Origin of the sequence: Methylosinus sp. PW1 (assembly GCF_000745215.1) — a bacterium.
In the GTDB taxonomy this organism is placed as follows: Bacteria; Pseudomonadota; Alphaproteobacteria; order Rhizobiales; family Beijerinckiaceae; genus Methylosinus.
The window spans coordinates 2,084,051-2,141,442 of the sequence record NZ_JQNK01000009.1 but is presented as its reverse complement, the minus strand read 5'-3'; the positions used below and the strand labels follow the sequence as shown (position 1 = coordinate 2,141,442).

Annotated in this window: 51 protein-coding genes and 1 tRNA gene (2 of these 52 running past the window's edge); 20 read left to right on the top strand and 32 right to left on the bottom strand. The window is 65.8% G+C overall.

Going from position 1 to position 57,392, the window contains the following annotated elements; translation table 11 throughout:
- Positions 1-65: the 3' portion of an FMN-binding glutamate synthase family protein gene (locus K369_RS19745; RefSeq protein WP_036293559.1), read on the top strand. 1,567 nt of this gene lie to the left of the window's left edge; 65 of the gene's 1,632 nt are visible here — the last part of the coding sequence; its start codon lies off the left edge, out of view; it ends in the stop codon at positions 63-65.
- A gap of 75 nt (positions 66-140) precedes the next feature.
- Positions 141-1,604 carry a methyltransferase domain-containing protein gene (locus K369_RS19740; RefSeq protein WP_156967989.1) on the top strand — a complete coding sequence of 488 codons (1,464 nt, stop codon included), beginning with the start codon at positions 141-143 and terminating at the stop codon, positions 1,602-1,604.
- An 11-nt stretch (positions 1,605-1,615) separates the two neighbouring features.
- Here K369_RS19740 and K369_RS24925 read toward each other — a convergent pair whose 3' ends face one another.
- From K369_RS24925 to K369_RS19675, 13 genes are all read right to left on the bottom strand, one after another.
- The gene (locus tag K369_RS24925) at positions 1,616-4,435 is read right to left on the bottom strand and encodes a caspase family protein (protein WP_051949425.1); all 2,820 of its coding nucleotides are present in this window, start codon (positions 4,433-4,435) and stop codon (positions 1,616-1,618) included.
- Positions 4,436-4,608: 173 nt separating this feature from the next.
- Positions 4,609-5,079, bottom strand: a complete 471-nt coding sequence (locus K369_RS19730; RefSeq protein ID WP_036293555.1) for a hypothetical protein — start codon at positions 5,077-5,079, stop codon at positions 4,609-4,611.
- Positions 5,076-6,428: an RES family NAD+ phosphorylase gene (locus tag K369_RS19725; RefSeq protein WP_036293552.1), complete on the bottom strand. Its 1,353-nt coding sequence runs from the start codon at positions 6,426-6,428 to the stop codon at positions 5,076-5,078. The genes K369_RS19730 and K369_RS19725 overlap by 4 nt, the downstream gene beginning before the upstream one ends.
- A gap of 7 nt (positions 6,429-6,435) precedes the next feature.
- Positions 6,436-8,331 carry a hypothetical protein gene (locus K369_RS19720; RefSeq protein WP_245278250.1) on the bottom strand — a complete coding sequence of 632 codons (1,896 nt, stop codon included), beginning with the start codon at positions 8,329-8,331 and terminating at the stop codon, positions 6,436-6,438.
- Positions 8,332-8,572: 241 nt separating this feature from the next.
- The gene (locus K369_RS27285) at positions 8,573-10,387 is read right to left on the bottom strand and encodes a serine/threonine-protein kinase (protein ID WP_051949424.1); all 1,815 of its coding nucleotides are present in this window, start codon (positions 10,385-10,387) and stop codon (positions 8,573-8,575) included.
- Positions 10,388-10,568: 181 nt separating this feature from the next.
- Positions 10,569-11,360, bottom strand: a complete 792-nt coding sequence (locus K369_RS19710) for a PP2C family serine/threonine-protein phosphatase (RefSeq protein WP_245278249.1) — start codon at positions 11,358-11,360, stop codon at positions 10,569-10,571.
- Between the two features lie 5 nt (positions 11,361-11,365).
- Positions 11,366-12,052, bottom strand: coding sequence for a type VI secretion system-associated protein TagF (gene tagF, locus K369_RS19705; protein ID WP_036293547.1), 687 nt, complete (start codon positions 12,050-12,052; stop codon positions 11,366-11,368).
- A 10-nt stretch (positions 12,053-12,062) separates the two neighbouring features.
- Positions 12,063-15,611 carry a type VI secretion system membrane subunit TssM gene (tssM, locus tag K369_RS19700; RefSeq protein WP_036293545.1) on the bottom strand — a complete coding sequence of 1,183 codons (3,549 nt, stop codon included), beginning with the start codon at positions 15,609-15,611 and terminating at the stop codon, positions 12,063-12,065.
- A 12-nt stretch (positions 15,612-15,623) separates the two neighbouring features.
- Entirely contained in the window at positions 15,624-17,138 is a 1,515-nt protein-coding gene (gene icmH / locus K369_RS19695; protein ID WP_036293543.1) for a type IVB secretion system protein IcmH/DotU, read from the bottom strand.
- Entirely contained in the window at positions 17,135-18,475 is a 1,341-nt protein-coding gene (gene tssK / locus K369_RS19690; protein WP_036293540.1) for a type VI secretion system baseplate subunit TssK, read from the bottom strand. The genes icmH and tssK overlap by 4 nt, the downstream gene beginning before the upstream one ends.
- A gap of 50 nt (positions 18,476-18,525) precedes the next feature.
- Positions 18,526-19,896 carry a type VI secretion system-associated FHA domain protein TagH gene (gene tagH / locus K369_RS19685; RefSeq protein ID WP_036293537.1) on the bottom strand — a complete coding sequence of 457 codons (1,371 nt, stop codon included), beginning with the start codon at positions 19,894-19,896 and terminating at the stop codon, positions 18,526-18,528.
- 46 nt (positions 19,897-19,942) lie between these two features.
- A complete protein-coding gene (locus K369_RS19680) occupies positions 19,943-20,509 on the bottom strand; it encodes a hypothetical protein (protein WP_051949423.1) in 567 nt (188 codons plus the stop codon).
- Between the two features lie 10 nt (positions 20,510-20,519).
- Positions 20,520-22,355: a type VI secretion system Vgr family protein gene (locus tag K369_RS19675; protein ID WP_036293535.1), complete on the bottom strand. Its 1,836-nt coding sequence runs from the start codon at positions 22,353-22,355 to the stop codon at positions 20,520-20,522.
- Positions 22,356-22,404: 49 nt separating this feature from the next.
- On the opposite strand from K369_RS19675, the gene K369_RS19670 reads away from it, so the two are divergent.
- The 11 genes from K369_RS19670 (at position 22,405) to K369_RS24920 (ending at position 36,856) form a co-directional block, all read left to right on the top strand.
- Complete coding sequence (locus K369_RS19670) at positions 22,405-23,010, top strand: OmpA family protein (RefSeq protein WP_198033165.1); 606 nt, start codon at positions 22,405-22,407, stop codon at positions 23,008-23,010.
- A 6-nt stretch (positions 23,011-23,016) separates the two neighbouring features.
- A complete protein-coding gene (locus tag K369_RS19665) occupies positions 23,017-24,597 on the top strand; it encodes a type VI secretion system ImpA family N-terminal domain-containing protein (protein WP_036293533.1) in 1,581 nt (526 codons plus the stop codon).
- A 167-nt stretch (positions 24,598-24,764) separates the two neighbouring features.
- Complete coding sequence (gene tssB / locus K369_RS19660; protein WP_018267376.1) at positions 24,765-25,304, top strand: type VI secretion system contractile sheath small subunit; 540 nt, start codon at positions 24,765-24,767, stop codon at positions 25,302-25,304.
- Complete coding sequence (tssC, locus tag K369_RS19655; RefSeq protein WP_036293530.1) at positions 25,301-26,824, top strand: type VI secretion system contractile sheath large subunit; 1,524 nt, start codon at positions 25,301-25,303, stop codon at positions 26,822-26,824. The genes tssB and tssC overlap by 4 nt, the downstream gene beginning before the upstream one ends.
- A 71-nt stretch (positions 26,825-26,895) precedes the next feature.
- Complete coding sequence (locus K369_RS19650) at positions 26,896-27,378, top strand: type VI secretion system tube protein Hcp (RefSeq protein ID WP_036293528.1); 483 nt, start codon at positions 26,896-26,898, stop codon at positions 27,376-27,378.
- Between the two features lie 94 nt (positions 27,379-27,472).
- Entirely contained in the window at positions 27,473-28,048 is a 576-nt protein-coding gene (locus tag K369_RS19645) for a type VI secretion system baseplate subunit TssE (protein WP_084570750.1), read from the top strand.
- A 3-nt stretch (positions 28,049-28,051) separates the two neighbouring features.
- Positions 28,052-30,016, top strand: coding sequence for a type VI secretion system baseplate subunit TssF (gene tssF, locus K369_RS19640; RefSeq protein ID WP_036293524.1), 1,965 nt, complete (start codon positions 28,052-28,054; stop codon positions 30,014-30,016).
- Positions 30,013-31,224 carry a type VI secretion system baseplate subunit TssG gene (tssG, locus tag K369_RS19635; RefSeq protein ID WP_051949421.1) on the top strand — a complete coding sequence of 404 codons (1,212 nt, stop codon included), beginning with the start codon at positions 30,013-30,015 and terminating at the stop codon, positions 31,222-31,224. Before tssF ends, tssG begins: the two co-directional genes overlap by 4 nt.
- Positions 31,221-33,860 carry a type VI secretion system ATPase TssH gene (tssH, locus tag K369_RS19630; RefSeq protein ID WP_036293522.1) on the top strand — a complete coding sequence of 880 codons (2,640 nt, stop codon included), beginning with the start codon at positions 31,221-31,223 and terminating at the stop codon, positions 33,858-33,860. The genes tssG and tssH overlap by 4 nt, the downstream gene beginning before the upstream one ends.
- A 232-nt stretch (positions 33,861-34,092) precedes the next feature.
- The gene (locus K369_RS19625; RefSeq protein ID WP_036293520.1) at positions 34,093-35,421 is read left to right on the top strand and encodes a tetratricopeptide repeat protein; all 1,329 of its coding nucleotides are present in this window, start codon (positions 34,093-34,095) and stop codon (positions 35,419-35,421) included.
- Positions 35,422-35,434: 13 nt separating this feature from the next.
- Positions 35,435-36,856, top strand: coding sequence for a FecR domain-containing protein (locus tag K369_RS24920; protein ID WP_051949420.1), 1,422 nt, complete (start codon positions 35,435-35,437; stop codon positions 36,854-36,856).
- Positions 36,857-37,061: 205 nt separating this feature from the next.
- Here K369_RS24920 and K369_RS19615 read toward each other — a convergent pair.
- Positions 37,062-37,138: transfer RNA gene (locus tag K369_RS19615), tRNA-Arg, on the bottom strand.
- 185 nt (positions 37,139-37,323) lie between these two features.
- Here K369_RS19615 and K369_RS19610 point away from each other — a divergent pair.
- A complete protein-coding gene (locus tag K369_RS19610; RefSeq protein WP_036295950.1) occupies positions 37,324-38,088 on the top strand; it encodes an alpha/beta fold hydrolase in 765 nt (254 codons plus the stop codon).
- An 11-nt stretch (positions 38,089-38,099) separates the two neighbouring features.
- Positions 38,100-38,933: a serine O-acetyltransferase gene (gene cysE, locus K369_RS19605; protein WP_036293518.1), complete on the top strand. Its 834-nt coding sequence runs from the start codon at positions 38,100-38,102 to the stop codon at positions 38,931-38,933.
- Positions 38,934-38,957: 24 nt separating this feature from the next.
- Here cysE and K369_RS19600 read toward each other — a convergent pair whose 3' ends face one another.
- The 4 genes from K369_RS19600 to parC all read right to left on the bottom strand — a co-directional run bounded on the left by K369_RS19600 (position 38,958) and on the right by parC (position 42,244).
- Positions 38,958-39,176 (bottom strand): hypothetical protein, encoded by a 219-nt coding sequence (locus K369_RS19600; RefSeq protein ID WP_036293516.1) that lies wholly within the window; start codon positions 39,174-39,176, stop codon positions 38,958-38,960.
- Positions 39,173-39,493, bottom strand: coding sequence for a DNA-binding transcriptional regulator (locus K369_RS19595; RefSeq protein ID WP_036293514.1), 321 nt, complete (start codon positions 39,491-39,493; stop codon positions 39,173-39,175). The genes K369_RS19600 and K369_RS19595 overlap by 4 nt, the downstream gene beginning before the upstream one ends.
- Positions 39,490-39,858 (bottom strand): type II toxin-antitoxin system RelE/ParE family toxin, encoded by a 369-nt coding sequence (locus tag K369_RS19590; protein WP_036293511.1) that lies wholly within the window; start codon positions 39,856-39,858, stop codon positions 39,490-39,492. Before K369_RS19590 ends, K369_RS19595 begins: the two co-directional genes overlap by 4 nt.
- 136 nt (positions 39,859-39,994) lie before the next feature.
- Entirely contained in the window at positions 39,995-42,244 is a 2,250-nt protein-coding gene (gene parC, locus K369_RS19585) for a DNA topoisomerase IV subunit A (protein WP_036293507.1), read from the bottom strand.
- 150 nt (positions 42,245-42,394) lie between these two features.
- On the opposite strand from parC, the gene K369_RS19580 reads away from it, so the two are divergent.
- On the top strand, positions 42,395-42,640 hold the full coding sequence (locus K369_RS19580; RefSeq protein WP_036293504.1) for a hypothetical protein: 246 nt from the start codon (positions 42,395-42,397) through the stop codon (positions 42,638-42,640).
- Here the strand turns inward: K369_RS19580 and recO are convergent.
- The 5 genes from recO to K369_RS19555 all read right to left on the bottom strand — a co-directional run bounded on the left by recO (position 42,600) and on the right by K369_RS19555 (position 45,742).
- Positions 42,600-43,373, bottom strand: coding sequence for a DNA repair protein RecO (recO, locus tag K369_RS19575; protein ID WP_051949419.1), 774 nt, complete (start codon positions 43,371-43,373; stop codon positions 42,600-42,602). The two genes, K369_RS19580 and recO, sit on opposite strands and share 41 nt — an antisense overlap.
- A gap of 8 nt (positions 43,374-43,381) precedes the next feature.
- Positions 43,382-43,612 (bottom strand): DUF1737 domain-containing protein, encoded by a 231-nt coding sequence (locus K369_RS19570; protein ID WP_024878069.1) that lies wholly within the window; start codon positions 43,610-43,612, stop codon positions 43,382-43,384.
- Positions 43,613-43,700: 88 nt separating this feature from the next.
- Positions 43,701-43,976: a DUF6460 domain-containing protein gene (locus tag K369_RS19565; RefSeq protein WP_036293501.1), complete on the bottom strand. Its 276-nt coding sequence runs from the start codon at positions 43,974-43,976 to the stop codon at positions 43,701-43,703.
- Positions 43,977-44,097: 121 nt separating this feature from the next.
- On the bottom strand, positions 44,098-44,523 hold the full coding sequence (locus K369_RS19560) for a hypothetical protein (RefSeq protein WP_036293498.1): 426 nt from the start codon (positions 44,521-44,523) through the stop codon (positions 44,098-44,100).
- 94 nt (positions 44,524-44,617) lie between these two features.
- Positions 44,618-45,742: a DUF4424 family protein gene (locus K369_RS19555; protein WP_084570749.1), complete on the bottom strand. Its 1,125-nt coding sequence runs from the start codon at positions 45,740-45,742 to the stop codon at positions 44,618-44,620.
- A 147-nt stretch (positions 45,743-45,889) separates the two neighbouring features.
- Between K369_RS19555 and K369_RS19550 the strand changes: the two genes are divergently transcribed.
- Positions 45,890-46,387 carry a PAAR domain-containing protein gene (locus K369_RS19550; protein ID WP_036293491.1) on the top strand — a complete coding sequence of 166 codons (498 nt, stop codon included), beginning with the start codon at positions 45,890-45,892 and terminating at the stop codon, positions 46,385-46,387.
- 6 nt (positions 46,388-46,393) lie between these two features.
- On the opposite strand, the gene K369_RS19545 is transcribed toward K369_RS19550, so the two are convergent.
- From K369_RS19545 to K369_RS19515, 8 genes are all read right to left on the bottom strand, one after another.
- Complete coding sequence (locus K369_RS19545; RefSeq protein WP_036293488.1) at positions 46,394-47,785, bottom strand: heme biosynthesis protein HemY; 1,392 nt, start codon at positions 47,783-47,785, stop codon at positions 46,394-46,396.
- Positions 47,786-47,864: 79 nt separating this feature from the next.
- The gene (locus K369_RS19540) at positions 47,865-49,325 is read right to left on the bottom strand and encodes a COG4223 family protein (protein WP_036293485.1); all 1,461 of its coding nucleotides are present in this window, start codon (positions 49,323-49,325) and stop codon (positions 47,865-47,867) included.
- Between the two features lie 117 nt (positions 49,326-49,442).
- Entirely contained in the window at positions 49,443-50,948 is a 1,506-nt protein-coding gene (gene hisS / locus K369_RS19535) for a histidine--tRNA ligase (RefSeq protein WP_036293482.1), read from the bottom strand.
- 279 nt (positions 50,949-51,227) lie between these two features.
- On the bottom strand, positions 51,228-51,797 hold the full coding sequence (locus tag K369_RS19530) for a DUF123 domain-containing protein (RefSeq protein WP_245278248.1): 570 nt from the start codon (positions 51,795-51,797) through the stop codon (positions 51,228-51,230).
- A complete protein-coding gene (locus tag K369_RS19525; RefSeq protein WP_198033164.1) occupies positions 51,748-52,011 on the bottom strand; it encodes a hypothetical protein in 264 nt (87 codons plus the stop codon). Before K369_RS19525 ends, K369_RS19530 begins: the two co-directional genes overlap by 50 nt.
- A 14-nt stretch (positions 52,012-52,025) precedes the next feature.
- Complete coding sequence (locus K369_RS26685) at positions 52,026-52,550, bottom strand: hypothetical protein (protein WP_156967987.1); 525 nt, start codon at positions 52,548-52,550, stop codon at positions 52,026-52,028.
- Positions 52,547-52,984 (bottom strand): Panacea domain-containing protein, encoded by a 438-nt coding sequence (locus K369_RS19520; protein ID WP_036293475.1) that lies wholly within the window; start codon positions 52,982-52,984, stop codon positions 52,547-52,549. The genes K369_RS26685 and K369_RS19520 overlap by 4 nt, the downstream gene beginning before the upstream one ends.
- Before the next feature lie 296 nt (positions 52,985-53,280).
- Positions 53,281-53,724, bottom strand: coding sequence for a DUF4274 domain-containing protein (locus K369_RS19515; RefSeq protein WP_036293472.1), 444 nt, complete (start codon positions 53,722-53,724; stop codon positions 53,281-53,283).
- 453 nt (positions 53,725-54,177) lie between these two features.
- Between K369_RS19515 and K369_RS19510 the strand changes: the two genes are divergently transcribed.
- Positions 54,178-55,488 carry a TIGR03808 family TAT-translocated repetitive protein gene (locus K369_RS19510; protein WP_245278247.1) on the top strand — a complete coding sequence of 437 codons (1,311 nt, stop codon included), beginning with the start codon at positions 54,178-54,180 and terminating at the stop codon, positions 55,486-55,488.
- A gap of 63 nt (positions 55,489-55,551) precedes the next feature.
- The gene (locus K369_RS19505) at positions 55,552-56,349 is read left to right on the top strand and encodes a DUF1217 domain-containing protein (protein WP_036293470.1); all 798 of its coding nucleotides are present in this window, start codon (positions 55,552-55,554) and stop codon (positions 56,347-56,349) included.
- Between the two features lie 55 nt (positions 56,350-56,404).
- Here K369_RS19505 and K369_RS19500 read toward each other — a convergent pair whose 3' ends face one another.
- Positions 56,405-56,839, bottom strand: coding sequence for a hypothetical protein (locus tag K369_RS19500; RefSeq protein WP_156967986.1), 435 nt, complete (start codon positions 56,837-56,839; stop codon positions 56,405-56,407).
- A gap of 215 nt (positions 56,840-57,054) precedes the next feature.
- Between K369_RS19500 and K369_RS19495 the strand changes: the two genes are divergently transcribed.
- On the top strand, positions 57,055-57,392 hold the 5' portion of the coding sequence (locus K369_RS19495) for an outer membrane protein (protein ID WP_036293465.1). Its footprint extends 298 nt past the window's final position; 338 of the gene's 636 nt are visible here — the first part of the coding sequence; its start codon is at positions 57,055-57,057; the stop codon falls past the right edge of the window.

Genomic DNA, 57,392 nt, shown 5'->3' with positions numbered 1-57,392 from the left:
TCGCCGCCGCCTGGCGCAGCGCGCGCGCGGATTCGTTTCGGCCGGCGTCGCTCGCTCTCGCTTGATCGTCGCGCCGCCGCGTCTTGCATGAGGCGGCGAATTCATCGAGGATCGCGCGTCCATATTGCGAGCCCATTCCCATGACGAATATCTATGACGAGCAGGACTATCCTTACGCCGTCCGCCATTGGACGCATCCGACGCAGCTCGGCGCCCTTTCACAATTGATGGGGCGGCCCGCCGCGCCCTTTCAGGACTGCCGCGTGCTGGAGATCGGCGCAGGCGATGGCGTCAATCTCGCCAGCATGGCGATCGGCGCGCCGCGCGCGCAACTCATCGGCGTCGATCTCTCCGAGCGCGCCGTCGCCGCAGGACGCGAGCTGACGGCGGCGGCGGGCGTCGCCAATCTGCAGCTCGTTTGCGCCGATTTGCGCGATTTCACGGCCGAGCCGCAATCCTTCGATTACATCATCGCGCATGGCGTCTATGCCTGGGCGCCGAAAATCGTTCAGGATGCGGTGATGGCGCTGTGCGGGCGGCTGCTGTCGCCGCGGGGCGTCGCCATGATCAGCTATAATGCGCTGCCGGGCTGCCGCTTGCGCCAAGGCCTGCGCGATATGCTTCTTTGCGCCGTCGCGGGAATTGCGGAGCCCGAGCGCAAGATCGCCGCCGCGCGTGCGACGGCGAGCTTCTACGCCGAGCAATGGTCGGCGAGCGACAATGCTTTTCGCAAGGCGCTGGCGCTGGAGGCGCGTGATTTTCTCGGCCGGCCGGATGGGCTCATTTTTCACGACGAGCTCGGCGAGATTTACGATCCGCAGCTCTTCTCCACCGTCGTCGCCGCGGCGCGCGCGCATGGGCTCGATTATCTTTGCGACAATGATCCGTCGCTGGTGGGACATGCGCTATGGGAGAGCGAGCTTTGGAGCCAATCCTTGCCGCTGACCGGCGGCGATCAGATCGCCTATGAGCAGGCGCTCGATTTCGTCGAGACGCGGTTTTTTCGTCGCAGCCTGTTCTGCCGCGCCGGCGCGCCGCTCGAACGGCGCTTCGCCCCGAAGCGTCTTTCCGGCCTCTATCTCGAGGCGCCGCTGGAGCCATTCGTCGACGCCAGCGTCGCTGCGGGCGAATACGCTTTCAAGACGGCGGGCAAGGGCGAGGTCTCGACGCGGGACGAGCCTTTCGGCGCGGCCATGCGCCGGCTCGGCGAGGCCTATCCGCGCGCGCTCGCGATCGACGAGATCGCGCCAGAGCCCGCGGCGCGCTCGGCGTTGCTGCGGCTCTTCGCCGGCAATATGGCGCGCTTGGCGACGGAGCCTTTTCCTGTCGGGCGAAATCCGGGTGCAAAGCCTTTCGCCAATCCGCTGGCGCGCGCGCAGGCTCGGCTCGGCCTCGGCTCGGTGACGAGCTATCGGCATTCGCAAGTCGCGCTCGAGGGCGACGATACACGGCGCTTTCTCGATCTTCTCGACGGAACGCGGACGGTCGACGATCTCGCCCGCGCAATGTCCGGCGAGGCGGAGGAGAGCCGCACGCGCGCGCAAGTGGAGGCGGCGCTCGCGACCTTCGCCATGTGGGGCCTGACGCGCGCCCCTGGCGCCTGAGCGGCTAAAAATCAGAAGCCCGGATTATGCGACCATGACAGCGGCTTCGGCGTCGCGGCGACCGGAGCGGCGACAACTGCCGGGGCCGCCGGACGCGCCGGGCGGGCGACAACCGGGCGCTCGACGGGCGCGCGCTCGCGCATATGACGCGGGGCGACGACCGGCGCGGCGATCTGATTGCGCTTGCCGGCCCGCGCCGGACGCGTGGGCTCCTCGTCCTCTTCCTCATGGCGACGCGCATTGTGCTTGGCCGGCTTGGCGGCCGGAGCCGCCTCCTCGCGGGCGGCGTCCTTGACCGGCGCTTCCGCGGGCTTGGCGGCGATGGGCGCGGCCTGCTGCGGGCAGACGGTCTCGGTCTGGCCCTGCAGCTGCGCCACCAGCTCGTCGGTCAGGCGGGTCGGCGCGGCCTCGCCCTTCTTGCTCGCATAGGCGGCGAGGGCGGATCTGGTCGGCTCGTCGAGCTTGCCATTGGCGGCGGCCGCATAGCAGCCGAGCGTCTTCAGCTGCGTCTGCGCGGCGCGCACGCGCGTCTCGATCGCGGCGACGGCCTTGTCGAGGTCGCCGCGCGCATCGGCGCAGGAGAATTTGCGGTCGCGCAGCGCGCCCAATTTCTGCTGCGCGTCGAAGCTCGTCGCATCGACATCGGCGACTCTCTTGCGATCGGCGGCGCAAGCGCCTTCCAGCTCCGCGATCTTGCGGCGGGCCTCGGCGCGCGCCGTTTCGCAGCTCATGCCGTCGAGCGCGGCGCGCAGGCCGGAGAGATCGCCGGACTTGCCGTCCAGCGCCTTGCGATCGGCGTCGCAGCTCTCCTTGGCGAGGCGCTGCTTCTTCTCCAGCTCCGCCGCCAGCGCCTTGCCGTCCTTGCGCACATCCTCGCAAGTGGTCGACAGCACGGCGGCGCGCAGAGCGATGAGGTCGTCGGCCTTTGATTGCAGCGTCTTGCGCTCGGCGTCGCAGGTCCGGCGCGCCAGCGTCTCCTGCTCCTCGAGCTTGGCGAGGCGGGTCTTCGCATCGTCGCGCGCGGCGTCGCATTTCATGCCCAGCGCGGCGGCGCGAAGCCGCGCGAGGTCGCCGCCCATTCCGGCGACGCTCTTGCGCTCGGCGTCGCAGCTCTGCCCCTCGATGCGGATCGCCTTGCTCTCCAGCTCGGCGACGAGAAGATTGGCGTCGTTGCGCACCGCCTCGCAACGCATTTTGGCGGCGGCGGATTTCAGCGCGCCAATGTCGCTCACGCCGGCGGCGCCCAGCGCCTTGCGATCGGCATCGCAAATATCGCGCTCGCGGCGCTCCTTCTCCTCGAGGCGGGCGAGCACGAAGCGCGCGCCTTCCACCGCGGCGACGCAAGTCATGCGGCCGACGGCGGCGCGCATGCCGGGAAGATCGCTCGGATCGACAGCGGCGAAAGCCTTGCGCTCGGCCTCGCAGGTCTCGCGCTCGCGGCGCTCTTTCGCCTCCAGCGCCGCGACCAGCGGCTTGGCTTCCTCGATCGCCGCGCGGCAAGCGAGGCGGCCGGAAACGGCGCGCAGGCCGAAAAGATCGTCGCGCGCGACCGAATGCAGCGCCGCGAGATCGGCGTTGCAAATCTCGCGCTCGCGCTGCTCCTTCGCCTCGAGCCGGGCGATGAGATCGCCGGCGCGGCGGCGCGCGTCGGGGCAGGACATTTTCGCGGAGGCGGCGCGCAGGCCGGCGAGATTGTCCTCGCCGAGCGCGCCGAGCGTTTTATTGTCGGCCTCGCAGCTCGCCAGCTCGCGGCGCTCTTTCTCCTCCGCCTTGGCGACGAGCGCTTCGGCGCTCTTGCGCGCGGCGTCGCAGGAGAAGCGACCGGCGGCGGCGCGCAGGCGCGTAAGATCAGCGGGGGAGATCGCCTCCAGCTCCTTCTGCTCGGCGTTGCAGCGCTGCACGCTCTCGAAGAGATCGAGCCGCAGCTGCGCGTCGCGAGCGCGGGGCGAGGTGGGATAGAGCGTCAGCACGCTGCGGAAATCGGCCGGGTCCTGCGTCTTGGAGGCCTTCTGCCACGCGCGCTCTGCCATCTCGTCCGGGCTGAGGAAATAAAAGTCGCCATAGATGCGGCTGGAGATTTCCGGCGACTGCTTGCCCTTGGTCGTGCGCGCGACATCGTCGCTGACGAGGTTGAACAGCCGGCGAATCTCCACCTCCGGCGCTTTCAGATTCTTGAGCAGCGCTTCGGCGAAGGGGCTGTTGCGGCCGGCGCCGTCCAGCGCCACCTCATGCGGCGCGGCCGCATAGGCGACGAGAATGCCCTTGGCGCCCTTGTTGACCGCGACGGCCATCCGCTCGAGGCCGCGCGGCAGCATTCCGCCATCCACCGAGCGCGAGGCGGTGACGAGACTGTCGAAGGGATTGTTGCGGCAGGCGTCGAGGATGAGAATATTGACGCCGGCGGATTTGGAGAGCGCCAGCCGCACGCGGTCCATGTCCAGCGCCTTGAACTCGACGTCGGCGACGTCCTTCACGGCGATGTCGGTCGGCAGCAGATAATTCTTGCCCTCGTTCTGCACGCCATGGCCGGCGTAATAGAACAGCGCCACATCGGCGCCGGCGGCCTTGCGGGAGAAGTCCGCGAGCGCGCCGTCCAGCTGATCCTTGCGGGCGTTGACGAGCGAGATGACCTCGAAGCCGAGATCCCGCGCCAGCGTCTCGGCGACGTCCTTGGCGTCATTGACCGGATTTTTCAGCCTGGCGATGTGGTCGTATTCGGCGTTGCCGAGCACGAGAGCGACGCGGCGCTCGGCGAAGGCGGGAGACGCGACGACGGCCGCGAGAGCGAAGCTCGCGAGGAAGAAAAAAAGGGTCTCGAAGCGCGTCTTCATGGCCGCGACCGTTGTATCTACCTGACAATCGATCACAATAATCGCATCACGCTATCATTGCGTCGTCCTCGTGGCAATCGATCATAGAGGAGCGGACCGGAGCGTATGTGCGTAAACGCACTTCGCGGTCGCCTTCGCCGATTCGAAACCAGGATCGACGATGGGAATGCGCGCTAGAACCGCCCGAGCGCGCGGTCCACGCTCTCAGCGAGGCGCGCCTCGCGCTCTTTGTCATTCATGCCGAGCCAAGTCCTGTGCGAGACAGTCGGCATATCGACATCGACGATCTCGACCGGCTCCTTCACGTCCCACGAGCGGATTTTCGCCGATTTGCAGCGCGGGCAAATCGGATGCTGCGTCATCGAAAATACGCTTCCATCCTCCGCTCGATCACAGCACGCTTCTCCAAAGATCGCCTGAAGGAGATCGGCCCGTTTCATCGCGGAATAGCCGGAGATCGCGGGGTTGGCGGCGAGCATTCTATCGGCCTCCTCATAGGTCGGATCATGCAGCGCGTCGAGAAAGGCCGCATGGCCGGTCGAGGTCCGCAGAACGAATTCTCCGTAAGAGCCCGGGTCCACATCCGGCGTCTCGAAAGCGTGGCCGCAGTCGTCGCAGGTGTAGATCATCACGATGAGCTTCATGGCCTCACCGGAGTTATCATCGCCGGGCGAAGTATCTGATCGAAGTCGTCGAGGATCGCCAAATTGGTCCCTCCGGCGTTTCTTTCAGACGGGTATTTTATGACGTTGTAGCCTTTCTGTCTCGCCAATTCGCCGATCTCCTGGGTCTTGCTGCTTATCGGTCCGCGCGCGTATCCCCAGGCTTCGGCAGTGCTCGCGTCGGTGAGATCGAGCGTTTTCATCGCCGTCTCGTCGAGCTCGAAGCGAATGCCGGCGTTCGGAGACATCCCGTGATGGGCGACCTCGGCGAGCGCGGTCTCCGGTTCCTGCGCGACATAGAAAGCCTTGCCGAAGCGGCTCTTGGGATTGAGATATTTCGGGTCGACGCCATTGACGATGCTTTGCGCCTTGCCGCTCGAATCCGTCGTGTGGTACGCATTGGCGTCTTGTTTCGCGCCAGCCGATGCGGAGCCGTCGTTTTTAATCGGCCGCGTCGAATCCCTTTTGGCGCTGCTCGTTCGCGCCGGCCGCTCCTCGAACCTCTCCGCCTTCGGCGCCCTCTCCTGCGGCGTGTTGCGCAGGCTCGGCTTCTTTTCCGTCCAGCGCGCGGCTTTTTTCGCGGCGCCATGGGTCAGCGCGGCGATCAGAACGGCGACGCCGAGCCTGGTGACGCCTTCGGCGAAAATCGCCGCCGCCTCGTCGAGCTGCGCCGCGCTCTGCGCCATGCGGATCAGATCGAGCGCGTGAAACAGCGCATGCAGCCCCTGCCAGATTTGCGCGCCGCCGAAATAGACGCCCGCGCCCAGCAGCACGGCATCGATCGCCTCGCCCGCGCCGAAAGCATGGGAGATCGCCCATAGCGCCAGCACCTCGACCGTGATCGCCAGCGCCTTGGGCTCGATGAGCTCGGCGAAAGCCTGCTTTGTCGTTCCGCTCAAATGGTTCGGAACGAGGCGGAGCGTCGCCGTCAGACGCTCCTGCATGTTCATTCCCGTGACATTCGCGCCCGTGACATTCGCGCCGGCGAGCTTCGCGCCGACCGGTGGCGCGGCGGCAGTGGAGACGCCGAGGCCCTTGGCGCGATCCTGAACGACGAAAGCCGCCAACGCGCCATTGCGGCTCATGCGCGCGACGCGATCGATCAGCGCGCGATCGTCCGCCTCGCGAATGCGCGCGCCCTCCTCCCGCCAAAGCGCGAAGGCGCGGCGCAGCGCATCGGCGCCCTCGGGATCGGCGAGCGCGAGACGCAGCCGGCGGCGCACCTCATATTCGCTGACCAGCGCGCGGCGGTCGCGGCCGGCCAAGCCCGCGAAGGCGGCGCGCGGGCCGAGAATCAGCGTCTCCGAGCCGGTGCGCAGGCGCAGGATCATGCCGCTCTCACCGCGCTCGCGTCTTGACCGCGCCCTTGGCGGGCTTCTCGGCGCCGTTCTGATCCAGCGCTTCCGGCCGGGCGTTTTCCGGCTTGGTCTTGCCCATGGGCGTCGCCGTGGCGACGGCGGCGACCGGCGTCGGCGCGCTCATATCATTGGCGAGGCCGCGAAAGCGCACCGGCCGATAGCCGCGCGCCAGCAGCGAGGCGAGCGGATAGATGTTGCGGCACACTTTGCCATTGCAGCCGCCGGTCGAGGATTCGATCACCTCGGCGCGGCGATCCGGCGTGAAGCGCATGAACAGCATCACATGCGAGCCCGGCTTGTTGAGCGCGTCGCCGGGCAGCAGATCCCAAGGATTGCTCAATTCTCGCGAGATGGCCGGAATGGCCATTGTGGTGAAATGGGTGGAGAGGCCCCAGCAGGCGCTGACGAAGGCCGAGCAATCGACGCCGGCGACATCCGGGCGCGGATCGTTGCGCGTGCAGACATTGCCGGCGAGACGCCCGGCGCCGATCTCCGCCGCTATGCGCGGCAGCGCGCCATGGCAGCCCCAGCAATAGGGAATGCCGACGACCTCCTGCCCCAGCTTGCCGTGCAGATAGCCCGGCCGGCGGATGCGCGCGAAGCCGCTGCAAGAGCGATCCGGGTCCGCCCCATAGGCACCGGCGTTGACGCGCCAGCGCACATTGGCGAATTGCAGCGCGGTCTGCACGACCTGTGTGCGATCGAGCGGACGCGTCGCCGCCGTGGCGCCCTTGCGCTTGCCGAAATCGGTCAGCGCGTAAGAGGGAATCGCCGGCGCCGGCGGCGCGAGATCGATGGTCTGCCCATTCTTCATCGGGCGGAAGCCGACGCCGAGCAGATCGACCCCGCCCTTGCGCGTGCGCAGGAAATAGACGTCGCCCTCCGCCGAGACGGTGACGAAGCGGCGCGACAGCGCGACCTGCTTGTCCAGCGGCAGCTCATAGACGCCCTCGAGCGCGCCATTGGAGGCGTAGCGGGCGACGAAGGTGGAGGGCTGATCGGTGGCGTCGGTCGGAATATTCTCGCCCAGCACGAAAATGCGGCCGCGCTGATCGACATCCAGCAACTCCACCGAGCCGATGCGGCTGCGCACCTGCATTTTGAGCTTGGCGAGCGCCGCTCCATCCTTGATCTGCAAGGAGATGGAGACGCCTTTCTTGTCGAGGGCGTTCACATCGGCGACCACCTGCCCGCGTCCATGCGAGGCGATGGTCTGGCGCGAGCGCAAGGGCTTGCCGTCGCCGAGGCTGCGCGTCGCGGCTTCCTCGCCGATCTCCTGCGAGCCGGTCTGCGCGAAGGCGGAGAGCACCGCCTCGTCCGGCGCGGAGACGGAGCGCGTCACCGCGAGGCTGCGCGTCTGCGCATCTTGCGGCCCGGTCGCCTGCAAGGCGCGCGGACCTTCGTCCCAGACATAGATCGTGTCTCTGGCGACGACGATGTCGGTCGGCCGCAGATCGCTCGGCAATTCGAGCGAGCGCGTCGCCTCGGCGGGCTTGCGCGGATCGAAGCGCAGCACGCGGCCATTGACCTGATCGAGCAGATAGATCTCGCCGTCGGCGCCGGAATAGATCGCCTGCGGACCTTCGATCTCCGTGTCCGCGCCGGCCTCCACAACGCCGACCGAGGCGACGTCGCCGCCCTGGCGGAAGCTGCGGATGAGCGCATCGTCGGCGAGCGCGTTTCCCAGCGGCAGAGCGAGCGCCGCCAACGCCAGAAGGGGCGCGATCACCCTCCCCTTGCCGGCGATCGGATTCACCCATCGCGAAATGCCGCCGCCGTCATGGCCGGGCTTGTCCCGGCCATCCACGCCAGGCAGCCGAGAAATCGCAGGAAAGCGCACGTTTTCGACGGATTCGTTCCACGACGGACGCCCCATCGGAGCCTCCGCGTCAGGCCGAGCTTTCGAGAGGCCTCGGCGTCCTGGCGTGGATGGCCGGGACAAGCCCGGCCATGACGGCGTGAGGAGAAGGAAGGCGGCCAGCGCCGCGCGATCGATCGGAAATCCTGTCGCTGATCGCGCCATGAGCAACCTCCGCCCGGCGCAGCGCCGGAAAATGCGAGCTTCAAAGTCCGAGGCCGAAAAATCTCGGGGCTATTTTCGCCGGCCCCGGCGGCGCTCAGCGTCCCGAGACCAGCGACACATATTTCAGCGCCACCGCCGGCGGCGGCGACGCATTGGCCAGCTCCTCGGCGAGCTTGGCGAACACGTCTTTGGCGGTCGCCGCGCGGGCGGCGGCGGCCAGGGAGATGGGCGTCGCGCCGGCGATCGCCACCAGCAGCACCGGGCCGGGCCGAGTGGCCCGCAGCTCCATCGCGAAGTCGCGCCGTCCGGGCTCCTGTCCGAGCCGAGCGCTGAGATCATTCACCAGTCCGTCGTCGTCGACTATGAGAAAACGCACATGTTCGGCGCGCGTCTCGATTGCGCCCTCGAGCTTGTCGCCGCTGCGCTGCAATTGCGTGCGCGCGACGTCGAAGCGCAAAGGCTCGCGGACGGCGAGAAACTTCTTGGCGAAGCCGAGCGCCGGGCATTGCGGCGCCGTCACCTTGCGGACGCCGATCGCAGCGGGAACGCCCGTCGCGTCCCGGAACGATTTGTCGAGCGCGTCGAAGGGCTCGCGGCCGCGGCCATAGCCGTCGATCTGCGCCTCGCCGGCGGAAATCTCGCCGACGACCGCGAGGAAGCAATCGCCGCCGTCGAAATCGCGCGCATACTCGCGCAGCCGCACGAAAGGATCGGGCCGCGTCTCGACGGGCTTTTGCGGCTCGACGACGGGCGGCGGCGGTTCGGCGGCGACGTCGGTCGTCGTCGGCGTCTCGGCCTGCGTGGTCGCGGCTGGCTCCTCGCGATGAAGATAGCGCCAGCCGCCGAAGCCCGCGGCGGCGAGCGCTATGACCGCGACGAGAGAGCCGATAAGGACGCCGGCGCGCCGCGGCTTCTTCTCCTCGGCGGTCTCGGCGGGTCTCGCCTGTGGCGGAAGGGGCGCGGCGCCGAGCGGAACCGGAATCGGCGGCGGCTCCGGCGCTCGGGTCGGGACAGGCGCTCTCGCCCCACGCGGCGCGAAGACGGTGGAGCCGCGCTCGTCGGCGTCGGGCGTCCATGCGGCGAGCTCGGCCATGCTGCGCGGCCGGGCCTCGGGGTCCGGCTGCAGCATTGCGGCGATGATCGGCCGCATCATCGGATCGATGGCGGAGAGATCGGGAAGGACGCGGCGGCGCTCGATCACCTCCACCTGCGTGCCGTCCATCGGCAGCGGCTGGCCGAGGAGGCAGGCGGCGAGCACCAGGCCGAGGCTGTAGATATCGGAGGCCGCGCGCACATCGCCGCCGAAGAGGCCGAGCTGCTCCGGCGAGACATATTTGTATTTGCCGGCGAATCCCGAGCCGATCACCGTGCTGTCGCCGACCCGCAGCGAGCGGGCGATGCCGAAATCGATGATGCGCGAGCGGGCGATGCCGGTCTCCGGCACGATGATATTGTCCGGCGAGACGTCACGATGGACGAGATTTTGCTCATGCGCCGCTTGCAGGCCGGCGGCGATGCGGCGCATCAGCGCGAGAACCTGCGGCGCCGGCAGCGGGCCGCGGTCCAGAATATCGGAGAGCGGCTGGCCCTCGACGAACTCCATGGCGAGATAATGCCGGCGGAGCTGCGGCTCCAGCGTGAAGCCGAAATAGCGCACGATGGCTTCGTGATGGATGCGGCGCAGCGCCAGCGCCTCATTGCGGAACATGGCCAGCACGGCCTCGTCGCCGGCGAGCTGATCGCGGATGAGCTTTATGGCGACCGTGTCGCCCGTCTCTATCTCATGGCCGCGATAGACATCGCCCATGCCGCCCGCCTTCAGAAAGGCGTCGATCTCGTAATTGGCGTTGAGCCGTGCGCCCGGCGGCAGGGCGCCGTGGATCGATTGGACATCCGGCGAGTAAGACATTTGATCGCTCTATAAAATCTCGAGTCTCATACGATTTGGCGCGGCCTTCGCCGCCTTCCTTCTCCCCGTGAACGGGGAGAAGGTGAGGATGAGGGGCTCGGGGCGTTTTCCGTTTCTGGCCAACGCCCCGAGCCTCTCACCCCGGCCCTCTCCCCGCGAGCGGGGAGAGGGAGAAAGATCTTCAACGCGGCCTCGTGGTTTCTCTGGACTCGTCCCGTCCCGGGCGCAAGCGGGTCGGCTCCTCCTCCTGCTGCCGATAGGCGGCGACGAGGACCGTGACATTGTCGGTTCCGCCGCGCGCCAGCGCCAGATCGATCAGCGCGCGACAAGCCTCCTCCGGCGCGCGGCCGCTGGCGAGGCCGGCGATCTCCGCCGCCGTCACATGGCCGGTGAGCCCGTCCGAGCAGAGCACGAGCATGTCGCCTTCGAACAGCTCGCCATTGACGAAATCGAGCGCCAGCGTCTCGCCGGCGCCGACCGCGCGGGTGATGACATTGCGGCGCGGCCAGTTGCGCGCCTCCTCCGGCGTGAGCACGCCATCGGCGAGCAGCTGCTCGGCCTCTGTGTGATCGATGGTGATCTGCACGATATCGCCGCCGCGCAGCAGATAGGCGCGGCTGTCGCCGGCCCACAGGCAAGCGTAATAGCGGTCGAAGGTCAGCAGCATGACGACGGTGGAGCCCATCGTGCCGACGCCGCGCAATGCCGCCTGCCGCTGAATATCGCGATGCGCGCCTTGCAATGCGGTCTCGCATTGGCGGCGCAGCTCCGCCGCCGCGCTCTGCGGCGCGACGCGGCTCAGACTGTCGACGACCACGGCGCTCGCCGTCGCGCCAGCGGCGTGGCCGCCCATGCCGTCCGCCACGGCGAAAAGGCCCATATGCGGCTTGGACAGGAAATTATCCTCATTCTCCGCACGCACGCGGCCCTTGTCGGAGAGCGCGAAGGCGCGCATCGGGCGAAGATCGGCCATGCCGCTCATTGCTCGCTCGCCGCGGGCGTGAAGCGGCCGGAGATCATGGCTGAAAAGATCGCCGGATCGGGCATGCCGGTCGAAGCCAGCGCGTGAGGCGCGAAACCCTCGCCGCCTTGCGTCCACCAGAAGCTCTGATCGGCGACGGCCTTGGCGCGAGCGAGCCCCTCGCGGGCGGAACGGCAGGCTTCGGCAAAGCCCGCCTCGCCGACGCGCGCTACAGCCGCGCTCGGCGTCACGAGACGCGCCTGCGGCTGCTCCAGCGCCGGCGCGGGCAGAGCCTCTAGCGCCTCCAGCGCCGATTCGAAAGCGACGCCCTGCTCCAATGTCGAGAGCAGGAAATCCTCGAGCGTCTCGAACCAGAGGTCCTGCGGATCGGCCTCCGGCGGCGACAGCGCCTCGCCCGCCTCGGCGAAAAATGCGACGCTGAACGGGAAATAGCGGCCGACGCCGTCCATCGAGGGCATGAAGGCGCCGAGCGTCGTCACGCCGGCGCAAAGCTCCGGGCCGAGCCAGAAGCGCCAGATGGGCGCGGTGAGATAGGCCGCCTGCCAAGCGTCGCCGAGCTGCGCGCGGCTGGAGGCGACGCCGCCTTGAATCCACGGCTCGAAGGCGGCGAGAAAGCCGCGCGGCGCGCCCTGGGAGACGAAATCGCGCTTCGCCTGCAGCTTGCCGAATAGTCCGCGCCGCATTCCGCGTCCCTCACAATTGCGTCGGGCAATGGAATTCGGTGAGCGCCGGCAGAGTGAGCGGCTTCAACGTGGAGCCCGCCTGAAAGCCGAAGATCAGCGTCTGCTTGCCGAGCGAAAAGGTCGCGTTCAGCCGTTCACCGGCATAGGAGCGGCCGGCGGCGTCGAGCAATCGGAACAAAGCCCAGCCGCCGAAGCGCTCGAGCACTATGGGCGCCGCCGCCGGCGCCGAGCCGTCCGCCGCGGCGGTCTGGCTCGGCGCGAGATCGGTCGCGAGGCTCACCGCCGCGCGCCCGCCGCCAGCGCCGGGCCATTGGATCGCGCGCGGCGTCACCGAGGTTCCGGCGACGGAGGTCGCCTCCTGACCATTCACCTCGAATTTCGCGGTGCGGCCCGCGCCGCTCAGCGGCGGCGGAAAGACGGTGAGCGCGAGATTGGGCATGTTGCCGCCCGAGGGGAAGAAGGCGTCGCGAATCTGCGCGGCGCGCTGGAACTCGCGCAGGCTCGCAGCCGAGAGGCGCGCGGTCAGCGGATATTCCGGCCGGAAGCTCCAGGGCGTCTTGGCCGTGTCGACATATTTGGCGAGCGACTGCTTGAAGAAGGAATCGAGTATGCCGTTCGGCCCGAACAGCCGGCCGAATTCGGCGAGGCCGATCTCGCTCGCCGCGCCTTTGACGAAAGGATAGCGCCCCGGCGTCAGCTGCTGGCAGGAGGTCGCGACCTGCTCGCGAAAGGCGCCGGTCAGACGGATCAATTCCGAATCGAGCACGGCGCGATCGAAATCGGAGGCCGCGCCGGTGAGCATGGGGCGGAACGGCTCCGGCAGGCGATCCGCCGTGCCTCGGAATTTCTTCAGCTGCATGGCGAGCGCCGCATTCGCCTGCGGCGAATTCTCCGGCAGAGTCGCGCCGACGACGAGATTGTCCTTTATGTCGTTCAGCTCGGCGAGCAATTCGTCGATCGGCTTGCGCGGCCCCGAGCCATCCATCCAAATCTGGAAGGGCGCGAAGCGCTTCTCTATCTCCTCGCCCGGCGGACGATCGCCGCGGCCGGGGAAGAGATCGCTCGCGGCGATCTGCGGCGCGGCGGCGCCTTCCTTGGCCGGCGCCTCCTTGCGCAGCTTGCGCTCCTTGGTGAGAGACGTCTCCTCCACCACGGATTCGAACAGCGCCTTCAACGGCGAGTTGGAGGCGGTGGCGGCGCCGAGCGCGCGATATTGCGGCTTGTCGGCGTTGAGGCGCTTCATCTTCAGTCGCGCGAGCGCGCTGCGCCAGGCGGCGTCGAAATCGCGGCCATAGAGCGCGAGCAGATCATTGCCGAGCGAACGATATTCGTCGCCGAGCGTCTCCTCGGCGCCCGGGCGCCCGAGCACCCAGCGCTCCTTGCGCACGCGGTCCGATATGCCGGGAAGGCCGCGCAGAAAGGCGCGCTTGAAGCCTTCGTAAGTGTAGAAGCCCGGCACCCGAATCGAGTCGAGATCCTTGCCGCTCGCCTCCTCGAACAATTGATCGAAGAGAAGACCGCCGGCGCTGGGCGCGGTCCAATCGGCGACGTCGAGCGTGCGCGCTTCGGACTTCAGCAGCTCATAGGCGCGCTCGGAGAGTTTCAAGCGCGCGAGAGTCTTTTGGCTCTCGTCGATGAGCGTCTGATTGGGATGAACGAGCAGCTCGCCATTGTCCAGCTCGAGCATGGCGTCGAGATGCTGCTCCAGAGCCTTGGCGTTGTCGGCGAGCGGACCGCGGAAGAGATTGTCGCGCCAATCGCGCCGCTCCCATGCGAGAATCACCTCGCGATCTATGGGCGTGCGCGCATGGCCGAGCATCAGATAGACCTTCAGCGCCTCATAGATGAAGCCCGGATCGTCGCGATGCTCCTCGAGCAATTCCTCGAGGCGGAACAAAAGCCGCGGCCGCAGCAGACGCTCGAGCGCGAGACGATAGGAGGCGACGGAAGCCTCGACGAGACGCGGGCGCTGGCCGAAGCCCAATCCTTCGAAGAAGGATTCGGGATCGCCCCGATGCGCATAGCCAGTCGGCGCGTCGCGCAGCTTCTGCAACAGGCCGAGAATTTTTCCATAGTCGCGATCCTCGACCACCATTTGCCGCGTCAGCGGATAGGCCGCGTCGGCCGCATATTCGCGCGCCAGCGTCTGCGCGTTCGCGGTCAATTCGGCATTGGCGGAATAGCTCTTCCACATCGCGAAGCTCGCGCCCGCGCTGATGAGCGCGATGAGCGCGAAGGCCGCGGTCTTCAGGAAGAAGCCGCGCCGCACCGCGCGCGGATCGGTCGACACCCAGGCGGCCTCGCCGATGATGACCTTCTCCACGAGATCATAGAGAAAGAAGCTCTTGCCATAGCCGCGGAAGCCGATGCCGCCGACATCATGCGCGCCGAAATTCTTGACCAGCGCATTGATGAGCTGATCGATCGGCGTGCCCTCCTGCGTGCCGGAGGTGAAATAGAAGCCGCGCAGATTGGCGTTGGAGTGATAGCGCGTCGGCTCGAAGATCGCGTTGAGGAAATCATGCACGGGACGCTTGAGCGCCGCCATTTGCGCGGGGAATCCGTAGAGCGCCACGCGATTTGCGGGATTGGGCTCCTCCTGCAAGCGGTCGAGCATGGTCTGATTCAAGCGCTCGATCAGCGCGTCGAGCTCGCGCGGAATATCGGCGACGAGATTGAGCTTCTTGTCCGCGGTCTGGAAGGTCGCGCCGAAGACGCTCTGCAATTTGTCATTGTCGAGATTGGCGAAGAATTCGGTGAAGCCGGCGACGAGATCGGCCTTGGTGAAGACGGCGTAGACGGGAAAATCCACCTTCAATCGCTCGTGCAGCTCCAGCAAGCGCGCGCGAATGGCGCGCGCATGGGCGGCGCGCTCCTCGCGCGAGCAGAGCAGCAGATCCTGCACGCTGATCGCCACCAGCACGCCATTGATGGGCTGGCGTGGACGATGCTTTTTCATGAGATCGAGAAAGGAGAACCAGCTGCGCTTGTCGAGCGCGGCGTCGGAATCCTGCGTCGTGTAGCGGCCGGCGGTGTCGATGAAAACCGCGTCCTCGGCGAACCACCAATCGCAATAGCGCGTGCCGCCGGCGCCGGCGATCGCCTCCGGCGTCGCGCCGCCGGCGAGCGGAAAGCGCAGGCCCGAATTGACCAGCGCCGTCGTCTTGCCGGCGCCGGGCGGGCCGATGATGACATACCAGGGCAGGTCGTAGAGATAGGTGGAGCCGCCCTTGGCGGATTTCCTCAAAGTGGCGAGCGCGTCCTTCATGCGCTCGCCGAGCACGATGGAATCGTCTTCGGCTTCCGCATCGGCGACGCCATCGGCCAGCGATGCGGCGTTCTTGCGCCGGCGCCAGAAGGAGAAGCCCGCGACCGAGGCCGCAATGGCGACGATCAGCACGATGACGATGTCGCGCACGATCTCATTCTCGAGCGGGCGCCAGCTCCCGAAGGAGATGAAAGGCCCGGCGAGATAGATGATGCTCGAGATCGACGCGAGGCCGAGACCGAGCAGAATGATGCGGACGATGTCGCCCTTGACGCCGGGCTTCTCGGACATTGGGAAAATTCCTCAGTCTATGCGGCTGATGAGCACTTCGACGCGCCGATTGAGGCGCCGTCCGGCTTCATTGGCGTTGTCGGCGATCGGCTCGGACGGGCCGCGGCCGGCCTCCGAGACGCGCGAAGGATCTTTGAGCAGCGGCTTCAGCAGCGCCGCGACGGCGCGCGCGCGCTCCTCCGAGAGACGCTGATTGTCGCGGAAGGGGTTGAGCGGGCTCAAGGGCTGATTGTCGGTGTGGCCGATCACTTTGATCGGCCCCGTCTCGCCGTCGATCGCGCGCGCGATGCGCTCGGCGATGGGCGAGAATTGCGGCAGCACCGCCGCCTTGCCGGATTGGAACAGCACGGCGTCGCCGACCTTGATCTGCACCCATTTGCCGTTGCAGGTGACGCTCACGCCGTCGCCCACTTGCTCGCCGATGCGCTTGCATTGCACGGAAGGCTTCGGCGGCGGCTCCACGCGCGGAAGATTGAGCCGCTCCTGCAAGGCGATCTTGGTGGAAGGATGCAGCGTCTCGATCTCTGCTGCGACGGATTCGCCGACGCCGCCGAGCTTTGCGCGCAGGCCGATGAAGACGCCGAAGAGCAGGAGCGCCGCAACGGCCGCGCTCGCCCATAGGGGCAAAACGAAGCCTTTGCGGCCGAGCGGCAGCGCCTGGCCCTTCCAGCGCGGCGAGAGATCGAGCGCCTGCTTCGGCCGCACGCGGCGCAGCAGCTCATAGAGATTACGCTGTATGTATTGCAGCTGATTGGGGCCGCCCTCGGCAGCGCGATATTGGCCCTGAAAGCCGAGCGCGAGACAGACATGCTGCAGTTCCAGCACGTCGAAATTGGCGCCGGGGTCGCGCTGCAGCCATTCGAGCTGCTTGAAGAAATTCACGCCGCCGAGCCGCTCGCCGAAGAAGCGCGAGGTCATGCTGTAGCGCGTCCACAAATGGCGGTCGTCGGTCGGTATGTTCTGCACAATGTCGTCGGCCGTCGCGCAAATGAGATATTTGGCGACGTTCGCCTGTTCCGGCGTGACGCCGGCGCTGCGAATATCCTTGTCGAAAAAGGCGACGGCGGCGGCGACCTGCTCGAGCAGGCTCTCGAGATCGGCGCTGAGCGCGGCGACGCGCAGCCGCCCCAGCAGATGCAGCAGCGGGCCGGCGGCGCGCAATATGGGATTGGGATGCCGCGCGACGAGCGCGTCGAAATCCAAATCCTCGGCGCGCTGCAAGGGCGCGGCGGCCTGCTGCTGCTGCCCGCGGCCCGTCACCCAGGCGTCGGGCGCCGCGCGCGACGGGCCGCCGGCGGTCTCGAAAGGCGAGGGCGCGAATTGGCCGTAAGGATGCTCGGCCGGGCGCGGCGCGCCGAAATCTTGTTGCGGCGCATAGGCGGGCGCCGTCTGCGGCGTGTAGCCGGGCGTGGGCGCCGGAGGCGGCGGCGCGGCGGGGCGCGGCGGCGGACGGCGCCCGCCGGGATTGGGCTGAAAGACGGTGCGGTCGCCGCCGGAGGAGCCGAAAGGATTGTCCTTGTCGCTCATCTCTTATCCTCCCGAATGGCCCAGAGCTCGAGCTCGAGATCCGGCCAATCGCCCGAGAAATGCAGGCCGATCGCGGCGGCGACGCTGAAATCGGGCCAGAGCGGACTCTTCTTGTCGATGTAGAAATACACATGGTCGCCGAGCAGCCGAATCTGCGGCGGCGGCGAGGGCCGATGCACGATCGGCACGCCGGGCAGATTGTAATGCACGATCTCGTTCATGCGCGTGTCGGGACCGAGCTTCAGCAGATTGGGAAACTGCATCTGTATCTCGCTGAGCGGACGCCGCGACGACACTTCGAGATAGAAGGACGCGTTCTGAAACAGCGAGCGATCCTTGATCGGCGATTTGAAGGCGTTGGGCGCGAGCTGCTGCAGCTCGAGACGAATGGCGCGATGATCGGCGTCCTTGCTGAGGAAGTCCTGAAGATCGCGCAGCACCGGCTCGAATGTATTCTTCAGATTGTCGTGATCGTAAGGCCGATAGCTCGGCGCGCGGCGATCGGCGGCGCAGAAGGTGGCGAGCTCGCCGGCGAGCGAGACGAGAAACACATAGAGCCGCTCTGGATGCAGATGATTGGCCGTATGCTCGAAATGCTGGAGCGCCGGTATCGCGCGATTGAGCGTCTGCAGCAGCAGGTAATCGCGATTTTGCAGGCCGCCGCCGGCGGTGGGATCGGCGGCGTAGCGCGCGATGGATTCGAGCTTGTTCTCGATCCAGCCGATGACGCGATTGAGCCAGCCGACGACGACGTCATGCGCGCGGCAGATCAGCACGGTCGGCGCGAATTCGGGATCGAGCAGAACGGCGCCATTCTCGAGCTTCACGATGCGCGCGACGGGAAGATTATTGTAGCCACGCTTGCGCTCGCTCTCGAGATGCAGCTCCATGCGCGGATGCGCGACCTCTATCTCCTCCTCCACGCGCAGCTCGGAGGTGGAGTCGATGAAGGTCTCGGAGGCGTGGAAATAGCGGCTCGCGGAAACGCTGTCGCGCCGCGCCACCTCGCGCGTGTTGGGCGAAGCCTCGGGGAAGGCGAGCCAGACGATGCGATTGGCGATCTTGTCGTCGATCGGCAGAGGCTCCGGCAGCTCCTCCTTGCCTTCGAGCTGGAACGGCGTGCCGTCCTGCATCACGCCCCATGCGGCCTCGAGGCCGAGCTTGCCGCGCTGCGCGAGGCCGTGGTCGATGTCGAGGCGGGAGAAGCCCCAGGAGAAGGGCGCGAGATTGCGCGTGCGGGCGGTCGTCGCCCATTCCAGATAGCGGTCGCCCTGCTGGAAGTGGTGCGGGCGCAGGAACAATCCCTCGCTCCACACGACCTTGCTGCGCCAAGACATTTGCTCCCCCTGTCATTTATTTTTGGGCGTCGGCCCGGTCGTCCTCTTTTTTATTTCCGGGCGTCGGCCCGGTCGTAGCAGTCGGCGAAATTGCGCATGAAGGCATCGGCGAGCTTGTCGCCCGAGCGCGGGCTCATCGCCGTCCAGCGCTCGACATAGCGGTCCCATAGCCGCGCCTTGCGGGAGCCGACGAGCGAAGCGATGCCGCTGTCCTTGCCCTGCGCTCTCTCGAGGCTCGCCGGATCGAGGCTGTCGCTCAGCATGCGCACCGCCTCCTGCATGGCGGCGTAGGTGCGCAGCTCATGCGCCTTCACATCGACGAAGGCCTGGGCGAAGGCGGGACCGGCGGAGAGATAGCCCGGACGCGGCGGACCGAGCACGATGCGCAGCGCCTCTTCCGTCGTCGGCGCGAATTTCAGCGGGTTGTTGCCCTGCGCCTCGATGATCGTATGGCTGGCGCTGCGCGTCAGCCGCTTGGCCTCGGCGCGGGCGCGCAGCAATTGCCGCGTCTCCTCCGCGATGAGCCGCGTCAGCGTTCCGAGCTGCTCGCCGAGCTGCGCCGGCGTCGCGCTGGCGAATGTCTGCTCCGGCAGGTTCAGCGCCTGCATGAAGCTCGTCAGAAATTCCGCATAGGCGCCCACCGTCCCCGGCGCGGCGGCGGGCGGGGGCGGCGGCGGAACGGGCGCGGCGGCGATCGGCGCAGGAGCGATCGGCGTAGGCGCAGTGAGAGGCGGAGCGGCGAGAGGCGCGACGGCGGGCGGCGGCGAGCCCCAGTCGACAATGGGCGCGGGCGTCGAGGCGGGCGGCGCCGGCGCGCCCCAAATGTCGTTCGGCGCGGCGGTCGGAGCGGGCTGTGGCGGCTCGCCCCAAAAGGAGGCCGCTGCGGGCTCGGCGGAAGGTCGGCGCGGGGTCGGCGCTATCGGCGTCGCCACATCGGCGACATGGTCGATCCAATCGGTCTGCGGCGCCGGATCGAGCCGGCGTGGATCGAGCGAGCGTGGATCGATGGGCGGCGGCGCCGGCTCGGAGGCGCTCCAGAAATCGTCATAAGCCGGAGCCGGCTGCGTCGATGAGACGGCGGCTGCGTCGAGCGCCGGCGCGTCGCCCTCCACGCGCGCCACGACGACATAATCGCCGATGTAGAGACGATCGCCGTCGCGCAGCCGATAGGGCGATTGCACGCGATTGTCGGGGTGATTGACGAAAGTCCCGTTCATCGAGACATCGGTGAGATAATAGGCGCCGTCGCGCGGCGCGATCTCGCAATGGCGGCCGGAGATGAAATGATTCTCGTCCGGCAGGCACCAGTCGAGATGCTGATTGCGGCCGATGTCGATGCTGCGGCGGCCCTCCGCGACATAGGTCAGCGGGCCGCCGTCCGGCCTTCGGCTGAAATTCTCGATCGTCAATGTCAGGCGCATTCCCCGATGGCTCCCTCAGCGGGCCGCGAGCCCGCGCCTTCTCGCCTCATGACCGATGAAGCTCGCCGAGCGCGCAGCGCAGCGCTGCCTCTATCCATCCGCTCTCGACAGCCTCGCGGCGATCCCCCGCCACGGCGCCGAGCGCGATCAGCACCGCCCCGCGCGCCGCCTGCGCCGTGGCCTGCGGCGGCGGCTCCAGATAAAAGGCGGGATCGGGCGAGACATTGCCGCCCGACCATCCCGCCGCTTGCGCGACCCAGGCCGCGGCGAGCGATTTTCGCGCTTGCGCGGCCTCCTCCAGCGCGCGCCGACGCCGCGCCTCGCTCGGCTCGCTCACCCATTCCTCCGCCGCCTGCAGGCAGCGCAGAGACACGGCGTCCGCCGGCTCCGTCTGCCGCACGCAGCGCGCCGCCCACCACACGGCCTCGCGCCGCGCCAGAAGATAGGCGCAATAGGACAAGGCCGCGCGATGGTCGCCCTCCTTCGCGAGACGGGAGACGAAGCCCGCGGAAGGCTCCTCGCAGCATTCGATTCCGACGTCGATCTCCGCCGTGGGAAAAGCGGCGTAGAGGTCGCGCACGGCGGCGAAGCGTATCTTGCTCGGCGCGCTCACCCTCTCCCCCTCAGTTCAGGTCGATCTTGGTGGCGGACAGGGCGATCATCGTCGAGCTGATCTCGATCTTGCTCGGCGTCAGCTTTATCGAGCTCGCGCCCGTCTTCAGCGTGATCGTGTCGCCGAGCGATTCGATCGTTATGCTCTGATCGACGGTCGTCGCATCCTTGCCGCCATGGATCGTCGTCTTGCGCGAGCCGGACTCCAGCGTCAGCTCGTCGCCGCCGCTCTTCAGCGTCGTCTTGCGCGAGGCGCCGCCGCCGGAGAAGGCTTCGCCGATCTCCGTCGTCTCGGAATTGCGGATTACGACATCGTGATCCTTCTCCGCATGCATGCGGATTTTCTCGGAACCCTTCTTGTCCTCGAACATGAATTCATTGTAGCCGCCATGGCCCTTCGAGGAGTCGGATTTCAATCCCGACTGCGTGTTGTTGTCCGGCAGCTTATAGGGAAATCTATTGCCGCCATTGTAGACGGCGCCGACGACGATCGGCTTGTCGGGATCGCCCTCCAGAAACTCGACGACCACCTCCATGCCGATGCGCGGAATGAATTGCGCGCCCCAGCCGGGGCCGGACCATAGCTGCGCCACGCGCATCCAGCAGGAGCGCTTGTCCTCGCGATCCCAATGGAAGCGGACCTTGATCATCCCATGGCCGTCGGGATCGGTGTCGATCTCCTCGCTGTCGGCGTCCTTGTCGCGCGCGACCACCTTCGCCGTCTGCGGCCCATGCACGAGCGGCCGCGGCGTCACCAGGGGCGCGCGAAAGACGCGATCGGCCGGCTGCAGCTCGTAATTGCCGTGATAGGGCTGGCGCCCGTCGAGCCCGCCAGTGGAGCGAAACGCCTCGTCGGCGAAATGATGCGAGCAGCGGACGATGAGATATTGCTTGTTCTCCGCCGTGGTCGGATGGCGGTCGAGCGTGGCGAGCCCGCCCGGAAAGAGGCTGGGCGCCTGGCCCGATGCGTAGCGGCGATAGTCGATCGCCTGCTCGGCCTCGAGCCGCGCGTCCGCATAGAGGCGCCCGTCGCTCGCATTCTGATATTTGCCGGGATAGTCGTAATATTCGTAGGTCGTTGCGCGCGCATAGCTCTCGGAGCCCTGCGTCCTGGCCTTGAGATTGGAGCCCGGCTCGCGAAAGGCGTAATCGCGCAGCTCGATCTTGCCGGTGCGGAAGCGCCGCTCCGACGACCAGGAGAGCAGCGCCTGCTCCTGCTGCGTGAGGCCGGCCAGCGCATTGGCGAAGACGATGGAGGCGCCGCCCGCGATCGCCTGATGCGAGGAGCGCGAGTCGGACAGAACCATCGTGTGCGCGCCGTCCGCGTGCTTGAAGTAGTAATAGATTCCGTGCTGCTCCATGAGCCGCGAGACGAAATCGAAATCGGTCTCGCGATATTGCACGCAATAGTCGAGCTCTGGATAGCTGCGCTTGGTCGCTTTCTCGATCGTTATGTTGCGCTCGCCGAGAACGTCGGCGACGATGGCGAGCGCCGACTTGTGATGAAAGATGCGGCAATTGGTCGTGCGCGTCAGCAGCCATAGGGCCGGCCGCAGCACGAAGCGATAGACATAGAGATCCTCGAAGGCGCCGATCGCCTGCGCCTCCGCGACGATTCCGTTGAAATGACGTTGCGGACGATCGAGCAGCGTCAGAGCCACTGTGCAGTCGCGGCCGAGCAGCTGATCGAAATCGACATTGGCGTCGGGACTGACCGTCTCGATGCGAACCTCGAACAGCTCGCTCAATCCTTCCGTCGCGTCGAGCGCCGTGATCGCGAGCTTGTCCTTCCCCAATGGCGTGGACAGGATCGCGATGCGGCCGTCCTGAATCAATATGTCAGACATGGTGCATCCGAAGCTCGAAACGATCCTGGAAAGCGAAACGGGTAAGCTCTTGACGATACGTAACGGCAAAAATAGTGTCGAGAAGTATTTTTGCGCCGGGGACGACATATTGGGACGCAAGCTTCTTCTCGCTCTCGCATTGTCGGCGGCCGCGGCGTGCGCGCCGTCGACTCTCAGCCGCGCCGATGACGCGCCGGCCTATTCCGCATCGGATATCGTTCGACATTTCGCCGCGGAGCCGTCCTTCGGCGCGGCGCGCTCGCTGTGCATCGGCGCAGCGGCGGATTGCCCCGGCGACGCGGCGGAGAAAGCCGCGCGGAACGAGGCCTTCGACCTCGAGGTGACATTCGAGCTCGGCTCCGATCGGCTGACGCCGCGCGCGCGCAAAAATCTCGACCAATTCGCCGAGGCGCTGCGCGATCCGGCGCTCGCCGCGCGACGTTTTCATGTCGACGGCCATACGGATGCGCGCGGCCGCGACGAGACCAATCTGCGGCTGTCGCAACGTCGCGCCGAAGCAGTGCGCAACTATCTGGTTTCGGCGGGGATCGACGCCGCGCGGCTGGATGCGCAAGGCTATGGCCGCGCGCGGCCGAAGGCGCGCGATCCGCTCGACCCGGCCAATCGCCGCGTCGAAACCCGCGCGGAGGATTGAGCGGCCATGGCGATCGTCGATCCGGCCTTTCTCTCGTCGCCCGTCTCCGAGGCGGATCCTTGCGGCCCCGATCTCGACGAGAACGGCGACGCCGCCTTCATGAATTTCTTCGCCTTCGCGCCGTTTCAACTTCCCGAGACCTTCTTTACCGACGGCCGGCCTTTCGACCCGACCGACAATGAATTCCGAGAAGCCATAGAATACATACCGGCGATGCTCGCCGATGTGATGAAGCGCACACGCGATCTGCGCCTCATGGTTTTTCTGGCGCGTCTCGCCATTCTCAAGCGCAACCTCGACGAGTTCGTCGACACGGTCGCAGCCATGGCGACCTTGCTGGAGCGCTATTGGGACGGCGTGCATCCGCGCCCCCGCGACGGATCGGTGAAGGCGCGCGCCGATATTCTCGACGAGCTCGACGGCTCTGTCGTGACGATCTCGCTGCAATTCGTCACGCTCCATACGGATCGGCGCAAGGGCAATATCGCTTTTCGCTCAACAGTGCTCGCCGAGCAGGAGAAGGCGGCCGAAGGCGCAGAGGGCGGCGAGAAGCCCGCGGGCGGCCGCATAGCGGCGATGACGCAGGAGCAGATCGTGCGCGTGCTCGCCGACGCCGGCGAGGAGGCCGTCGCGGCGACGCGCGCCAGCTTCCAGCGGCTCGAGGCGGCGCTGAAAAATATTCGCGCGCGTTTCGGCGAGCATACGAGCGGCGCGGAGACGCCCGAATTCGGCGCGCTGCTGAAGGTCGTCGGCGGCGTGCTGAGCTTCTTTTCATTGGCGTTTCCCGATCCGACGGCGCCGGAGCCGGAAGAGGAAGACGAAGCGGGCGGGGACGCGCCGCGCGGCGCCATCGCCTGCGCCGCCGACGCGCGCCGCGCGCTCGATGCGGCGAAGGATTATTTCTGCCTCTTCGAGCCGTCCAATCCCGCGCTGCCGCTGGTCGCGCAGGCGATCGTCCTGCAGGGCAAGACCTTCATAGAGGTGCTGGCCGCTCTGCTGCCCGAGCGTCACGCCTATGCGCAATTTTCGATCGGTGGCGAGAATCCGTTCAAGCTGGCCGTCGCGCCGCTCGGCGACATGACGCCGTCGCGCGCCGAATATTTCGACGAGCGCCAGACGCCGCGCAAGACGCGCCGTCGCGTCGCGCCGCCCACGCCTTTGCTGATCGAGGCGCCGTCCGTAGAGGCGCCTGCGCCCTTCGAGGAAGAGAGATCGGAGTTGGAGAGCGTAGAGCAAGAGGCGCAGGCGAGCGCGGAGGGGCCGGACGCGTCGATGAGCGACGCCCCGCAGGATGGTCTCGCGGAGACGAGCGAGATCGAGGCGCCGGATTCGATCGCCGTCGAGCCGGAGCAGGTCGAGCTGCAGCCGGAGGCGATCGACTATGCCGAGGATTATGAGATCGACGCTCCGAGCTTCTCGGCGACGACGCGTACGCAGGCCTTGCTGCTGCTGGACGATATAGCGCGCTACTTCCGCATCGCCGAACCGTCGAGCCCGATTCCTTGCCTCATCGATCGCGCCCGCGCGCTCGCCGACAAGGACTTCATCGCCGTGCTCGGCGCCGTGCTCGAACGCGAGGAGAGCTGACGGCCGTCGTAAGATTGACACGAGTGTGCGCCATCACACAGCGATTTTAAGCGGTTCGACGAGTATACGGAGGGCAGCGCGAACACGAGCCGACTCGGCGCGTCCACGGCTTGACAGTTTCGCGATGCTCGGCTTCTCTATCGCGAATTCATAAAGGATAATTGTATATGGCGAAGATGAGTGGGCAGAAATTCATCGCGCGCAATCGCCCCCCGCGAGTTCAAATCGAATATGTCGATCCGACCGCCGACGAGAAGGTCGAGCTTCCCTTCGTGATGGGCGTGCTGGCCGATCTCTCCGGCAACTCGCCCGGCCATGGCAAGGAAGACTTCGACAAGGGCACTGCGGCGACCCGCAAGTTCGTCGAGTTCGACATGGATAATTTCGACGAGCGCATGAGCTCAGAGCATGGCGTTCGTCCGGGCGTCAGCTTCCATGTCGACAACAAGCTCTCCGATCAGCCGGGCGAGAAGCTGAGCGTGAAGCTCGATTTCAAGAGCATGGCCGATTTCAGTCCCGCCGCCGTCGCCAAGCAGGTGCCGGTGCTCGCCGAGCTGCTCGAGGCGCGGCAAAAGCTCGCCAATCTGCGCGTCTATATGGACGGCAAGGATGCCGCCAACCAGCAATTGCGGGCTCTGCTGAAGGACCCGCAAAAGATGGAAGCGCTCAAGGAATTCCTCTCTGCGACCCGATCGGGCGACAAATGAGCGAGGCGCAAGTGACCACAGAGCTCACACAGACCGAAGCCGCTGTCGCCACGACGGGCGGCGAACTCGACGAATTTCTGCAATCGCTGAAGCAGAGTTTCAAGCCGCCGAAGGACGAATCGGCGGCCAAGGAGCAGAATGCGCGCGTCCAGGACGCGATCTCCATCTTTGTCAATCAGGCGTTGTCCAACACGGACGCCGTCATCAAGGACGATGTGCTCGACACGATCGAGCGGCTGATCGCCTCCATCGACGAGAAGCTGACGGCCCAGCTCAACGAGATCATCCACGCCGAGGAGTTCCAGAAGATCGAGAGCGCCTGGCGCGGGCTGCATCATCTCGTCTACAGCTCGGAGACGGATGCGACGCTGAAGATTCGTGTGCTGAACATCTCCAAGACCGAGCTCTATCAGCATCTGAAGGACTACCCAAAAGCGAAATGGGACCAGAGCGAGCTGTTCAAGCGAGTCTATGAGGAGGAATATGGCCAGCTCGGCGGCCAGCCTTATGGCGCGCTCGTCGGCGACTATTATTTCAGCCATCATCCGACCGATGTGCAGCTGCTGCGCGATCTCAGCAAGATCGCCGCGGCCGCCCATGCGCCTTTCATCACCGCCGCCGATCCGAGCCTGATGCGCATGGACAGCTGGAACGAGCTGTCCAATCCGCGCGACATCGGCAAGGTGTTCGACACGCCGGAATACGCCGCCTGGAAGAGCCTGCGCGATTCGGAGGACGCCAAATATCTCGGCCTCACTCTGCCGCGCGTGCTGGCGCGCCTGCCTTACGGCGCCGCGTCCGAGCCGGTGGAGGAATTCGGCTTCGAGGAAGACACCGACGGCCACAAGGGCGAGAATTACGCCTGGATGAACTCCGCCTATGCGATGGCGGCGAACATCACCCGCGCCTTCAAGGACCATGGCTGGTGCTCGCGCATTCGCGGCGTCGAATCGGGCGGCGAGGTCGAGGATTTGCCGACGCATACTTTCCCGACCGACGATGGCGGCGTCGATCTCAAATGCCCGACGGAGATCGCCATCAGCGACCGCCGCGAGGCGGAGCTGGCCAAGGCCGGGCTGATGCCGCTCATCCATCGCAAGAACACCGATCGCGCGGTGTTCATCGGCGCGCAATCGCTGGCGCGTCCGAAGGAATACAACAATGATCCGGACGCCACCGCCTCCAGCAATCTCGCGGCGCGCCTTCCTTACATGTTCGCGGTGTGTCGTTTCGCACATTATTTGAAGGTCATGGTGCGCGATAAGATTGGCTCCACCAAGGAGAAGGAGGAGCTGCAGAGATGGTTGCAGAACTGGATCGTCCAATATGTCGACGGCGACCCGACCAATTCGTCCGACGAGGTCAAGCGCAAGAAGCCTCTCGCCGGCGCGAAGATCACCATCGTCCCGAATGAGGAAAATCCAGGATATTATTCCGCGACATTCGAGTTGCGGCCCCATTATCAGCTGGAAGGCATGAATATCGGAATGCGCCTCGTGTCCCGTCTCCCGATCAAATAGGAAGACGGAGAGGATCGCGAAAAAGCGATTTCATGCATCGATCTTTCGAACCCGATCAAAGGATATAGACAATGGCGACCGATATTTTTCTCAAGTTCACTTCCAAGGTCGAAGGCGAATCCTCCGACAGCAAGCACAAGGGCGAGATCGAAATCTCGAGCTATGGATTCGGCGTGACCAATCAGGGCACCTCGGGTCACGGCGGCGGCGCCGGCGCCGGCAAGGCGGATTTCCAGGATCTGCATTTCACCAAATCCGTCGACAAATCCACGCCGAACCTGCTCAAATTCACCGCCGAGGGCAAGCATTTCGACGAGGCGCTGATCACCGTCCGCAAGGCCGGCGGCGGCCAGCAGGAATATCTCAAGATCACGCTCAACGATGTGTTCATCACCTCCTATCACAGCGACGGCCACAGCGGCGCGGTGCCGTCGGAGAGCTTCACGCTCAACTTCACCAAGGTGAAGCTGGAATACAGCCCGCAAAAGGCCGACGGCTCGCTGGAGCCCAGCATCAGCGGCGGCTACAATGTGAAAGAGAACAAATCGTTCTGACAATGAATGACGTGTCGGCGGCGCTCGCGCGACGAGGCCGCCGACCGTCGGTCGCATCGCTCGCCGCTACGCGAGGCCGCGCGGGAAAAGCTCAATGACCTCCTCGACGACGACGAGCGTTCGCCCGGCGGACCGGCTCAGCCCCCCTCTCATGCATGTGTTTCGCGCCGCGCATCGCGACCGCCGCGAGCAGGCGCGCGAGTCGGCGAAGCGCCAGACGCTCGCCCGCGAGGGCGGAACGCCGGAGGCGGAGCGCAAGACGCGGCCGCAACGCGCCCCCATCAATGAGCAGGAGCTGAAGGCGGAGGTCGAGCACGACGTCGCCGCGCTGATGAATCATGTCTCGATGGATTCGACGATCGATCTTTCGTCCTTCGCGCGCGTGCGCGGCTCCATCCTCAATTACGGCTTCCCCGATCTCGCCAATCGCACCATGGACGAGCTGGAGGCCCGCGATCTTCATGGCGAGATCATCGCTGTGCTGAAGCAATATGAGCCGCGCCTCGTTCCCGGCTCGGTGCGCGTCACGCGCGACCGCTCGCCGGAGGCGTTGCAGGAGATTCGTTATATCGTCGACGGCCATCTCCTCTGCCAGCCGCTGAACGTTCCCATCGAGTTCGTCGCAAAATTCGAGGAAACGACCGGCAAGCTGCATCTTGCGCGGCGCTGAGCGATGAACCGCGAATTCCTCGATCTCTATAATCGCGAGCTCGATCTCTTCTACGAGCACGCCGCCGAATTCGCGGAAGAATATCCCGAGATCGCCAAGCGTCTCGGCGGCCTCATTCGCGACCGCACCGATCCCATGGCCGCAGGCCTATTGGAAGGCGCCGCTTTTCTCGCCGCGCGCGTGCAATTGAAGATCAAGCACGAGTTTCCCGAATTCGCCAATAATCTCCTCGAGCAGCTGGTTCCGCATTATCTCGCGCCGACGCCCTCCGCCATGCTGGTGAAGGCGCTGCCGAAATACGGCGACTCCGCGCTCGCCGACGGACGCCTGTTTCCGCGCGGCGCGCAGATCGACGCTGCCTATCTCGAGGCCGATAAGGAGATCGCCTGCCGCTACACGCTGACGGCGCCGATCCGACTATGGCCCTTCTACATAAAATCCGCCGAATATTTCACCAGCGCCGCCGCGCTGCAGCCGCTCAAGATCAATGTGCGCCGCGAGACCGTCGCCGGCATGCGCATCACGCTCGTCGTCGCCGCGACGTCGGACCCAGCCGATGACGCGCGCGAAAAGGCCGCGCCGCCGCAGCCCTGGTCGTTGTTCAGCGACAATAAGGCGACGGAGCTGCCCTTCCATCTCGCCGGCGCCGAGGCGCACGCCAATGCGATCTATGAGCAGATCTTCGGCCATTGCACGGGCGTGTGGTTTCGTTACGTCGACGCCAATAATGACGCCACCGTCATAGAGGCGCCGAAGGACTGTCTTCGTCAGCTCGGCATGGATGAGCAGGAATCGCTGCTGCCGCGCGACGATCGCATCTTCCGCGGCTTCGATCTGCTGCATGAGTATTTCATGTTCTCGCGCAAGTTTCTCGGCTTCGAGCTCGCGCTCGATCGCGAGAAGGTGACGAGCCGCCTGCCCTCGCGTGTCATCGACATCGTCTTCGGCTTCGACGAGGTCAATAGCGCGCTGGCCGCCAGCGTGCAGAAGGACATGTTCGCGCTCTATGCGGCGCCGGCGGTCAATCTCTTCGAGATGGCGACCGATCGCGTCTCCATCAAAGCCAATCGGCACGAATATCATGTCGTGCCCGACAAGAGCCGCTATCTCGATTATGAGCCGCATCGGCTCATCGACGTCTTCGCGCATTTTCCCGGCAGCGTCGAAAAGCGCCCGGTGCGGCCGCTCTACGCCTCCTCGACCGATCTGCGCGAGAAGAACGCGCTGCAATACACCATCCGCCGCGCGCCGCGCCGACGCACGATCGAGGAGAAGCGCTACGGGCCAGCGGGCGATTATTTCGGCACGGATCTTTTCATTTCGCTGAGCGACACCGGCGCGCTGGACGAGAACATCGGGGTTGCGGAGCTGAGCATTCGCGCGCTCTGCTCCAATCGCCATTTGCCCGAGCATCTGCCGATCGGCCAGAACCGCGTCGATTTTCGCCTTGCCGACGATGTCGAGCTCGACCTCGTTTGCGTCGCCGGCCCGACGCGGCCGGGCGAGCCGCTCGTCTCCTATCAGCGACGCCGCGCCGAGACCGCGCATATGGGGACCGTCTCCTGGCGGCTCATCAATATGCTGAGCCTCAATCATCTCGGCCTCACGGAGCGCGAGGCGGGCGACAACGCCCGCGCGCTGCGCGAGATTTTGACGACCTTCACCGAGCCCAATGACGCCGCCGGCGAGAGGCGCGTGCGCGGCGTGCTGTCGGTGGACAGCCGGCCCGTCGTGCGGCGCATTCGTTGCGGCGGCGGCGTCGGTCCGGCGCGCGGCACGGAAGTGACCGTCACGCTGGACGAGAAGGCCTTCGAAGGAACCGGCGCCTTTCTGCTCGGCGCGATCCTCGATCGCTTCTATTGCGAATATGCCGCCTTCAATCATTTCACCCAGCTCGTTCTGCGAACGACCGAGCGCGGCGAGATCATGCGCTGGCCGGCGAGGCTCGGCGCGCGGAGGGCGCTTTGAGCTATTTCGAAAAAATGCGGCGCGAGCCCTGGCGCCATGATTTTCTCGACATGATGCGCCGCGTCGAGCGCAGCCTCGGCCAGCGGCTCGAGGGCGACAGCGTGTTCGCGCAGCCGCGTCCGCGTATCGGCGACAGCGCCACGCGCCGCGACGAGATCGTGCGGCTCGGCTCGGAGCAATTCGCGCGCGAGGTCGCCGTCTCCTTCGGGCAGGAGCCGTGGATGGCGTTTCCAGGCTCGACGCTGCGTGAGATCGCGCCGCGCTGGAACAGGCCGCTTCCGCCCGCCGACGTCATTGCGCGGGCGCAGACGCCGGCCGATCGCGTGCATATCGTCTCGGCCTTTCTCGGCCTGCTCGGCCCGCAGGGGCCGCTGCCCTATCATCTGACAGAGGAAGCTTTCGCCTATGCGCAGGCGGAGGATTTGTCTTTCATCCATTTCCTCGATCTCTTCAACAATCGCTTCATCCAATTGTTCTTCCGCGCCTGGGCCGATGCGCGTCCCATCGTGCAGGCGGACCGGCCGGAATATGACCGCTTCGGCGCCTATGTGACCTCCATGGTCGGCGTCGGCTCGCAGGCCTTCGACACGACGCCGGCGAAGCATGACGGCGCGCGTCGCGAGAGCTTCATACCGCAGGGCGTCGGGCTCTATGCGGGCCTGCTCGGCCCGCAGGTGAAATCCGCCTCGCGTCTGCGCCAAGCCATTCGCGGCATGTTGCGCGTCGAGACGGAGATCGACGAATTCATCGGCTCCTGGCTGGAGTTCGACGCGCGCGAGCGTTCGCATCTCGGCGGACGCAACAGCACGCTCGGCGTGGATTTCCTCGTCGGCGCCGCCTCCTTCAGCGTGCAGGACAAGATTCGCGTGCGGCTCTACGTCGCCGATATGGCGCAATATCGCAAATTCCTGCCGGTCGGCGACGATTGCGATCGGCTCGTCGATATTTTGTTTTTTTATGTCGGCGACGAGATCGATTGGGATGTCGAGCTCGCCGTGCCGGCGCGCTGCGTCGAGCCCATTCGGCTCACATCCGATTCCGCCGCGGGGCCGGCGGGCGGCGGGCGGCTCGGCTGGACGAGCTGGCTCGTCGACGAAAATGCATCGAGGAAAGACGGCTATCGGGCCGATGCGCGCTTCCAGCCTGCGGAGCGCAAGAGGCATGAGCGCGAAAAAGCCAGACGCGAAGCGGGGGCGATGAAACCATGACCGACATTGGACTCGAGACAGTCACCGGCAAGCTCAATCTCGTCGGATTCGAGACGATCGCCAAAGCGCATCGCCAAGCGAAAAGCCTCGGCAATCGTTATGTGGAGCTCGCGCATTGGCTGCTGCATATGCTGGAGAAGACAGGCTCCGACGTCGATGTGATCGCCGATCATTTCAATCTCGATCGCGCCAAGCTGCTTCTCGATGTGGAGCGCGCGATCGGCGCGCTGACGCCGAGCCAGACGGAGACGCCCTATTATTCCGGCGCGGTGATCGAGGCGCTCGATCGCGGCTGGCATTATTCCACGCTCTTCTTCGCCGAGGCGCAGATTCGCACCGGCCATGTGCTGGTCGGCGTGCTGAAGACGGATCGGCTGCGGGCCGCGCTGCTCGCCGTCTCGCGCGAATTCGCCAAGATCGCCGTCGATGCGCTGCTCGACGAGCATAAGAAGATTCTCGTGCGTTCGGACGAAGAGAATCTGCGTCCCATAGACGGCAGCGGCCTCGCGCCGACGAGCGGCGCCGGCGCCGCAGCGGGAGAGACGCGCGGCCAGACGGCGCTCGATCGCTTCTCGCAGGATTTGACCGCGCGCGCGCGCTCCGGCGAGATGGACCGCATATTGGGCCGTGACGAGGAGATCAGAAAAATCGTCGATGTGCTGATGCGTCGGCGGCAGAATAATCCGATCCTCACCGGCGAGGCCGGCGTCGGCAAGACGGCGGTGGTGGAAGGATTCGCGCAGGCGATCGTCTCCGGCGACGTGCCGCCGCCGCTGCGCGACGTCACTCTGCGCGCGCTCGATGTCGGCCTGCTGCAAGCCGGCGCCTCGATGAAGGGCGAGTTCGAGCAGCGGCTGCGCTCCGTCATCGACGAGGTGCAGAAATCGCCGAAGCCGATCATTCTCTTCATCGACGAAGCGCATACGCTGATCGGCGCCGGCGGCGCGGCCGGCACGGGCGACGCCGCCAATCTGCTGAAGCCGGCGCTCGCGCGCGGAACGCTGCGCACCATCGCCGCGACGACATGGAGCGAATATCGCCAATATTTCGAGAAGGACCCGGCGCTGACGCGGCGATTCCAGCCGATCCAGATCGACGAGCCGGACGCCGCGCGCGCGGCGGCGATGTTGCGCGGCATTCTCGCGCCCATGGAGAAGCATCATGGCGTGCGCATTTCCGACGCCGCCATCACCGCAGCCGTCGCGCTGTCGCAACGCTACATCCCCGCGCGGCAATTACCGGACAAGGCGGTGAGCCTGCTCGACACGGCGAGCGCGCGCGTCGCCATCAGCCAATCGACGACGCCCGCCGCCATCGCAGACAAGCGCGTCGAGATCGACCATCTCGCGCAGGAGAAGGCGGCACTGCTCGCCGATCGCGATCTCGGCGCCGACACACGCGCGCGTGTGAATGAGATCGACGATGCGATCGCCGCGGCGAAGGACCGGCTCGGCCTGCTGGAGAGCGCTTGGAGCAACGAGAAATCCATCGTCGACGAGGTGCGCTCGCTGCGCGAGATTCTCGCGCAGACGGAAGTGGAGAGCGCGCAAGAGAGCGAGCGCGCGAAGCTGAAAGAAAAGCTCGGAGCATTGGCCGCGCTCGACCCCGAGACGCGCGCCATTTATCCACATGTCGACGAGCAGGCGGTGGCCGCCGTCGTGTCGGATTGGACCGGCATTCCTGTCGGCCGCATGGTGAAGGACGAGATCGAGAACATCCTTCGTCTGCCGGAGATTTTGAACAAGCGCGTCGTCGGCCAAAGCCATGGCCTCGCGATGATTTCAAAGCGCATAGAGACCAATCGCGCGCGGCTCGACAATCCCAATAAGCCGATCGGCGTGTTCATGCTGTGCGGCCCCTCTGGCGTCGGCAAGACGGAGACGGCCTTAGCGCTCGCCGAGGCCATTTATGGCGGTGAGCAGAATATCATCACCATCAACATGTCGGAGTTTCAGGAGGCGCACACGGTCTCCACGCTGAAGGGCGCGCCTCCCGGCTATGTCGGCTATGGCGAGGGCGGCCGCCTCACCGAGGCGGTGCGTCGCAAGCCCTATAGCGTCGTGCTGCTCGACGAGATCGAGAAAGCGCATCCCGATGTGCATGAGATTTTCTTCCAGGTCTTCGACAAAGGGCAGATGGAGGACGGCTCGGGCCGGCGCATCGATTTCAAGAACACGCTCATCATCCTCACCTCCAATGTCGGAACCGATCTCATCATGGAGCTCGGCGCCGATCCCGCTTATCTCGACGATCCGGAAGCGCTCTCCGCCGCGCTGCGGCCGGAGCTGCAACGAGTCTTCCCGCCAGCGCTGCTCGGGCGCATCGTCGTCATTCCCTATTTCCCGCTGTCGCCGGATATGTTGTCCGGCATTGTGCGGCTGCAATTGAACCGCATCGGCAAGCGCATCGAGGAGAATCACAAGGCGGCCTTCGTCTATGACGACGCCGTGGTCGATCACATCGTCGGGCAATGCAATGATCCCGATTCCGGCGGGCGCATCATCGACAACATCATTACCAACACGCTGCTCCCCTCGCTCTCGCGCGAGTTCCTGAAGCGCTCGCTGGCGAAAGAGGAGCTGCGCGAGGCGCGAGTGACTGTGAGCGCGGGCGCTTTCGGCTTCGAATGGAGATGAGCCCGGGCCTCCGCGCAAGCGAGCCGTGACCGCTATTCGCCGCGACAGCCGAGTTCCTGGGCGCCCCACCCGTCCGGCTATCGGCCGACCCTGCTCCTGAAGGGGAGGGGCCGCCCGATTGCCCAACGGCCAAGGCCTCGGCTCTTGACGTAGCCCCAAAAATGTCGCAATTGAGCAAAGGTTTAGCAATAGAATAGCAATTTGTGCGGTATCCTCGTCGGGGCGGGCGTTCGTGGTAAAGAATAAAATCAGCGCTGTCGGCGTGATCGCGTGCATTGCTTGCTTCGGCGCTTCCGCCGAGCCGGCGCCCGAGCAATCGGAGCTGGAGCGCCTTGCGGCTCATGTCCGCACGCATCCGACCGACTACGAGCAGACCTTCGCCTATATTCGGCTCGCGACGGAGCTGCATGACGAGGCCGCGATCGGCGCGCTCGAGCGCTTGCTGATGTATAATCCGGCGCTCGGCCGCGCGCGCAAGGAGCTCGGCTTTCTCTATGCGCGCATCGGCGCCTATCAGAGCGCGGTCTATAATCTGCGCGCGGCGTTGAAATCGCCCGATCTCGATTCCGCGCAGAGAGCGCAGATCGAAGCGCAGCTCCCCGATATCGAAAGACGCACCCAGGCGAGCCGTCTCTCGGGAAATCTGCAGATCGGCGTGCGCACGCAGTCCAACGCCGCCTATCTGCCGTCGAGCGGCCTCTATGACGTCGGCGGCGTGCAGACGCCGGGCGGCGTCACCGGACGACAATCCGACGCCAATACTTTCGAGCAGGCGCAGCTGACGCACGATTATGATTTCCAGAATCAGCGCGGCGACACGTTGGAGACGCGCGGGCTAGCCTATGCGACGCAGCAATTCGCTCTGTCGCAATACAACGTCGCCTTGTTCTCGCTCTCCGTGGGGCCGCGCTTCGGCCTGTCGGAAATCGCGCCCGGCCTTTCGGTGAGGCCCCATGTCTCGGGCTCGGCCTCGCTCGTCGGCAATCTGAATTATCTCAACACGGGCGGCGCCGGCGTCAGCCTGCGTCAGATCTTCGGCGATCGGCTGTCGCTGGAGCCGGGCTTCGAATGGTCGCGGCTCTGGGTCAATTCGGGCTCCGCGTCGGGCGGCGCGCAGACGGTGGCGACGATCGCGAGCGGCGAGGTGCTCACCGGCTCGCTCGGCGTCAGCCTGCGCATTTTCGACAATGTGCGTCTGGAGGGACGCGGCGCCTTCTCGCGCGCTGCGGCCTATGTCGCGACGCAGGCCTCCGATCAATTCGACCTGCAGGCGATGTTGCGCGTGGAGGTCGATCCGCCGCTCGCGGAAATGCCGCGGCGATGGACCATCGCGCCCTACGCGCGCTTCACGCAGATCGCCTTCGACATCGCCAATCCCGCGCTCGATCCGTTCCGCGTGCGGCGTGACGACGCCTGGACCTATGGCCTCGCGCTGGACGCGCCGATAACGGCGGAATTGGGCGTCTCCGGCCATCTCGAGTTTCTGCGCAACGATTCGAACATTTCGAGCTTCAAGATGCAGAATGTTTCCTTGACCTTCGGGCCGACCGCGAAATTCTGACGAGGGGGAGGCGATGCGAAACCTGCACGGCGTGGCGCTCCTCGCGCTCATTGGGCTTTGCGCGACGAATGTCCGCGCGGATGTCGTCGGCAATGTCGGCGCGGTCAATCCAGCGGCGCAAGGAACGCCGCCCGGCGGTTCCGCCAAAGGATTGACGCTCGGCTATGGCGTCGTCGATCGCGAGCGCATCGACACCAAGACCGACGGCCGCGCGCAGATCGTCTTTCTCGACAAATCGACGCTGGGCGTCGGCGCGAACAGCTCGGTGACGATCGATCGTTTCGTCTATGATTCCGCCGCCGGCGCCGGCAAGCAGAGCCTCTCCATCACCAAGGGCGCGCTGCGTTTCATCGGCGGCGAGGTGAGCCATGGCGTCGGCATGGAGATCAAGACGCCCTCGGCGACGATCGCCGTGCGCGGCGGCATGGTGCTGGTGCGCGTCGGCGGCGCCGATTGCCGCGATATCGCGCGAGCGGGCGGCTGCGACGAGATCGTGCTGCTGAATGGCGTCGCCACCATCGTCACCGCCAAGGGGCGTCGCATCCGGCTGACCCGTCCGGGCTATGGCGTGGTCATCGGCTCGGGCGGCGAAGAGATGTCCGATCCGGCGCCGGCCGGCGAGGCGTCGATCGAAGGTTTCGACCAGCAATTCGCCAGCCTGCCGGGCCAAACGGGCGGCGCCAGCCTCGGCGCGCTGCCGACGGGCGCGCAGGCGCTCGCGCATCTCGGCGCGCTTCGGGAGCCCGATCGCACGCCTTGGGCCGGGCTCGGGGCGATCGGAGCGCATTGGGGCGGCGCCGGCATAGCGCAGAGCCGCGCGCAAACGAATAATCAGACCGTCGCGACGCAGACGCACCAGGCTCTCGCCGCCATCGTCGCCGCGCAGCACGCCCAGCACGCCGTCACGGGGGGCGGGACGGGCTCCTCCGGGGTAACGATCGATCCCGGCAATCCCGCGAGCGGCGCGGTGGGCGCGCTTTTCGCGGGCGGATTTTGCGTGTGGGGCTGCGTGACGCCGACTTTCGTCTCGCAGAGCGTTTCGGGAACGACGACCACCATCACGCTGCAGGCGACCTTTCCCGGCTATGGCTATTTCCTGATCGCTTTGTCGGTGAATGCGGCGAACATCAATTATGTCGCGGGCCAGACCTCGGCGTCCTTCAACGGCGCATTCGGCGCCACTATCGTCTATCATCCCGAGAGCGGCGCCGCGGCGCAGACGAACACCTATAATTTCGTGATCAATGAGCTTTTGAGCTGGTCCGGCGCGGTCTCGGCGAATGGCGCGCCGACGTCATTCACCGTCAGCGGCAGCGACACGCTGAATTTCGTGAATGCGGCCGGCATCGTCCTCGAGCCGCCGCCGACATCGACCAATTCATTCTTCAGCCTGCCGAACGGCTTCACGCAGACCTTCGAATTCTCCTATCCGTGACCGGCCGGCCGCCTTCGACGGCCGAGCCGCTCGCTCGCGAGTGATTTTCGGGGACGATCGAGAACGGTTCCGCGCGAATCGCAAAGCGCCCACGCGCGCTCCAGCCGAAGCCTACGCCGATTCGGCGCGGAAGCAGATTTGCGAGCAGCGCGGTCGCAGCCCGCGTCGAGCGCCGGCGCCTTGTCGTCCTGACTTTTCGGAAAAATGGCGCGCCCGAAGAGATTCGAACTCCTGACCCCCAGATTCGTAGTCTGGTGCTCTATCCAGCTGAGCTACGGGCGCCCTACGGTTCGTTCCGCGCCGCGAAGATGCGTCGAACCGATGGAGAGGTCGTTTAGCGGCTACGAGGCCGCTTGGCAATAGGAAGATATTTCCCCCGGCAAGACGCTTGCGCTGCCCTACGGCTGCGATAATTACCGACGATCCTGATGCCGACGCTCCTTGAATGTAATAAAATAGGATTGATGATGGACGAGTTCGGGTCGAATGGCGTGCAGATCGCCTATATCGATTTTCCGCCGCTGACGGAGGATCGTGGGGAGCCGATCGTTCTCATTCACGGCTTTGCCTCGACGCACGCCGTGAATTGGCTCTTTCCCCAATGGGTCAAGACTTTGACCGAGGATGGTCGGCGCGTCATCGTGCTGGACAATCGCGGCCACGGCCGCTCGGAGAAGATTTACGATCCCGCGGCCTATGATCTCGCGCTGATGGCCGGAGACGTCGCCAATCTGCTCGCGAGTCTCGGCGTCGCCCGCGCCGATGTGATGGGCTATTCCATGGGCGCGCGAATCGCCGTCACGCTGGCGCTGAACCATCCCGAGGTCGTCCGCTCGCTCGTGCTGGGCGGCATCGGCGCCAATCTCGTGACCACGGGCCTGCCGCGCGGCCTGGCCGAGGCCATGGAGGCCGAGCGCATAGAGGATATCGACGATCCGCTGCTGAAGATGTTCCGCGGCTTCGCCGAGGCCACGCGCGCCGATCTGCCCTCTCTCGCCGCATGCGCGCGCGGCCCGAATCAGACCGTCGACCGCGCCCGGCTCGCCGCGATCACGGTTCCCGTGCTGATCTGCGTCGGCACGCGCGACGAGGTGGCCGGCGATCCGCATCCGCTCGAGCCGCTGTTCCCGGACGCCCATATCGTCGATATCCCCGGCCGCGATCATAATCGCGCCGTCGGCGACCGCGTCTTCAAGCAGGCGGTGCTCGATTTCCTCGCGCAGCGGGAATAGAACGCGAAGCCATGACCGAAAGCGGCCCCGCTCGGCTCGTCGCCTTCTCCGGCGTCGATCCGCTTTTCGCCCGCCTCTCGGCGGAGGCCGAGGCCGCCGCCGGCCGTGAGCCCAATATGGCGGCCTTTCTCTATGCGGCGGTTCTGGCGCAGGACAGCCTCGAGGGCGTGTTGGCGCATCGAATCGCGCAGCGTCTCGCGGCGCCGGAGCTGCCGGCGACCGTCATAGAGCGGCTCTGCCGAGACCAGATGGCGCGCGATTCGGCGCTGGGCGCGGCGCTGCGAGCAGATCTCATGGCCGTTTTCGACCGCGATCCGGCCTGCACGCGGCTGCTCGAGGCGGCGCTCTATTTCAAGGGCTTCCACGCCATTCAGAGCTATCGGCTGGCGCATGCGCTGTGGCGCTCCGGCCGCAGCGATCTCGCGCTCTGGCTCCAGAGCCTCGCCTCGGCGCGCTTTCAGACCGACATCCACCCGCAGGCGCGAATCGGCGCCGGCTTCTTTCTCGATCACGCGACCGGCGTGGTGATCGGCGCCACCAGCGTCATAGAGCATGACGTCTCCATGCTGCATGGGGTGACGCTGGGCGGCTCCGGCACGGCGGGCGGCGCGCGCCATCCCAAGGTGCGCCATGGCGTGCTGATCGGCGCCGGCGCCAAGCTGCTCGGCGATATAGAGATCGGCGAGCGCGCGCGCATAGCGGCGGGCTCCGTGGTGCTGGAATCAGTGCCGGCGCATAAGACGGTCGCCGGCGTGCCGGCCCGCGTCATCGGCGATGTCGGCGCGGCGGAGCCGGCGCTGACGATGGATCAGATCATCGACGAGTCGCACGATCCGGGGTTGTAGCGGCGGAAACTGGACCGCGAGCCTTCAGGCTCGCTCTCGCCCGTTCGTCGGCAGGTCGATCGAAGCCGTCGACCGATCGACGATCATTCCGGCTTCGTCGGGGTCCGACGCCATCGCAGCGTCGATCTGCTCTTCCGTCGTGGCTTCGGCTCGCTTCCAGTCGCTCTCGTCCGACATCGCGCGCAATTGCGCGTCCGTGTATCGGACGAGACGGGGCGCGAGCGCGCGCTTTTCGGCGCTCACAGGATCGCCTCTATGCCTTTGCGATCGGCGAGCGCGAGCAGCTTCAGCGAGGGGCCGCTCGGGCGCGTCTCGCCGCGCTCCCATTTGCTGACGAGAATTTTGCTCACATTCAGAGCCAAAGCGAAGGTCGCCTGGCTCATATTGGCTTTTTCGCGGATTTTCTTGATGGCGTCCGGCGCGAGCGGCTCGGCCGGCGTCAGGCAGCTGACGTCGAAACGCCGCATGGTCGCTTTGTCGATCGCGCCGACCGCACGCAGGTCCTCTGCAATCTCGTGAAGAGATCGAAGCGCGTCGCTGCGGTAGCTCTTTTTCGTCATAGCTCGATCTTTCGCCAACCTCGTTGTTCGCCGAGAGCTTGCAGCTCGACGTCCGTCATCCGGTCCAAGATTCGCGCGAACTCCAGATACTCCGCCAATTCCGAATCCGTCAGATTCGCCTTCGCGCTCTTGGAGAACAGGTGCAGAAATACAGCCAGATTTCCCCGTTTGTAAAAGAGGATCGCGCGCGATCCTCTTGCTGCGCCTAAGTTGCTTCGGGCGATCCGCTGTTTGATCAAACCGCGGCCGAGATCACCGTCAACCAAGCCGCGCTCGGCTTTTTCGACAGCGATTCTGCAATCTTCGTCAGAAACCCCAGCCTTTTTCGCGTCTCTCTGAAACGATTTCGGAAAACGGATTTCCATAAGAACTCCCGCCTCGCTCTCAAGGAGCGATTTTTAGCTTTCGCATCCGTCGGGGTCCTTCCGCGCAACATAGCCAGGGCCAACGCCCACGGCCTGGATATGAGAAATCTATAATATTGCCTATTATATTTCAACCCTATCCGAATCGATTGCTCTTCGGGAACCCACGCGGCGGCAGTCGGCCCGCCTCCGCCCTATGGGCGAGCCATTCGCTCAGCTCGCGCTTGTCCACGGTAAAGGTGCGGCCGGACGAATCGACCCAGGTCAGCCCGTCGGCGAGCGCGAAGACCTTGGCGTCGGCGACCCCGCCATCCTTGTAGCGTTGCAGACGCACGCCCTTGCCGCGCGCCATTTGCGGCGCCTCGGCGAGCGGGAACACCAGCAGCTTGCGATTCTCGCCGATGATGGCGACATGGTCGCCCTCCGCCGGCGTCACGATCTTCAGCTTCGTCGTCTCCTCGACATTGAAGACGGCGCGGCCCTTGCGCGTCGTCGCGACGAGGTCGTTCTGCGAGACCACGAATCCGCGTCCGTCGTCGGCGATCAGCAGCAGCAGCGCGTCCGGCGTCTGCGGCAGAACCTTCACGATCGCCGCATCCTCGTCGATATCGGCCATCAGCCTTATCGGCTCGCCATAGCCGCGCCCGCCGGGCAACTTGGCGGCGTCCAGCGTATAGGCCTTGCCATTCGAGGCGAGCGCCAGAACCTTGGACGTCGTCTGCGCGAAGAAGGAGGTCTCCAGCGCATCGTCGCCCTTGAACTGCAGCTGCGTCAGATCGGCCACATGGCCCTTCAGCGCGCGTATCCAGCCCTTCTGCGTCACGACGATGGTGATCGGCTCGCGCTCGATCAGCGCCTCGGCGAGATCGATGTCGGTCGCCTCCGGCGCATCCTCGAAAGTGGTGCGCCGCTTGGCCAGCTTGGCGTCGGCGAGAATCGTCTTCTTCAGCTCGCGGATTTGCGTGGTGATCGTCTTCCACTGCTTGGCCTCGTCGGCGAGCAGCGATTCGACCTCCGTCTTCTCCTCGAGCAGCTTCGCGTGCTCCTTGCGCAGCTCCATCTCTTCCAGCTTGCGCAAGGCGCGCAGGCGCGTGTCGAGAATATAATCGACCTGCACGTCGGTGAGCTCGAAAGCCGCCTTCAGCGCCTGCTTGGGCTCGTCCTCCTCGCGGATGATGCGAATCACCTCGTCGAGATTGAGGAAGACGATGATCATGCCCTCGAGCACCTCGAGCCGGCGCACGATCTCCGCCAAACGATGACGCGAGCGGCGTTCCAGCACCTCGCGGCGATGGTCGAGCCATTGGCGCAGAGCCTCGTCCAGCGAGACGACGCGCGGCACGGCGCCATCGACGAGCACATTCATATTGACGGGGAAACGCACCTCCAGCTCGGAGAGCTTGAACAAGGTCTCCATCATCAGCGCCGGATCGACCGTGCGCGTGCGCGGCTCGATGACGACGCGCACATCCTCCGCCGATTCGTCGCGCACATCGCCGGCGAGCGGCGCCTTCTTCTCGACGACCAGCTCGGCGAGCTTCTCGATGAGGCGCGATTTCTGCACGCCATAGGGGATCTCGGTAACGACCGCGACCCATTGCCCGCGCGCGGTCTCCTCCTTGTGCCAGCGCGCGCGCAGGCGGAAGGAGCCGCGCCCCGTGCGATAGGTCTCGATGATCTGCGCGCGCGGATCGACGACAATGCCGCCGGTCGGAAAATCCGGCCCTTGCACGAAGGTGAGCAATTGCTCGGCGTTGGCGCTGCGATGCGAGATCAGATAGAGCGCGGCGTCGCACAGCTCATTGAGATTATGCGGCGGAATGGAGGTCGCCATGCCGACGGCGATGCCCTGCGCGCCATTGGCGAGAAGATTGGGGAAGGCCGCCGGCAGCACCACCGGCTCCTGCTCCTCGCCCGAATAATTGGGGCGAAAGTCGATCGCGTCCTCGTTGATGCCCTCGAGCAGCAGCCGCGCGACCGCGGTCATGCGCGCTTCCGTATAGCGATAGGCGGCGGCGGCGTCCCCATCGACATTGCCGAAATTGCCTTGGCCGTCGACGAGTGGATAGCGCGAGGAGAAATCCTGCGCGAGCCGCACCAGCGCATCGTAGATCGCCTGGTCGCCATGCGGATGGAAGGAGCCCATCACATCGCCGACGATCTTCGCGCATTTCTTGAACGGCGTGTTCGGGTCGAGCCGCAAGATCTGCATGCCGTAGAGAATGCGCCGATGCACGGGCTTCAGGCCGTCGCGCGCGTCCGGCAGCGCGCGTCCGGTGATCGTCGAGAGCGCATAGGTGAGGTATCGCTCCTCGAGCGCCGTGCGCAATTCCACCGGCAGCGCATCTCCTCCGCCTTCGTCCGTCGTCGTTCCGCTTTTCGCCATATCGCCGACTCCCGCCCTTTCGGCGTTTACTGCGTGCGCTTATATCCCGTCGCGACTCTGGCGTGAACCATTGCCGTCGCTGCGTGCTTCCACTAAGACAGCGCAGCTTTCGGCGCCCCGTCGCAGCGCCGTCTTTTCGAGCAGCATCTCATGAAGAAGCCTCTCCTGTTCGCAACTTTTGTCGCCGCCGCCCTCGCGGGGGCCAGCGTCCGCTCCATGGCGCTCGAAGTCTCGCTGTTCGACTGGCTGCCCTTTCTGCACGAGGATTCGGCGGAGAAGAAGGACGCGCGCCACGGCGCCTCGCCGCAGGCGCTGTGCAAGGAAGTGGAAGTGCCGGTCGACGAAGGCTATGGCGTCAGCCGTCATGAGCGCCGCGTGGTGTGCGAGCAGGAATGAGCGCGACGGCGCCGTGGGCCGCTGCGGCCGCGACATAGAGCCCACGCGCCTGCGGCGCGGCGAGGCCGCGTGGGCCGAAGACGTCGCGCTGCAGAAAATGCCCGGTGAGGCGAAAGGCCGCCGCCAGCTCGCCGGCCTCCGCCCCGGCAGGCGCCGGCTGGCGTAGAAAATCGGGGAAGGGCAGCAGACGATCGCGCCAGGGCGCGCCGGCGGCGCGCGCGACCGCCCGCCCGGTCTTGGGCGACACATAGGCGAGATCGGCCGTCTCCCCGGTGAGCGCGCAGCGCTCGAGATCGAGGCCGAAGCCGAGCGCCGCCAGCAGCGCCAGCTCGAATCGCGCCATCAGCGCCGGGGCGAGATCGAGCGAATCGAGCCGGTCGGCGATGACCTCGGCCATATCGAACAATTCGCCATGCGGATCGCGCTCCGGCAGCAGCCGCAGCAGCGCGCAGAGATGGCCGACGCCATGCAGGGCGAAGGCGCGGTCGATGAGCCGCGCCGCCCGCGAGCGCAATGGCTCCACGGCGAAAGCGCCGAGATGCTGCTCGAGCCGCGCCCGCCAGGCGACCTCGACGCTATTGCCGGGCTGCAGCACGGAGCGCAGCGCGCGGCCGGCGCCGCCGCGCACCATGCCGGCGTGACGGCCATGGGCGCGCGTCATCAGCTCCAATATGACCGCGGACTCGCCGTGGCGCTTGACGCCGATGACGAGCCCTTCGTCCCGCCAATCCATCTATCCTGTCACAGCTCGGAGAGCTTCACGTCCGGCGTGTATTTGAAATCATAGACGTCCTTGGTGATCGCCTGGCCGCAGATCACCTTGCCTTTCGTGGCGTCGAAGGTCAGCGTCGGCGAGCCGTAGAGCGACCAGCCGAGGCTCAGCGCCTCGGTGACGCGCTTGCAGAACTCCACATCGTCGGGACCGGTCAGATAGCGATAGACCGTCGATCTCTTGCCTAGAGTTGCGGACATTGTGACCCCTCGGGAATGGCCGGCGGGCGATTCGCCCGGGCGCTCGCGCCGTCATCCTCGCGCGCGCGGCCTCGCGCAAGAATTTTCTCTAGCGCCGCCCGGAATTGAAGAGCCGCAGCACGAACCAGATCGGCACGACGATGATCGCGCCGGTGATCACATAGCCGATGACCGTATGCACCGCGCCGAAGCCGAGCGAGGAGATGCGGTCGAAGAAGCGTCGCGCGCCATGGACGAGATCCATGGGCTCGATCTCCAGCCACATCAGCAGCGCGCCGACGACCAGCGAGACGAACAGCAGCTTGACGAGCACTTGCAGCGGCGAGCCGCCGAGAAAATCATGGAGTCGACTATTGGAGGCCATGCGTCCTTCGCTCTCGATTGCGGCGTTATCGACGTTTTCGCGACGCGCCGGCCGCCTTCCTTCTCCCCGCTCGCGGGGAGAGGGAGAAGGCGCGCCGCGAAAACAATCATGCGAAATTCTATCAGAGGCTGTCGCCCTTGGGAGCCTCCTCGCGGAAGAGCTGCATCATGCGCCGCAGGAATCGCTCGGTAAAGGAGAGCGCGCGCTCGAACTCTTCCTCTCCGGGCAGGCCCTTGCGGGGAGCCGTCGCCTCGGGCGCGGCGCCGGGGAGCTTGGCGCGCAATTGCGCATTCTCGCGGGCGAGGCGGTCGATCTCCTCCTGCAGCGCGGCGCGCTCCTCCGCGGCGACGCGGCAGACGGAGAGCCCGCCCTCCACCGTGCAGAAGGAGACCGCGCCGGTCTGCTTGTCGAGCCGCAGCATTCCGCCTTCCGCCGGGCTCATGGCGAAGCGGCCGGCCTCGCTCTGGGAGGGCTCGGCGGCGGGGGCTTCGGCGCGCGCGGCGGCGGAACAAAGCATGGCGAGACAGACGAGGGAAAAGACGCGCATCGGCTCCGACCAGTTTCAGCAGGCCGCCCCTCGAGGCCCCGCTCCGATGTGGCGAGGGGGGCGGCGCGCGTCAATAGGCGGGGCCGCCTCCCGCTCAATCCTTGGGGCCGAGGAGCAGCACGCGCAGCAGGCCGGAGGGCCGGAAATCGGCGGCGCGCATCTCGAAGGCGGTGGGCGAGATTTTCTTCAGATCGGCGAGGCAGAAGCTCACGAGGCGCGTCGGCTTGCCCTTGTCCACGACGAGGCGGAATTGCCGAACCGGCGCGGCGGGCGCGCCGGCGCCGAGATCGAAGGAGATGTGGCGCTCCTGCAGCTCGGCGACATTGGCCTCGGGGAAGATGCGCGCCGCGGGCTGCGGCTTTTTCGGCGCATCCCCCGCAATGGCCTCCTCCGGCGCAAGCGCGGCGGCTTCCTGCGCCGCCGAGCGCCGGGCCGCAGCGGCGGAGACCATTTTGTCGACGCCCGCGAGAAAGGCGCGATCGAGGCAATAATCGGCGCGGCGGCGCTCTGCCTCCGCCGCCAGCTCCTTGGAGGAGCGCAGCGGCTCGCGCAGCACGCTGTCGCGGGCGACGCCGACGCTCGAGCGAAAGCGAAAATCGAGCAGCGCGCTCTGTCCCGGCGCGAGATCGAGCGTGCGCGTCGCCGCGCCGCGCACCGACCAGCGCGGCGCGTAGATCGGATGTCCCGCCCGATCGACGCCATTCTCGGCGATGAGCCCGTCCTTGACGAGCCGCGCGCGGGCGTCCGGCGCCAGAGCGGCGAGCTTGTCGTGAAAAAAGCCGATGGGAACCAGCGGCAGGCCGCTGCGACGCAGGGCGGCGGTCACATCCTTGCCCTCGACGAAGGCGCTCTGCGAGACGGCGAGCGGCGCCGGCTTTTGATCGATGATCGCGGCGAGGCCGATGTAATTGATGGGGTCCGCGCCGGGAATCGACCAGGCCGCATCGGGATCGGAAAAATCGATCTCCGGCAGGGGGAAGGTCACATTGGTCCGCGCCGGCGCCGCCGTGGGATTGACGATGCGATATTTCAGCGAGCTGTTCTGCGCGCCGAGCGTCAGCTCCATCTGCTCGACGACGAGCCCTGCCGCCTCGAGCCCGGCGAGCTCCGGGCCGCGATGGACCAGCTCTTGAAGAGTCTCTTCCGCCCGCGCCCCCCAAAAGCCGAGCGCCAGAATCGCCGCCGCCAATCCGGCGCTCCGGGGGAAAGGAAAATTCATCGAAAGCCGCCTTTCACTTTAGAAAATGCGCGCGAGAATATCGTCTCCGCCGCGAAAGCGATATGGGCGGGCGCACAGCGCGATTGACGGCGATGGCCTATCGAATAGGCTGATATGCATTGCTCGAGATCATAGAGGGAGCGGATCATGGGACGGCCGGCTGCGCGCGTGAGCGACCCTGTGGCCCATCCTCTGCCGCCGGTGCTGACGCCCGGCCCCGGCAGCTTCAACGTATTCATCGGCCAATTGCCGGCGTGGCGCGGAGTCGGCGGCGCGGCCGCCGCGGCGATACAATCCGCGAAATCGGCCTCCGACGCGACGATCCAGGCGGCCGAGGCGGCGACGCTCGCCGCCGCCGGCACGCCGGGCGCGCCCGCCGCTCTGGCGGCCGAGCAGGCTGCCAAGGCCGCGGCGGCCGCCAGCATGGGATCGATGATCAGCGGCGCCGCCGGCGGCGCGGATATTCACATGTGCGCGACGCCGCTGCCGATCCCGCCGCATGGGCCGGGCGTGGTGGTGGACGGCTCCGCCAGCGTCTTCATCAACGGCCTGCCCGCCTGCCGGCAGGGCGACACCATCGTCGAGGCGGTCGGCCCGCCGAACAAGATCGTCATGGGCCTGCCGACCGTGCAGATCGGCGGATAGCGCGCGTCAGGCCGTCGCGCTCTCTTCCTCGATCGGGGCTTCCAGCAGCCGCTCCGGCCGCGTCAGGAACGCCGCCGGAATATCGGCGCGGGCGTCCTCGGTCGGGCCGCGGACGGGCTCGGGCGGCGTCGCCCAGACGAAAGCGTCGAGCTTGCCGGTGACGGGTGAGGCCGGCGCCCAACGCCGTGAGATGACGCCATCGGCGATCCAGGCCGGATCGCGCGGCGCGCGCGAGCCGCGGGCCAGCCATTCGCGCACCGGCCCGCTGGGGCCGTTCTCGGCGTCCTCCAGCTCGGCCATCAGCAGGCAGACCTGGGCGGTCGGCGTCTTGCCTTCGGCGACCAGCGGAGCCAGCGCCTTGCGCGCGGCGCCGAAATCGCGCGCCGCCAGCGCCGCGCGGGCGACGAGGATTCCCGCCTCCTGCGAATGCGAGACGGAGGCGGCGAATTTCCGCACGCGGACCAGACGCTCGGCGTTGGATTCGCTCGGCGCGATCTCGAGAAAAGCTTCGGCGATATCGGGATGCGGATGCTCGGCATAGGCTTTCTCGAGCAGCTTCAGCGCTTTGGCGCTGTCGCCATGACGGGCGAGCAGGCGGCCGATCAGCGTGATCGCCGGAACCAGATCGGGCGCGCGCTTCACCGCCTGGCGGGCGAGATGCAGCGCGTCGCTCGGATGCGCGGCCTGCTTCTCCAGCGCCAGGGCGGTCTCCACCACGGCGCGCAGGCGCTGGGCGGTCGGCAGGTCGATGGCCTTGGCCTTCAAATTGGCCTCGACGGCGATGCGCGCCTCTTCCCAATTGGCCTGGGCGCCGTGATGCTCGAGCAGCGCATGGCCGGCCCAAGGCAGCGGCGCGAGCTGATGGGCCTGATCGGCGAAATGATGCGCCGCCTCGTCATCCTTGCGGCGCTTGGCCTCTATGTGCAGGCCGCGCAGGCCGAGAAGGCGCGTCTCCGAGAGCTGCGTCATCTCGTGAAAAGCGGTCTCGGCGCCGACGCGGTCGCCCTCGAGCTGGGCGACCTGGGCGCGCAGCAGATAGGTGAGCGGCTCCTTGTCGAGGTTTTTCACCGCCTCCTTGGCGGCGCGCTTGGCCTCGGCGAGATGGCCGGCGCCGGCGGCCACAATGCCGCGCGAGAGAGCCTGGAAGCCCCGCTCGCGGCGCTTGGCGCGGGAGCTCTGCTTCAAGCGCGCGGGCGCCTGGAAGAAATAGGCGATGATCGCCCAGGCGATGAGGATCGCCGCGATCGTCGCGAGCAGCGCCGCCGCGCCGACGACCAGCGTCGTCTCTATGTGATAGCCGCCCCAGTCGAGCGTGATCGAACCGGGCTGCTCGATGAGCCAGTGGAGGCCGATGGACAGAGCGGCCAGCGCCGCAATGAAGAAGAGCAGCAGAATCATGGGTCGTCGATCCTCGCCTCGGCTCTAAGCGCGTCCGCTTAGATTTTTTTGTTTCAGCAGGATTATTGTCTGGCCCTGCTCAGTTCTTTGGTTTTGCGAGCGCATCCAGCGCGCCCGCGAGAATGGAGGCCGCCGCCTTCTCCGCGTCCACGCGCTGGCGGGCTTGCGTCTCCCACTCGCGCGCGACGGCCTTTGCGGCGTCGGGAAATTCGGCGAAAGCGGCCAGCGCCGTCTCGATCTCGCCGCGGTCGAGCGCGGCTTCCAGCTTATCGGCAATGTCGCCGATCGTGGCTTTCTCTTTCTCCACCGGGCTGCGCACCTTCACCAGCTTGGAGGCGCCTTGCAGCAGCCGATCGGCCAAGGGGGCGTCGGGCTTCAGATCGGCGGAGGCCTCGAGCTTGCGCACCAGCGGATGGAAGGAGGCGCGCAGCGCGCGCGCATCGGGCGAGCCCTTCTCGGCCAGAGGCGCGAGCGCGGCCAGCGCCTGCGAATCGGCGCCCTGGGCCGAGAGAATGGCGTATTCGGACGGGAAGGGGGCTCCCCGGTCCAGCGCCCGCTGCAGCGAATGCGCGACCACGGCGACGGTCGCCGGATTGGGGCCTTTCTCCTCCGGCGCGGCGGCCACGGGCGCGGGCGGCGGCGGGGCCGGCTCCGCCTCGCGCGGGGCGCGGGTCTCGTCCTTGGCCGCGTCCAGCTTGTCGCGCAGCGCCTTCACCTCGTCGGAGAGCCAGTCGATGCGGCCTTCGAGGCCGCTGACATTATCCTCGACGTCCTGCACCTTCTGGTCCGGGACCTTGGCCCCGCGCGGCGCGGCGGCGGGTTCTGCGCTGCGGGCCTGCTCCGCCAGCGCCAGGGCCGAGCGCGCGATTCGCTCCAGCTCGTCCACGCGGCGCGTCAGCGTCTCGATTTGGGCGTTGGAAACCGGATTGGCCTCCGACGCTGCCGGCTTGGCCGGCGCAGGAGGAGCCACGACGACCGGCGCCGCAGGGGCCGCCGGGGCCGGGACGGGCGCGGGGGGAGCCGCGGGCGCGTTCCAGGTGATGTGATCGCCGCTGGAGCGCGGCGGAACGGCGGGCTCGGCCGGCTTCGTCTCCACGGGCGTCGATTTTTGGAGGGGCTCGGCGAGCTTGGCCGCGCCGGGCTTGTCGGCCGGCTTCTCGGGCGCAGCCGGCTTGCCGCTCCATTTCACGACCGTCTCGCGCAGAGTGGCGATCAGCTTTTCCGGCCGGGCGAAAGTCTCGTCCACGACAGTGGCGAAGGCCGCGAGCTTCTCGTTCTTGTCGCGGAAACGATAGGCGGCGATCGACCCCGCGGTCGCCAGCAGGCCGAGCGTCGCGGCGAGCAGCGTGAAGCGATGCCAATTCTTGCGGCGCGGCTTTTGCGCCGGCGCGGCCTCGCTCGCGGGCGCCGAAATTGCTTCGCTCTCCGTGCGCTCGGCCTCGGCCGGATGGTCGACCTTCGTCGTCGTCCAAGCGTCGTTCGCCGATGATTCGCCGGCCGCGTGGCTATCCGCTGCGGGGTCTATGTCGTGCTGCGCCATGTGCTAGGGGCTCCTCGCCGCAGCCCCTTATAGACGAGGCGGACATTCCGCGAAACATCCGCCGCTGCGTTCGCGCCGCGCCGCGCCGGGAATTTCCGGCTCGGGCGGCGGCGTCGCTCATCCCTGGCGGGCGAGCAGCGCCTTGATATGTTCGACCAGCTCGCTCTCCGGCGCGGAGAATTGCGCGGGCCGGGCGGATTTCCATTCCTCATTGGTGGCGATGGCGGCGCTCGCCCGCGCGCCTTCGATGAGGTCCTTGATCTGTACCTCGCCCTTGGCGCGCTCGTCCGAGCCTTGGATCACCACGGCCGGGCTGTTGCGCTTATCGGCATATTTCATCTGCGCCTTCATGCCGGAGGAGCCGAGATAGAGCTCCGCCGAAACGCCGGCGTTGCGCAGAGCGGCGACCATGCGCTGATAATCGGCGATATGGTCGCGGTCGAGCGCCAGCACGACGACCGGCCCGAGCCGCGTCGTCGTCGAAACGACCGGGCTGCCGACCAGCTTCAGCGCCGCATAGAGGCGCGACACGCCGATCGAAAAGCCCGTCGCCGGCGTGTTGTCGGAGCGGAAACGGCCGATGAGCCCGTCATAGCGGCCGCCGCCGCCGACCGAGCCGAAGCGCACCGGATGGCCTTTCTCGTCCCTGGTCTCGAAGGTGAGATCGGCCTCGAACACCGGCCCCGTGTAATATTCGAGCCCGCGCACGATGGAAGGATCGATGCGGATGCGCTCCGGGCCGAAGCCGGCGTCACGCACGAGATCTTCGATCTCCAGCAATTCCTCCGCGCCTTCCGCGCCGATATTGCTGCGGCCGAGCAGCTCGAACAGGCCGAAGCGCGGCTCGCCGTCCTTATATTGTCCGCCGAGCGTGAAGGAGAGGATGGTCGCCACCGCGTCGTCGGCGAGGCCGGCGCCTTTGGTGAAGTCGCCGCTCTCGTCCTTGCGGCCGGGGCCGAGCAGGAGCTTGACGCCTTCCGGGCCGAGCCGGTCCATCTTGTCGATGGCGCGCAGCACGGTGAGGCGGCGGCCGGCGTTCGCGTCGCCCTCGAGGCCGATGGCCTTCATCACCCCGTCCAGCACCTTGCGGCTGTTGATCTTGATGACGTAATCGCCGCGCGGAATGCCGAGCTTCTCCAGTGTGTCGGCGGCCATCATGCAGATTTCGGCGTCGGCGGCCGGCGAGGCCGCGCCCACCGTATCGGCGTCGAATTGCATGAATTGGCGGAAGCGCCCCGGCCCCGGCTTCTCGTTTCGATAGACATTGCCGAAACGATAGGAGCGGTACGGCTTCGGAAGCCGGTCGAAATTCTGCGCGACATAGCGGGCCAGCGGCGCGGTGAGGTCATAGCGCAGCGACAGCCATTGCTCGTCGTCGTCCTGAAAGGAGAAGACGCCCTCATTGGGGCGGTCCTGGTCCGGCAGGAATTTGCCGAGCGCGTCGGTATATTCGATCGCCGGGGTCTCCAGCGCCTCGAAGCCGTAGAGCTCATAGACGGAGCGAATCACGTCGATCATGCGGCCGGCGGCGGCCAGCTCTGCGGCGTCGCGGTCGGCGAGGCCACGCGGGGAGCGGGCCTCGATCTTGGATTTCTTCTGGTCTGACATCTTCTGGTCTGACATGGGGATGCGCCTTTTCGGCGCTCTTCCTAGCATTTTTGCGCGGCGAGGAAAGCCGGGGCGTCGCCCGGGGCGATCGGGTGGAGGAGATGCGGCTCTATCTCCCCCTCGAGAGGTTTTCGAATCAAACATTCTCCTCACCCCCCGCGGCGTCCTGGCCGGGCTCGTCCCGGCCATCCACGCCAACGCGCGCCGGGCGTCTCGGCTCGACGTGACGCCGAAGCTCCGGGGGCGTCCCAGATGAGATGAAATTGTCGATCGTTGGAACTTTCATGCCGTTTATCAGCGGCCTGGCGTGGATGGCCGGGACAAGCCCGGCCAGGACGGCCATTGTGTCTCGTCCCTACAGAGGAGGGCGCTCTCGCCTGATCGCCATGGGGCGTCGCCTCGCGGCCAGAACAGCAGATGGCTGCGGCAATGCGGACAGTCCGAGCTGCCGAATCCTTCGAGCGGAACCGGCAGCGCCGAGAGCGCGGCGACCAGATCGCATTCGCCCTTCGCCTCGGTGATCCAGGCGCCGAGCGATTCGCCGGCCTCGGTCAGCTGGTCGATATGCCAGCGGCGCCGCTTGCCCTGCCGCATATGCCGGCCGAGCCGCGCGCGCAGCCCGCCCGGCCCTTTGGCGGAGCCGCAATAGAGATAGAGCCCCGGCGCGAGCGTCGCCGCGCGACGGCCGGCGCGCGCCTCGAGCGGATGCGTCAGCGCGATGAGCAGCGCATAGGCGCCGGGCGCCGACGGGGCTTCGGAGGCGGCGCGGATGAAAGCGAGCGCGGAGAGCGATGCGTCGGGAGCGGCGGGGCGATCAGCGCGCGCCGAGCGGCGCATCGAGGAGGAGACGGTTTCTGACGCCATGTTGCAGGCCGAGCTTTCGGCCGGGGATAGAGACGCGCATTTCCGGCGGAATGAGGAGGTCGAGCGCTTTCTGGTCGAAACGCGCCGGCAGGCGAGCCTCGCGCGCCAGCGCCTCCACCGCGTCGAAGCGCAGCGTGGACGCCCGGTAGAAGCCGTTGACATAGCGTCTGATTTCGCCGATCAATTCATAGGCGCGCGCTAATTCTATTAGCAAGCATATTTACGCGTTCAATCCCTGCTTAGCGGATAAATTTTGTGTTCTGGATCCCACCACAAAATAAAAAAGACATCACAAATACGGAATCCATAAAGCCTTTGTGTGAACCCAACGCGGAACCGGAATATTTCATCCAAGTCCTCAAGCTGGATATCGACGAGTCGCGCTTGTGCTTCCGGGCATATTTTATATATCGGGTAAGATTTATTCCTTTTATGCTTACCAGAAACTTCGTTTTCAATCTCTAGCCAAGTCTTTGACTTATATCCGCTTATATGTGGGAAAATAGTGGCGTCCCATGTCGCCTTATCCCATTTGCGCATTTGCCCCCAGGACCACTTTCCGACCCTGTCAGCGCGCTCTTTTGTGTATCTCATTTTCAAATGGCCGCGAGGGGCTGTTGGCGACACTATTGGCTTCGACTTGAGATATTTTAGCTCAGCTGACTTGATGAATTTTTCTGGGAAAGGCACTGAGATAGCAGCAATTCTCTTTGCCGCTTTTACTTTCTCAGCAATAATTGGTTTTTTGCTCACAGACCGCCGTAATACTCTGCCATTAGGTCATGCGATATAACCCTGTTCCCCCTTTCTCCAGCCTTTAACCCTTTGCGTGCTTCCTTCCAAGGACGTTCGGCATGGGTGAGTTCGCTCAGATATTGAGGCTCATATTTGCCATAGAATGCGACAACCTTCTCAATCGTTTCTTTCTGACTCTTAGTTAGGGCGGATAGCTTCCCGCGCGTCAATTCTGATATTTTGAACTTTCCTTTATGTTCCTCATAAAGCCGCGGGCAAACTGGCCCGTTAGCCCACGCCTCGATTGGCTCATAAAACAGGGGTTTATCGTCCCACACGAGCGACCACGCTTGCGAATAGTACACGAGTTTTTGAAGCTTCCACGTGGTAATTGGAAGCCTCTTATCGCATTTCGTGAGCACATACTTCGCCACATCGAAAACGTCTGACATTAACCCCAACGCCCGGCTGCCGCCTTCTTGGCGATAGCGAAGCGCTCCTCCTTGCTAAGTTTTGAAGCCCGCGCGGCGGTGCCAGCGCGCTCAGATTTCACTTTGTTCGACAGCGCTGGCGATCCTTCGACTTCACCAGTCGCAATTTTTGCTACCATGACGGCGCACCCGATTAGATCGGCTGGCCGTTTTTGCCCTCGCGGACTTTTTGGCATCCCAGACCTCATCGGTATGCGTACAGGCATAAAGTGCTATACACGTCAACTTGACAAATCGCCAAATTACCATTACAGCGCCTACAGCGGCGTGATGTAGGCGCTGTCAACGGGTCGTCCGGCTTTCGCAAAATAATTGTTGGCCATTTCAATCTGGTATGCAGTTCCATAGCTGGCAAGTTCGGCCGCTAAATTCTCAATTTCAAACTGATGCACTGCCGCGCGCTTCATCGTCTCCGGGACCTCGGCGCGATCTCTTCCATAGGCGAGCAGCCGGCCCGGCCGGGCGAGGTAGAAAATGCCGAGCGCGGTCGCCTTTTCGCAGCGCTTCTGGCGCATGATCCAGAACAAGGGCGCGTCGCCGAGCGCGCGATTATGGCCGAGGATCATTCTGTGCCAGTCGTCGCTGGAGGCGAGCGGCAGCCAATCGGCGATGAATTGCGCATATTCGCCGTCGCCCGGCTCGGGACTCGCGGCGCGCTCCTCGACCCAGCGACGCAAGAGATCGTCGACCGCGAGAGGCATTGGGAGACTCCGGTTCTTCAAAAGCGACGAAGCGACCGCGAAGCCCCATACGGCGAGCGCTGTTCTCGCTTCCCGCGCGACGGGTTTCGACATAAAAAGGGGCTCCCCGTTCCGCGCGTACGCGAAACGGGGAGTTGGACAACACCGTGAGAACCTGAACCGCAAAGGACCGACCTCGACGGATGAGGCCGCGCTCTGGAGGGGTAGAGCGTCGCAGAAAGGAGAACCGCCTCGACGAACCGAGCGATGTCGCAAGTCGCAGAGCAGTGGAGGCGGGACCTAGACTTGTTCTTTGCAAGACGATTACCCGTTTGGGCGCTCTCTTTATGCCCCCGACCGTTATGTAACGCAACTACATAAATTAGGCGCAATGCCCGATTTGACGCGGCCGCCGTGCAAAAACAAGCGGCAGTTCGGGCTCGACGCGTCGCGCTCCTCGAGCTAATCCGGGATGTGGCCAGGCCGACCCGACGCGAGATTTTAGCCTTTGGAGCCGGCGCTTTCGCCGCTCTCGGCGCCGTCGCGCGCGCTGACGCCGCCGCGCCGGACGCCACCGATTGGCTGCAGCGGCGCCTACGCGAGGCTGTCCATGCGGGAGGCGCCTTGCGTCTGCCGGCCGGCGTCTTGCGCATTCGTTCCCTCGTCATCGAGGATAAGGTCACGATCATCGGCGCCGCCGGCGGCTCGGCGCTGCAGGCGATCGGCCCCGGCCCGCTGCTGCGCGCCGCCAATGTTCCGGCGCTGACGCTGGAGAATGTGAGCTTCGACGGCGGCGGCGCGGCTTTCGCCGATCGCACACAGGGCCTTCTCGATCTCGCCGATATTCCAAAGCTCGCCGTGCATGGCTGCACGATTCGCCGCTCGGGCGGCAGGGGCGTCAATCTCCTGCGCTGTGGCGGGCGCTTCGCGCAGAATATCGTCGAGGATGTGCGCGACGCCGGCTATTTCTCGCTCGATGGGCTCGGCGTCGACATAGACAATAACAAGGTCCGCCGCTGCGGCGACAATGGCGTGCAAGTCTGGACCACAAAGGCCGGGCGCTATGAGGGCTCGCGCATCCGCAATAATGAGATCGTCGACATTCGCAATCTCTCGGGCGGCGACGGCGCCTATGGCAATGGCGTGAGCATTTGGGGCTCTGGCTTCGTGCGGGTGGAGAAGAATGTCATCCGCCGCTGCGCCTATACGGCGGTACGCAACAACGCCGGCCATGATGTCGAGGTGGTCGGCAATGATTGCGCCGGCTTCGGCGAGCGCGCCATGTATGCGGAGTTCGGCGCCAAGCGCGCCAGCTTCCGCGACAATAAGATCGACGACGCCGGCGCCGGAATAGCGCTCGCCAACGCCGAGCGCGGCACGGACATAGGCTTCGTCATCGGCAATCGGATCACCGGCCTGCACGAGACGCATCCCGATGACGAGTTCGGTCCCATAATGAGCTGGCTCACCGGCATAGAGGCGGAGAGCAATGTGGAGATCGCCGGCAACACTGTGGTCGGCGGCTGGATGGGCGTGCGCTGCGGCGGCTATCGGCAGAATATTCGCGTCGATGGCAATGAGCTCGTCGACAATGACTATGGCGTGACCTTTCAGATCGGCGAGGGCGTCGGGCCGGCGGTCATCGCGCGCAACAGGATCATCGGCGCCAAAAAGGCGGCGATCGCGGCGATAGCGGGTCATGACATTCAGCCGGGAGATGTCGCGCGGCCGGGCGCGGCCGCCAAATATCCGCGGCTCACGATAGAGGGCAATGAGGTCGGCTGAAACTTAACATTGCGTCAAGAACCTCGGGCGCATGATCGAGGGCCAGTCCCTCGGAATATCTTCATGACGACGCTCGCCAGCTATCTGCAGATCGCCAATAATCAGGCCAAATGGCAGGCGATCACCGCCAAATCGCCGGATGTCGCGACGCAGACGAAATATTTCAAGGACAATATCGGCAAGGTGACGTCGGTCGACGCCTTTATGAAGGACACGCGTCTCTTCAATTATGCGATGACCGCATTTGGTCTCGGCAGCATGACCTACGCCAAGGGCCTCATGCAGAAAGCGCTGGACGGCGGCGTCTCCAGCAATTCGGCGCTCGCCAACACGCTCAGCAACGCCAACATAAAGGCCTTTGTGACGGCATTCGACTTCGCCGACAATGGCGAGACGACGACATCCTCCTCGACGCTCGTCGACAATGTGGTGAGCCGCTACACGGAGCAGGCGCTGGAGACGAGCCAGGGCCAGCAGAATCCGGGCGTGCAGCTCGCGCTCTATTTTCAGCAGCGCGCGCCGAACCTCACCAGCGTCTATGGCATTCTGGCGGACAGCAATATTTTGACGGTCGTGCAGACGGCGCTCGGCATTTCCTCGAGCACCTCGTCGCAGTCCATCGACACGCAATATCGGCTGCTGTCGTCGAAGGTGAATCTCGCCGACTTCAAGGATCCGACGAAGCTGCAGCAGTTCATCTCGCGCTTCGCCGCGCAATATGATTACAACAATGGCGGCGCCGCCAATTCGCAGAGCTCCCTGCTCTCGACGCTGTTCGATACGTCTGGCTCTGGATCGAGCTTCGGGCTCGATTCCAGCCTGATGCTGAACATGCAGGGGATGAAGCTCGGCTATTTTTGATCCGGCGAAAAGCGGCTTCCGCGCCAGGAAGCGGAAACCGCCTTTGCCAAAAGCGTCAGAGAATATTCACCGTCACGGTGACATGCGCGATCCCGCCCGAGCCCGAATACCAGTCGTAGGAGAATGTGTCGGTTCCCGAGGCGTTGGGGCCGGCGTGGTAGAAGAGCTTCGTGCCGGGCACGCGCTGGGTGTTGCAGCGCGACCGCGGATTGGCGGGACGGAAATAGGCGTAGCCGGCCTCGCGCCGAATCTCGACCCGGCCCTGTGAGGGGGCTTGGGTGAGCGTGACGCGATCGGGACTGTCGGCGCGCGAGCAGTCTGGATTGATCTTGGCGGCGAAGCCGAGCGAGGCGGTGGAGCCGCGCGGGACAGAAATCGTCCTCTGCACGGAGGCCTGGCTGCCGCCAGCGTAAATATAAGCGCGCGGGCCGGTATTGCAGGCGGAAAGGCCGAGAGCGGCCGCCAATAAAGCGATGCGTGCAAAACTCATGGTCGGCAATCCAGTGGCGAGCGACGGCGCGTTCTAGCTCGAAAGCGGCTTGCTCACAATGGCCAGGGTACAGTTTGCATTCCGTTTGCGGCGGCGCGCCAAAAATTCGGCGCGACTTCGCCGCGAGCCGGAAACATCTCGAACCTCTCGGACAAACGGGGGAAATCCCAATCGACGAAGCCGAAGCGGGGGCGTCGTCGAAACGAGGATTTTTCATGAAGCCTGTCATCACGGCTCTGGTTATGGCCGCAGCTTTCTCCGCTGGCGCGCGGGCGGCGGATCTGCCGTCGCGCGAGCGGGTCTTCCAGCCGCCCCCGACGCCGCCGGCTTTCGCATGGACCGGCGTCTATGCGGGTCTCGATATCGGCGCCGGCGCGTTCGCCTCCGGCAAGTCCGACGCCGGGGTCTCGGGCGGCGGACTCGTCGGCTATAATCACCGGATCGGCCCGCTCTTCGTCGTGGGCCTCGAGACCGATTTTTCGGGGACCAGCCTCTCCGGCGGTGGTCGCGGCCCCGATCCGCTGGGCCTGCGCGGACCCGAGGGGGCGCGCTC

Excerpts from the sequence above, each read along its gene's own strand:
- K369_RS19740 (WP_156967989.1), top strand. The coding sequence starts at position 141 with ATGACGAATATCTATGACGAGCAGGACTATCCTTACGCCGTCCGCCAT.
- K369_RS24925 (WP_051949425.1), bottom strand. The coding sequence starts at position 4,435 with ATGAAGACGCGCTTCGAGACCCTTTTTTTCTTCCTCGCGAGCTTCGCT.
- K369_RS19730 (WP_036293555.1), bottom strand. The coding sequence starts at position 5,079 with ATGAAGCTCATCGTGATGATCTACACCTGCGACGACTGCGGCCACGCT.
- K369_RS19725 (WP_036293552.1), bottom strand. The coding sequence starts at position 6,428 with ATGATCCTGCGCCTGCGCACCGGCTCGGAGACGCTGATTCTCGGCCCG.
- K369_RS19720 (WP_245278250.1), bottom strand. The coding sequence starts at position 8,331 with ATGGGGCGTCCGTCGTGGAACGAATCCGTCGAAAACGTGCGCTTTCCT.
- K369_RS27285 (WP_051949424.1), bottom strand. The coding sequence starts at position 10,387 with ATGTCTTACTCGCCGGATGTCCAATCGATCCACGGCGCCCTGCCGCCG.
- K369_RS19710 (WP_245278249.1), bottom strand. The coding sequence starts at position 11,360 with ATGGCCGATCTTCGCCCGATGCGCGCCTTCGCGCTCTCCGACAAGGGC.
- tagF (WP_036293547.1), bottom strand. The coding sequence starts at position 12,052 with ATGCGGCGCGGACTATTCGGCAAGCTGCAGGCGAAGCGCGATTTCGTC.
- tssM (WP_036293545.1), bottom strand. The coding sequence starts at position 15,611 with ATGTCCGAGAAGCCCGGCGTCAAGGGCGACATCGTCCGCATCATTCTG.
- icmH (WP_036293543.1), bottom strand. The coding sequence starts at position 17,138 with ATGAGCGACAAGGACAATCCTTTCGGCTCCTCCGGCGGCGACCGCACC.
- tssK (WP_036293540.1), bottom strand. The coding sequence starts at position 18,475 with ATGTCTTGGCGCAGCAAGGTCGTGTGGAGCGAGGGATTGTTCCTGCGC.
- tagH (WP_036293537.1), bottom strand. The coding sequence starts at position 19,896 with ATGCGCCTGACATTGACGATCGAGAATTTCAGCCGAAGGCCGGACGGC.
- K369_RS19675 (WP_036293535.1), bottom strand. The coding sequence starts at position 22,355 with ATGTCTGACATATTGATTCAGGACGGCCGCATCGCGATCCTGTCCACG.
- K369_RS19665 (WP_036293533.1), top strand. The coding sequence starts at position 23,017 with ATGGCGATCGTCGATCCGGCCTTTCTCTCGTCGCCCGTCTCCGAGGCG.
- tssB (WP_018267376.1), top strand. The coding sequence starts at position 24,765 with ATGGCGAAGATGAGTGGGCAGAAATTCATCGCGCGCAATCGCCCCCCG.
- tssC (WP_036293530.1), top strand. The coding sequence starts at position 25,301 with ATGAGCGAGGCGCAAGTGACCACAGAGCTCACACAGACCGAAGCCGCT.
- K369_RS19650 (WP_036293528.1), top strand. The coding sequence starts at position 26,896 with ATGGCGACCGATATTTTTCTCAAGTTCACTTCCAAGGTCGAAGGCGAA.
- K369_RS19645 (WP_084570750.1), top strand. The coding sequence starts at position 27,473 with ATGACCTCCTCGACGACGACGAGCGTTCGCCCGGCGGACCGGCTCAGC.
- tssF (WP_036293524.1), top strand. The coding sequence starts at position 28,052 with ATGAACCGCGAATTCCTCGATCTCTATAATCGCGAGCTCGATCTCTTC.
- tssH (WP_036293522.1), top strand. The coding sequence starts at position 31,221 with ATGACCGACATTGGACTCGAGACAGTCACCGGCAAGCTCAATCTCGTC.
- K369_RS24920 (WP_051949420.1), top strand. The coding sequence starts at position 35,435 with ATGCGAAACCTGCACGGCGTGGCGCTCCTCGCGCTCATTGGGCTTTGC.
- K369_RS19610 (WP_036295950.1), top strand. The coding sequence starts at position 37,324 with ATGGACGAGTTCGGGTCGAATGGCGTGCAGATCGCCTATATCGATTTT.
- cysE (WP_036293518.1), top strand. The coding sequence starts at position 38,100 with ATGACCGAAAGCGGCCCCGCTCGGCTCGTCGCCTTCTCCGGCGTCGAT.
- K369_RS19595 (WP_036293514.1), bottom strand. The coding sequence starts at position 39,493 with ATGACGAAAAAGAGCTACCGCAGCGACGCGCTTCGATCTCTTCACGAG.
- K369_RS19590 (WP_036293511.1), bottom strand. The coding sequence starts at position 39,858 with ATGGAAATCCGTTTTCCGAAATCGTTTCAGAGAGACGCGAAAAAGGCT.
- parC (WP_036293507.1), bottom strand. The coding sequence starts at position 42,244 with ATGGCGAAAAGCGGAACGACGACGGACGAAGGCGGAGGAGATGCGCTG.
- K369_RS19580 (WP_036293504.1), top strand. The coding sequence starts at position 42,395 with ATGAAGAAGCCTCTCCTGTTCGCAACTTTTGTCGCCGCCGCCCTCGCG.
- recO (WP_051949419.1), bottom strand. The coding sequence starts at position 43,373 with ATGGATTGGCGGGACGAAGGGCTCGTCATCGGCGTCAAGCGCCACGGC.
- K369_RS19570 (WP_024878069.1), bottom strand. The coding sequence starts at position 43,612 with ATGTCCGCAACTCTAGGCAAGAGATCGACGGTCTATCGCTATCTGACC.
- K369_RS19565 (WP_036293501.1), bottom strand. The coding sequence starts at position 43,976 with ATGGCCTCCAATAGTCGACTCCATGATTTTCTCGGCGGCTCGCCGCTG.
- K369_RS19560 (WP_036293498.1), bottom strand. The coding sequence starts at position 44,523 with ATGCGCGTCTTTTCCCTCGTCTGTCTCGCCATGCTTTGTTCCGCCGCC.
- K369_RS19555 (WP_084570749.1), bottom strand. The coding sequence starts at position 45,742 with ATGAATTTTCCTTTCCCCCGGAGCGCCGGATTGGCGGCGGCGATTCTG.
- K369_RS19550 (WP_036293491.1), top strand. The coding sequence starts at position 45,890 with ATGGGACGGCCGGCTGCGCGCGTGAGCGACCCTGTGGCCCATCCTCTG.
- K369_RS19545 (WP_036293488.1), bottom strand. The coding sequence starts at position 47,785 with ATGATTCTGCTGCTCTTCTTCATTGCGGCGCTGGCCGCTCTGTCCATC.
- K369_RS19540 (WP_036293485.1), bottom strand. The coding sequence starts at position 49,325 with ATGGCGCAGCACGACATAGACCCCGCAGCGGATAGCCACGCGGCCGGC.
- hisS (WP_036293482.1), bottom strand. The coding sequence starts at position 50,948 with ATGTCAGACCAGAAGATGTCAGACCAGAAGAAATCCAAGATCGAGGCC.
- K369_RS19530 (WP_245278248.1), bottom strand. The coding sequence starts at position 51,797 with ATGGCGTCAGAAACCGTCTCCTCCTCGATGCGCCGCTCGGCGCGCGCT.
- K369_RS19520 (WP_036293475.1), bottom strand. The coding sequence starts at position 52,984 with ATGTCAGACGTTTTCGATGTGGCGAAGTATGTGCTCACGAAATGCGAT.
- K369_RS19515 (WP_036293472.1), bottom strand. The coding sequence starts at position 53,724 with ATGCCTCTCGCGGTCGACGATCTCTTGCGTCGCTGGGTCGAGGAGCGC.
- K369_RS19505 (WP_036293470.1), top strand. The coding sequence starts at position 55,552 with ATGACGACGCTCGCCAGCTATCTGCAGATCGCCAATAATCAGGCCAAA.
- K369_RS19500 (WP_156967986.1), bottom strand. The coding sequence starts at position 56,839 with ATGAGTTTTGCACGCATCGCTTTATTGGCGGCCGCTCTCGGCCTTTCC.